Genomic DNA, 57671 nt, shown 5'->3' with positions numbered 1-57671 from the left:
GCTTTCAACAGCAGTCACAGCACTTCCCAATGCCAATGCAGCATCCGTTGCAGCAATCAGAGTAGAATCAATACTTTCAGAAGTCAAATTTTCTACTCCGTATTCTTCGCTGACACATTGTGTCCGGTATAGATCACCGGCAAAAATGAGGAAAACAGAACTTTTCAACATATGAGGGTTCCCGGGATTCCATTCTACAAGTTGTTTTCTTATCTGTTCATCCCGAATGACAAAGATGCTGTAAAACTGACCATTCATCCAGCTGGGTGCCTGTCTGGCCGCTTTTAAAATAGAATTCAGCGCTTCCTCCGGTATAACATACTGCTCATCAAAATCTCTATGTGTCTTTCTATTCACTAATACCTTCATTGTTTCATTCATACTTTTCCCTCCATTCCAGTTTATTCTATCATATTTACGGTGAATTCCAGCTCAGAAACTGAGTTTTTTTATTCTGCTTTTTCCAACAAAAGAGCCGGTGGACAATGTTTGTAAAATCTTCTCAACTAGTATTATTTTAACTGAGCGTTGGCAGCAGCAATATTTGTTCAAAAAAGCTTAAATTCTAAACAGCTAATCGTCATTTTCTGCTCTCACTGGTTTTAAAAATACTTTCTGATATTTTCTCTATCTTTTGTCTGAATAGCGGAAGCTGTTCTGCTGAAACTCTCGAAAAGTTGATACGTACACTGTTTCGATCTCTGCTAAACAGAAAACCAGGTGCCGCCAGCAGCCCTTCTCTGAGAAACTGCTGCCAGTCATTTTGTTTAAGCTCTTTTCCCAGGAAAGTCGCCCATAGGTAAAAGCCTCCCTGCGGTTTCTCCACTTTCCAGCATTCCAGCTTTTTCAAAACAGTGTAAACTGCCTCTCCGCGTTGATGAACTTCATTTTTCAGTAAAGAAAGCTTTTCATCAAATGATGGATCATTTAATGCAATATTACCAAGCAGCTGCGGGAAAATACTTAATGAAAAATCCATTATTTTTCTCGCTTCAGCAATTTGTCGATTGACTGACGGCGGCGCACTCAGCCAACCGATTTTCGTTGTAGAGCCTAATATTTTAGACAGTGACCCTATATAAAGAACATTCTCAGGATCTAATTTTTTCAGGGGGGGAATCTGTATTGCAGAAATTTCACTTAATTGACCAAATACATCATCCTCTACAATAGGGATTTGATATTTTTGACACAGCTTAACCAGCTCCTGTCGCCGCCTAACGCCCATTACTTTCCCCGTCGGATTTTGAAAGGAGGGATTTACCATGACCATCTTCACTCTGTGCTGACGAATTAACTGCTCCAAACTCATCAATTCTATTCCCTCATCGTCCATTGGTACACCGTAGAGTCGAATTCCTGCTGCCTGAAAAATCGGCAGAGCATAAAAGAAAGACGGGTCTTCAATAGCGACACTGTCTCCCGCTCTTAAAAGAACCTGCAAAATCAGAAACAAGGCCTGCTGAGCCCCGGAAGTTATGAGCAGCGACTCCTTCTGAAGAGAAAAGTCATACTCCTTTTCAACCATTCGGCAAATGGATTCCCTTAGAGGTAAATAACCGAAGTCGTCCTGTTCTTCTTCCTCTAAAAAATGCTTCCAAGTCAGCGGCGGGATGTCAAAGCTGGGAATCAGCTCCAAGGGCAGCTCCCCTGTATAAACATCCAGTATCTGATCACTATTTTCACTCATTAACTGATTCATTTTTTCGATAAACGGTTCTGTTTTATTAAATGCATTCTGCTCCAGATATCTTCGCCAGTCTGTCCGTGCAGTTGAGGCGATTCCCCATTTCCCTTCTGCAACAAACGAACCGCTCCCCTGCTTTCGAATCAGCCAACCCATATCCTCCAGTTCTTCCAATGCATGGACAACCGTTGAACGATTGACACCAAGCTTTTCTGCCAATCGTCTTTCAGCCGGCAGCTTTTCTCCGGGCAGCAGTTCCCCTTCTCTAATATACGAAAGGATCAGTTCGATAATTTTTCTGTAAACAGGAAGACCTTTTTCTTTATTTAATTCCCACATACTTACTTCCTCCGCAAAAATTGGATGAGTTAAAAATAATCCAATTGGCTGTTTTTGTCAATAGAACGCTGCGCTAGAATATAACTATTGTAACAACATTCAATCAGGGAGGTACAGCAATGATAAAGAAAGTATTAACTGTGGCGGGGTCTGATTCTAGCGGCGGAGCTGGGATTCAAGCCGATTTAAAAACATTTCAGGAATTTGGTACATTTGGTTTTTCTGCTCTGACGAGTATCGTTACCATGAATCCTGATGAAGGCTGGAGTCATCTTGTGACCCCTATAGAGCCGGAACTAGTGGAAAAACAATTAAAAACAATTTTTGCCGGCGGGGCGTTAGACGGTATGAAAACCGGTATGCTCGGAACGGTTGGTGCAATCGAAATTACCAGACAGTATATCGATAAATTTGATATGAAGAATGTTGTGATTGATCCTGTGATGGCCTGTAAAGGAACAAGTGAACTGCTGCAGCCGGAAAATGTTGCGGCAATGGTTAAACATCTTCTTCCTAAAGCGACTATCACCACTCCAAATTTGGTTGAAGCAGGCATTCTATCCGAAATGGGTGCCCTGACTTCTATTGATCAGATGAAAGAAGCAGCTAAAAAGATTCTTTTATTGGGTCCTCAATCTGTTGTGATAAAAGGCGGTCATCGACTTCCTACCGAGAATGCAGTTGATCTGTTTTATGATGGACAAACCTTTACTTTACTGGAAAACAAAAAGCTGGCTACAGATTACAATCATGGAGCCGGATGTACGTTTGCTGCAGCTGTTACTGCCGGACTGGCAAAAGGGTATACAGTGGCACAGGCGGTTCAGACAGCAAAAGAATTTGTTGCAGCAGCTATTGAAAATGGACAAAAAATTAATCCATTTCTGGGACATGTTTGGCATGGTGCTTATAACCAAGCTGAAAACCGAATGACAAAGTAAAGGAGTCTGGAATATGGCAAAAAAGAATACGACACTGTCGCTTGTACTCATAGCACTATTTACCGCCTTAACTATTTTAGGAACAATGATAAAAATTCCGCTGCCTACAGGAGCTTTTGTTCATCTGGGAAATGCTGTCCTGCTGCTCGCCGTTTTGTTGTTAGGCTATACTAGAGGAGCCTTGGCAGGTGGTCTGGGCTTTGCAATTTTTGATCTGATGAATGGCTTTGCTGCGGAAGCACCTTATTTCATCATAGAAAGCTTTATTGTTGGCGGAGCAGCGGCTATCGCAATGATGGCTTTTCATAATAATATTGATAATATTAAAAAATTAGTAACTGTCGCAATCGTGACAGGGATTGCGAAAATCATTATGACACAGCTGAAAAATACAGCATTGGCCCTATTTGCAGGCAGCAGCTTTCAACTAGCATTTTCCAGCGCTTTATCCATGCTACTTGCAACAGTTTTGAATGTGACAATTACAATCATTTTTGTGTCACTCGTGTATTTCCCTTTGAAAAAAGCAATGACTACTATTTTCAGGTAAATAAAAGAAGCGTTTGGCAGCCAAACGCTTCTTTTATTATTACCGGATTTATAATAAGTTATTTTTCACTGGTAAAAATACTTTCCAGAATTCCAAAAATGATCCCTGCGATTGGAAAAATAATCCAAGAAGTCCCCCAGTTTCCGGCGATAAAACTTTGAAAAAGATAGCTGACAACAACAAGCGGCCAATAGATTTTTTCAATAACCAGCCAGAATTGCGGCTTTTTTCTATTTTTTTCCTCCTTCGCACGAGGACCCAATTTATCTTCATCAGAAATAAAGTATTTATGCTTTAACAGCTGAGTAAAGCTCCCCATGATAACTCCTGCATAGATGAAGAGGAAGACGCCTGCTGAAACAAGAAGAAACGTAATAGACATACCCAGAAGCGGAAATTCTTCCATATCACCCAAAATAGGCATCGCACCTAAAGGAATAACAGCCAAGATACAAAGAACCACTCCAGCCGAAATACTGAATACATAAGAACGCTGAAAGTCCCCTTTTATCTTCTCAACCATTTTTTTCACCTGAAGCGGAATAAGCCGATCATCCAGATTTTTCTTGTTATTGGTCATGCTGATGCCGGCAACGATAAACAATGGAACACCCACAGCAACTCCAAGAAAGAGCCCCACAATGCTTATTGCCTCTTCAAAACTTCCATTATCCCATATTGCCATTGCTGCGAAAAATGCTGATAACCCAATCAGAATAGACATTACACCCAGAGCGATAAACAAAGCACCTTTCTTTTGTACCTGTAAAAATCCGTTAGCTTCTTCAACTGAAATTTCATCAATCTCTTGACCAGTTTCGTCAGTATATTCCTGCTTCATATTCATTTCTTCCAGTAGTTCATCAATGTTGCCAAATTCAGTAATTACAGCGCCGATTGCTTCATTTTCAGATTTCCCCTGTGATTTCAGATCATCATATCTGTCCTCGGCACTGGCCAAAAGATCTTCTTTTAATTTCCTGATCTGCCCAGTTTCCTGAATTCCCAGAAATAGGCTTTCTATGTAGTCTTGAATTGTTTTCATCAGTCTTCCTCCTTAATAAAGCATTCAACGACTTTTTTCGTCAACTGCCATTCCTTAATTTTTTCCAACAGGTACTCTGCTCCTGATTCTGTAATCTTGTAATATGTCCTCTTTTTCCCATGAGTCACCTGTCCCGGGTATGATTCAATATATCCGTTTTTTTCCAAACGGGTAAAGGCTGAATACAATGTCGTTTCTTTTATAGAATAATTTTTCTGAGAGGTTTCTCTGATCTGTTTGGAAATCTCATATCCATAAGAATCACCTTCAGAAAGAATCGTTAAAATGAATGTGTCATTATATCCTCTAATTGCATCGCTTCCGATCATTGAATCACCTCCAAATTACTTCATCTAACGTACTACGTCTGTCGTTGTAATTATATTAACATGATTACTACGATAGGTAAAGTAAAATGTGTTGAAAAGATTATTTATTTTGTTTGGATAAAAATCACTGTATAAATAAAAAGCCTGTCAACAACTAATTAAAGAAGTCGATAGGCTTTTTCAGAGGAATGGATAACTAACTCATCACTGTCGTCTCTCCTGTATTTTACTAGGGCGTATCTGAAAATTTATGACGACAAGTTCCATAAAAATATCGAAAATACTTACCGCTAGAGTTTTCAGACAGAACCTAAATAGTATCTCCATTAAAGATTGAGTTTTTCACAATCACATAATCAACTTTGCGGATGGATTCTAAATCTCTCCCGCCGGCATAAGAAATGGAAGACTGAAGGTCCTGCTGCATTTCAACCAGTGTGTCAGAAAGTCTTCCTTTGTAACGAATCCAGATTTTCTTCCCTTCAACGTTTTTCTTTTCCCCTTTTTGAAATTCAGAGGCACTGCCAAAGTATTCCTTGTATACCACACCATTTTCTACTTTTGTTTCTCCCGGAGATTCTTCATGTCCGGCAAATAAAGAACCAATCATGACCATTGTCGCTCCAAATCGAACAGATTTAGCTACATCACCAGGCGTTCTAATTCCGCCGTCTGCAATGATTGGTTTACGTGCAGCTTTACCGCACCAGCGTAATGCTGCCAACTGCCAGCCGCCAGTTCCGAACCCTGTCTTTATTTTCGTAATACAGACTTTACCAGGTCCGATACCCACTTTTGTTGCATCCGCTCCCGCATTCTCCAGTTCCCTAACAGCTTCTGGAGTTCCTACATTCCCAGCAATGACAAATGTTGTCGGCAGCGTCTGTTTCAAATGCTGAATCATGCGAATCACTGCATTGGAATGCCCATGAGCAATATCAATTGTTACATAATCTGGGATCAGATTTTGCTTGGCTAATTCTTCAACAAACACATATTCTTCTTCCTTTACTCCAACACTGATAGAAGTAATGAGTCCTCTTTTCTTCATTCGCTGAACAAACGGAATCCGTGCTTCTTCATCAAAGCGGTGCATAATATAAAAATAGCCGTTTTCAGCTAAAAATTCTGCAATTTTATCATCAATAATCGTCTGCATATTCGCAGGAACGACAGGCATTTTAAAAGTGTGCGCACCTAACTTTACACTTGTATCACATTCAGAACGACTGTTGACAATACATTTGTTGGGAATCAGTTGAACATCTTCGTAATCAAAAACTTTCATTCTACTATCTCCTAGCAATTTAATAGTTTCGGGACAAAAACACGTAATAAAAAGCTTTATCAAATAAAAAACGTTCGGTTTTTCTACCCATGATAATTTACACCATTTTCAGACGAATGTCAAAGGAATTCTTAGCGCATCCAAAGACTTTTACAAGAAGTTTGATTTTACTTTTATCAGCAGTTCTCTAAGTCCCTAAAAAACAGCTCATTTTTAGATAAACAAATACCAAAAAGACAGGTCTTCATCAACCACGTTTTTCTTTTTAATTAAGAAGGCTTGTTTGAATCAGATTAAATTATCGACAAAACAATCCCAGACCTTTGTTTTCCTCCCATGAATTGTTGTATACTTATAAAAGAACAATAAAGAAAGGTACTGATACGATGCTAAAAATTGAGCGAATTAAAACCGGCCCTATCCAGGAAAACTGCTACCTTATTTACAATGAAGAGGGCTTGCTGATTATCGATCCCGGAGCAGAGGCTCAGAAATTAATTCAAGCAGTGGATAAAACCGGAAAGAAGCCTGCAGCTATCCTACTGACCCATACACATTATGATCATATCGGTGCTGTTGAGGAGCTTCGGAAGCATTACAACATTCCAGTCTATGTTAGCCCATTGGAACAAAGCTGGCTTTCTGATCCTGTCATGAACTTGTCCGGATTGGGTCGGCATAATGATATTCCGGATATTATCGTTCAGTCAGCTGAATATGAATTTGAAATGAAAGAATACGAAATCAGCGGCATGCGCTTTACTGTTGTCCCCACCCCAGGACATTCTATTGGAAGTGTCAGCTTTATTTTTGATGATTTTGTTGTCTGTGGTGATGCGCTGTTTAGAGGAAGCATTGGCAGAACAGATTTGGCAACAGGTAATTTTGATCAGCTTATTCACAGTATTACCACTTACCTTTTCACTCTACCAGGTGAATTTCCAGTTTACTCGGGTCATGGAGATGCAACAACTGTTGAGCATGAAAAGAAAACCAATCCATTTTTCCAATCATAAAAACTAACTGAGGTGAAAAAAATGACAGAAACAAAGCTTTATATTATCCGTCATGGAAAAACAATGTTTAACACGATCGGTCGAACACAGGGCTGGTCAGATACACCTTTGACTGCTGAAGGAGAACTGGTCATCCAACAGCTGGGTGCCGGCTTAAAAACAATTCCTTTTAAAGAAGCCTATTCCAGCGACAGCGGAAGAGCCATGCAGACGGCAAGAATTATTTTACAGGAGCATCTGCAGGGGGAAAGTATTCCCTATCGTACAGACAAACGCATCAGAGAGTGGTGCTTTGGTTCGTTAGATGGTGGATATGATGGCGAACTATGGGGGGTTGTTCCCAGAATTTTAGCATTTAAAAATTATGATGAAATGATGTCAGAAACCATCAGTTATAAGAACTTGGCGGATGCAATCATTGAAGCCGACACCTCCAATTGGGCAGAGCCCTATGAAAAGATCAAAGAACGTGTCTGGTCAGGTTTCGAAGATATGGCACATTACAGAGAAAAAGATGGCGGCGGCAACATCATGGTTGTTTCCCATGGTCTGACTATTTCGTTCCTGCTGTCTCTAATTGATAACGACCTGCCTATGCAAATCGGATTGGAAAACGGCAGTGTGACAACACTGACTTATAAGGATGGTTCGTTTACTATTGAAGATGTTAATGATCTCCACTATATTGCAGACGGTAAAAAAGAACTTGAAGAAAAGAATTTACTATAATAAAGCTCAAATAGAACAGACAAGATTTTGTTTTCTGAATCTTCCTGTTCTTTTTTGGCTTGTTTAAATTAGTATCCTTTAAGCAAATACCAAAGAAAGTATTAAGATTTTATTTCTCATTCCAACTATCTCACAAAATAGAATCATTCTTCTTCTATTACTTCTATAGCTTCTGCTTCATTCAAAGAAAAAAATAACCCTTTTAACTCTTTTTTAAAAGAGTTCACAGAACTTTCACGATTCAAAGCAGATTCTTCCAATTTTTTTATGCTCCATTTCACTTTAAATGAGTATGATGAATTCAGTTAATAAGAAAGGGGCTGTTTCAAGGAATTGGATTTTCTTTTTTGGGTTTTATCTTCAGAATTTATAAAGAGAGTCAGAAGCAAAACCCCAATTTTTAATTGTTATGGAGAGCCTTGTCTCTCCATACACTTCAAATAAAAATTACTTGCAACTAAAATAATTATTCTGTGGATGAACGTGGTGTTTTTACTCTCCTGAGGCTTAACAGATGTTTGTGCTCAATTTCCAGAGGTGTAGGTTCGAATCCTGCTGTCCACATTTCCCTATCCTTTGTAGGGTTAATCATAGATATATGTTACCAGCCTAAAAAGGCAGCTCTTACTAGAAAGAAAGGATGATGTACATGAAAAAAATATTGACAGCAGGCTCCCTGATTTCTATCGCAGCAATTACCGCTATTTCCCTAACCCGAAAAAGTAAGATGGCATATGCCAGAGTCTCACATCGATCATAAAAAATTTGGAACTGACTTTACAGTCGGTTCTTTTTAACGAAACTGTGCACAGCAAAAAGTGTAAAAAACATTACCCGTACTAGGGTGTGTCTGAAAACTCAAGCAGCGAATAGTTTGATGATTTTTATCGAACTCCTCGTCATAAATACTCGCTTATGAACCACATAAGCTGTGTTTTCTTCTTTGATTTCAACAATAATCACTGAAAAATTCGAATGCCACTAACTTTTCAGACACGCCCTAGAATGGAGGTAGAAAAAAATTTTTATTTGGTCCTTGTTAATTGTTGGCAACGTCTAACAGGGATCTTTTATTTACCCGAAATGTAGAAAAAAACCGAAATATGGTTGAATATCCTCTTGATCGTTCAGTCAGAAGCTAACTATTCAGAGAAGATGCAAACCTTCACGGGTCTTTTTCCATTTTATTATTTCTAATTCTTTTGTGACACAAAGACATTTGTATGTAACCTTCAAAATAGAAAATTCAAAGGGAAGATATTTTTCAATATCAGTCAGATTATCCCTTTGAAAAAATTTATAACCTTCACCTAGCACTTCGTACTACTTATCGCTTCAAGTCTCTACATTAAACTCTGATACAGTCCAATGATTTCTTCTACTGAGGTATCTCTTGGATTGCCTGGTGTGCAGACATCCTTAAATGCATCCTCGGCAATCTTCTGCAGGTCTTCGGCCTTCACACCCAGCTCTGAAATAGTCGCTGGAATGCCTACATCCCGGCTTAAACGATCAATTGCTTCACAGGCGGCATCCCTTGCCTCTTCAATCATCATCGTTTCTGCGCCCTCAATTTTTAAAGCCTCAGCGATTTCACGGTATTTTTCGCCGGTAAATGCTTTGTTGTACTTCATGACAGTCGGCAGTAATGAAGCACAGGCAACGCCGTGCGGAATATTATACCAAGCGCTCAACGGATGCGCCATTCCATGAGCCAGTCCCAATCCGACATTGGAAAAGCCCATTCCCGCAATATACTGCCCCAGTGCCATTGCTTCTCTTCCGGTTTCATCACCATTTACGGAAGCTCTCAATGATCGACCAATAATCTCAATTGCTTTCAGGTGCAGCATATCCGTCATTTCCCATGCGCCCTTGGTAATAAAGCCTTCAATTGCATGGGTCATGGCATCCATGCCGGTTGCCGCAGCCAGACTCTTCGGCATCCCCATCATCATATCACTGTCCACAAATGCCGCAATAGGAATGTCGTGCGGATCTACGCAGACAAACTTGCGCTGATTTTCTTCATCAGTAATAACATAGTTGATCGTTACCTCTGCTGCAGTGCCTGAAGTGGTCGGCACCGCCAGAATCGGCAGACAGGGCTGCTTCGTATCTGCAACACCTTCCAGACTTCGGACATCTGCAAACTCAGGATTTGTCGCGATAATTCCAATGGCTTTGGCTGTATCAATCGGCGACCCGCCGCCGATAGCGATAATACAGTCAGCTCCCGCTTCTTTAACAGCCATCACCCCGTCCTTCACATTCTGGATCGTCGGATTCGGAACGATGCCATCATGAACGGTATAGTTTATTCCCGCCTTGTCCAGTAAATCTGTAACTTTTGTCGCTACACCAAATTGAATCAGCTCCTTGTCGGTAATCACGATTGCTTTCTTAAAATTCCGTTTTTTAAATTCTGCCGGAACTTCCTCAATTGCTCCTTTACCAAAATAGGATGTTTCGTTTAAAATCATTCGATTAACCATAAAATTCCTCCTCTATTCATATATTTTCTGTTTTGTCTGTCCTTTATTATTTTCAGTCAGTTCATTAAAGAACAAATCGTAAATATCCTGTTCATAAGGAGCAGTCAAAAGTGCTGAACGGAATGCTTCATTATTCACAAGATTATATAATGTCGTCACTGCATTCAAATGTGTTTTCTTATCTTTTGGTGCAATCATCACAATGATTCGTACTGAAAGTTCTTTTGAAAAAGGGATGGGTTCTCTGACCCGAAGAAATGACATCCCCAACTTGTTTACTCCATTTTCAGGTCCATCATGCGGAATGGCTACTTCAGGCGCAATCACAAAATAGGGATACTCAGGATTATAGCCTTCAAGAATTTTTTCAACATAGCCGGTTTCAATTGAACCATTCTGCAGCAGCGGTTTTGCGCTTAAACGAATGGCTTCGTTAAAATTCAACGCTTTGTCATAAATTTGAATATTTTGTCTTGGCAGCAGCTCCAGTAAAGAATAGTCGTCTTTAAAAACCAGACTTCCTGTGATTTCCTCATTGTCATTATCCGGCAACAAAAATTGTTCAAGCTCCTGCTTTAATTGTCCTTTTGCACGAATATCTGCATACTTTTCAATAACCTGCAGCAGCCCATCAAGGTTCAAAGAATCTATTCCTTCACTATAGGAATAACGGCTAAATATAGTACCTTCTACTTTTCTTTTAAGAGTTCTTTTTTCATGGTCAGTCAGGAAATGTTTAATAAAAAATGTAGGAATATCCGTGTCCACACCAACTGTTGAAAAAACAATATCCACTTGGGGATTCAATTCATAAAATTCACGCAAAGACATATAGCGCTTGAAAAGAATATCGGGCAGCAGCTCCTTTAAATTTTCCAAAAGCAGTCGGGAAACAGAAACACCGTGCATACAAACAACTACTGCAGTTTTTTGCTTTTCTTCGGTTATCTTTTCTCCTTTTAAAAAACTGAGAAAAATAATCAGAATATACGACAATTCCTCCTCCACAAACTCAATCCCCAATATCCGTTCAACAGGGCACACTGCCTTCTTCACAATAAAATAAAATTCTCTGTACTCTTGTCTGATAGACTGGGATAGATCTCCTTCATCCGGCACTCCAAAGCGAATACGATAGCTGGCAGGAATGATATGCTGATAAAGCACGTCGCACAACTCCTGCTTGTTTTCAAAAAATGTAATACTGGATTTTTCAAAATAATTAATACTGTGTTTTATCGCCTTTAACAGTTCAGGGCTTTGTTTAAAAGAAGTTCGCTTGACGATATTAATACTTAGAACATGCATGATGATAAACCTAAGTTCCTGGTCATACGGCTGTACTGAGCTTTCCGAGTATAGACTGCTGAAATGTTGTTCAACCACATGAAAAATTTCCTGGTTTAACAAATCGCCATAGCCGGCAATATCTCGGGCTGTTACTTCTTCCTTATTCGAAAAACGAACAAGAGATAAATAAACAATCATTCTCAAATAGGAAATCTTTACTTCTGAAAAGTACAGCTGAAGTTCTTTTTCCATTAAACTGATTCTTTGATCAATTCTGTGAAGTTTGTCTCTGTCAATCGAGAGGAGCTCATAAAAAAACTTCAGCTCAAAGTCCTTTTCAATTTCTTCTTTCACCAAATACAGCCATAATTTACGAACAGCAATTTCTTCACCGGTCAGAAAATAGCCTTTTGCCCTCTTTGAACGAATCCCCAATTGTCGGGCTGCCAAGAAAGGTTCGACTGTTTTAATATCTGACAGAATGGTATTACGGCTGACACTTAATTTTTCTGCCAGCATCCCCAAAGTTAAGTTTTTATACAGAATAACCAACAGAATAATATAGATTTGGCGTTCATGCCCTTGAAGATGGATCAATGATGAACCTGAGGTTAAAAGCTGTCGGCGCTGTGCAGCACTGACAGAAAGAAAGTAGCGATGGTTTCTTTTTTCTACTTTTTGAAAGCCCATTTCTTCCAGACAGTCATTAATCTTTTTGATTCGATAATCCAGCTGACTTTTGTTGACGTGCAGTTCATCCTTCAGATACTGTGAAGCGACACCGGGTGTATTCAAAATCATTTCAATTATTCGCTTCATCATTGAATCCATAAGAACATCTCCTTTTCATTATCAGCATTCACGTTCAATTTTTAGAACTGCTGACCCAGCTTCTGAAAACATACCGAGTCAGCGTTCAGCTAACCAAATTCCCAACACTTTGGAAAAAGTTGTATATTTATTTCTTTGAATAGAAACTTTATATATTTTATAGTCTGAATACAACTGAAGAAATCTTTTCTTTTTGATGATTCTTAGTTATAATTTAATCAGCATATCACTTATGCCGTTTTTTAAATACGCATTAATGACATCCCTTAACAAATAAGGAGATTTTGGAATCGCATCAATGGTGTCGCCTGCAATATGTGGGGTGAGAGTCACATTATTCAGCTGTAATAAAGGATCGTCCATCTCAATGGGTTCTTTCCAAATTACGTCAAGCGCAGCACCTGCAATTCTCTTTTCTTTCAGGGCTGTTATTAATGCGTTTTTGTCCAATACAGCGGCTCTGGCTGTATTTATTAAATAGGCACTGGGCTTCATCAGTGAAATCAAATGATCGCTGACCATATTCGTTGTTTCAGGTGTCACTCGCATATGCAGCGACAGAACGTCAGCTTCCGAAAAAACCTCTTCCAACTCTTTAAATTCTACAGACAGACCTTCTTTTTTTATTCTTTCCGGATCAACAAACGGATCATATGCCATGACTTCTACACCTAACGCATTTAATCTTTTTACAACCAGTTTTCCAATATAGCCTAAACCGATCAAGCCGACTTTCAACTGATCAATCGTTGTTTTGTATGGATCATTTGGAAAAGCCTTTGTCCACTTTCCTGTCATTGCATCCCGATGACCTCTGGCGATATTTCGTGTTTCAGCATAAATCAGTCCAACTGTAAAATCTGCTACCGGCTCAGCATTCCTAATGACATGAATCAGCGGGATATTTTTTTCTTTTACACTATCCACAGCTACATGCTCCAAGCCGCCTCGACAGGTTCCAATCATTTTTAGCTGCGATGCATTCGCCAGCATCTCTTTTGAAACCGGCGCAATATGAACGAGCAGATAGTCTGCATCCGCCATCGCCTCAACAATCCCTTCCGGTACTTGCACAGCTTCCGGTCCGCCTTTTTCTATCTGAAGAATTTTTTCCTGAAACTGATCTTTTGTCAAATCAGCGTGCCAGTTAAATTCCATAACTTCAATTTCTGCTCCAATAGTCAACTGCAGTGCAGCTTCTTTTAATGTTTCACTGCTGACCAGCCGATCACCAACTACGACTACTTTTACCATTATACCGCCTCCTGCTCCAATGCCATTTGTACATTTTCTTCTAATTCAGCCTGTCTTTCAAGATAATCATGAATGACTTCTCTTTTCGTCCGCACAAAAAGATACATTGCAATGTAAACAATTACAGAAAGCCCAATCCAAAGAGGATTCTGTGTCATAAATATCAGGAATAAACCGCCCATAATATGATTGGTCATCACTGCAAAACTACAGATAAGCAGCGCACCCTCCGGTAAATTCACCCCAACATCCAAAGCAACCTTTGTGAAAGTAGGAGCTACTGCTGTAATCATGTACAAGCCGCCGACACACCAAATAGTGCCTGAAATCAGAGATTTAAAAATATTTCCATTTGAAATACAGATAATCAATTCTATCATATAGGGAATTGCTATCAAATCTACCATCGGCAAGGTTTCATTGCCCGGCAAAATGATTGCAAGGACTAAAATAATCGGCATCAAAAGCATACCGGTGAGCAAAGTAGCTGTTTCACCATACCCAGCCGCATCATTAATTGCCAAGTACCAAACACGGTCTTTCCCGCCGGATTTTGCAGTCCGTTTTGAAGCATCCGTAATCGTCGTAAAGGCAGAAGCAAAAATTCCTGCAATTTTCGGGAAAATGGCCATAATCGCTGCCGTCGCTATTCCCACTGTCACAATCTCTCCCCAGCCTTCCATCGTGTTCAAACGCATGAAATTACCTGCAAAGCCCAAAATCAGCCCCAACATAAATCCAAGTGAGGTAGGCTCACCGAGGAAGCCCAGCTTATCCTGAATTTTTTCCGGATTCCACTGTACTTTATTGGCCCCCAATTTTGTCAAAATCCAATCCATTCCTATAGCCAGCGGAACAGAGCATATATGATGAGGCGCAGTCATTGTACATTTTGGATAGCCATAATAGGTTGACCATCTTTTAGCAACCACTTCAGAGAATACCAGACTGTACAAGTTCGAGAGAACCATCAAGCCAATTGACAACCATAAATTACCCGTTGCAATATAGAGCATAGATCCCCACAGCATAAATGAAAAATTATTCCAGAGATCTGAAGGCATGAAAATATTAGTGTATTTCAAAACAAAGAGAACCAGCTGCAGCACAAGCCCCAGACCCAAAAAGATCATTCCTACTTGGGTAGAATACGCAACCACGCTCGTTGCCTGCCATCCTGTATCTAAAATACGCAGATTTACGCCTGTTTCTTCAACCATTCTCTGAACAACTGGAGTGACTATCGGTGAATAGGCTCCGATTATCATGTTAAAACCGGTAAGTCCAATCCCCGCATTCAGTGCTGCAGTAAATGCCTTTTTAGGCTTAACCTTCATAATCAGCGCAATAAAGAAAATAATGACTGGAACGACAATTGCCGCTCCAAATGCATCCATAATACTTGATAGAATTTCTAACACAATTTCCTCCCCCTTTTACAGTGATTTTACCGTTTCAAGCAGCTCTTCATAAAATTCCTCTTCTTCCATTCCCGTCAATAGTCCTACTGAATTAATCGTCGGGATACTATAAGTCCCCTTTAATGGACTCGTATGAACAATTACGTCCCATTGTCCGGAAGCCAGCTCATTTTCCACTCCGCCTGGATTCACCTCAACAGTCTTTGCTTTATACCCGTTATCCTCCAAAAAATCCTTTACTTTTCCAGCTACCATAGAACTTGTTACAGTCCCGGAGCCGCATACTGAGATTACATTAATTCTTTTCATCACTATTCTCCTGTCTTTTAAAATAATTGTTGTTTATACTCCCTCAATAACTCTGCAGTAATAGATGGGAATTGACCAACCCATCCATTATTGCTCTCTTGGTGCTAAAATTCCTTCTTTGGGAGCCACACCAAAACGATCAGCTAAATCCCACAGCTGCTGATCAGTGATTTTCTGGATGATTCCAGTTGGCACCTGTACAGCACGCATGTAAATATCTGCAGCTTTTTCAGCAGTTTCCACCAATCCAAATGCGTCATCCATTGTTTGACCTGCACCCATGATTCCATGATGCGGCCAAACAACGATTCGTGAATAATGCATTTTTTCAGCGGAGGCTTCCCCCAGCTCTACTGTTCCCGCCACCATCCACGGCAAAACAGCAACACCGTCCGGAAATACGACCAGACATTCTGTAATCATTTCCCATAAAGTCTTCGTAAACTTATCTTCGTCCAGTTCATGAACAAAGGTCATCGCTGAAATGGCTATGGAGTGAGTATGAAGGATTACCCGATGCTCTGCATCCTGTTTCAGTCTGACTGCATGACATTTCAAGTGAGATGCAAGCTCACTGGTTGGTACTCCGCCTGTTTCCAGTCCCCATAAAACCTGGTACTTCTTTCCTGCTGCATCAATTTTCAAAATAACCAGATTATCTGCAGGATTTTGCCACACATTTTTAAAATATTTCCCTGAGCCGGAAACCAGAAATATCATATTTGCAAGCTCCGGAATTTCAAAGCCGAGTTCCACTTCACTCAAAATCCGATCTGTATCCAAGTAGAAGCCAACCTCTGATTCATCCAAACGGTAACTGATATTTCCTCCGTTTCTTTCCGCCCAACCATTATTCCAAAGGTTCCTTGTTGCTTCACACATTTCTTTGATAAAGGGCGCTTCATAAATATTGTGAATCTTTGTCATAGATAAAATCTCCTATTCTTTATTAATGTAGTATTGGTTTACAATTGAATACATTTCATGTTCCGATATATTCTCAGATAATCGGGTCATTGTTCTCTCATCAGAAAACATCGCCATTAAATTTTGTAAAAGAACCAGCTGTTCTTCACCTTTTTCAAATCCAAGGACAAACACATAATGGGCTTCTACTTTTTCATCAACAGATCCCATCTGTCCAAAAGAAATAGGCTGATAAAGCTTGGTTATAAATACGAACGGTTTTTTTATGTGCGTTGGATCTGTATGCGGAATAGCCACACTCAAAAAAGGTGTCTTTAAGCCTGTCGGATAATCCTTTTCCCGTTCCGTGACTGCCTCATAAAAACTATCCTCCACATATCCTTTATGCTTCAGTTTTTGGAAAATATACGAAAAAAATTCCTCCTGATTGTTGCTTTCTTCAATAATATCTGCCAATTCTTCACTAAAATAATGATCGATTGTCATACCTTTGCCCCTCCTTCCTTTAGTTATAGCCACATTATATAAAATAGTATGCTGCATTTGTGACCGCTTTCATCACAATTTTTATTTTTTAACTGATTATCTTTTGGACCATCCGAACTTTTTTCTCTGGGAAATATTATTTTAGCAGCTATGAAAATAGTACCCCCTCAATCAGCAGATACCTTTCTTCCGCTGGGAGTATTCTGCCAAAGTTTCAATGTGACACTTGATTTTCTCCTTGAATTTACTTCAAATTTTTGAAACTAATACAAAAAATTATTGAACTACAGTATTTCGAGGCGTGTTTCCTTTGTTTAGAAACCAGCTTCTGTAACTACTGATATAATAGGGTTCTTAATGAAAAATGGGGAACGTCAAATATTTTCTCATATTGTTTCCGCTTAGCTCTTTTGCTATACTTAATGGAAAAGGAGAGATTTTTAGTGTCAAAAGCAAGTTATTTTGCTTCATTGCTTCAACAAGGAAAAACTGTTGAAAAATATAAAGAAGTAGGAAATTCGATGTTGCCAATTCTTAAATCGAATCAGCCAGTCACCCTGATACCGGTAACGGAAGAAACTGTATTACGGGTAAATGATATCGTCTTCTGCAAAGTCAAAGGAAATTACTATACACATTTGATTGCTGCAATCAGAACCAGGAACAGTCAGGTTGAATATCAGATTGCCAACAATCACGGCTTTATCAACGGCTGGGTTAAAAATAAGAATATATTCGGTAAAGTCACTAAAATTTGGTAACTACCAGATTTTATTTTTTTACACTCATTTTCATGGAGATTTGATACTGTTTAGATATATTTTAGTTCTTTTATTCAGACCAACATTCAAAAGGCAACCCACATTTCTCCATACAAAAACACCGCCTCAACTCTCGCTGAGACGGCTGCTTAAAGTATTATTAATCTAAATTTTCCCCATTTGTCTCAATGACCTGTTTATACCAATTAAAGGATTTTTTCTTGCAGCGATTCATCGTACCTTCTCCATTATCATCCAGATCAACATAGATAAAGCCGTAGCGTTTACTCATTTCTCCAGTGGAAGCACTGACCAGATCAATGCAGCCCCAAGGTGTATAACCCATTAAATCAACACCGTCTTCAATCGCTTTTTCCATCGCCTGAATGTGCTGACGCAGGTAATCGATACGATAGTCGTCTTCCACATAGAAGTTTTCATCAACCTTATCAATAGCACCCAGTCCATTTTCAACAATAAACAACGGTTTTTGATAACGATCATACAATTCATTCAAGGCAATGCGCAACCCTTCCGGATCAATTTGCCAGCCCCAGTCACTTGCTTCAAGAAATGGATTCTTCACTCCGCCAAGCAGATTTCCAGCTACTTCCTCACTCTTTTCGGTGATGGTCACCGCTGCTGACATATAATAGCTGAAGCCAATATAGTCAACTGGATATTTTTTCAACAAATCCAAATCTGCTTCTGTAATATCCATTTTCTCAGCATCTACTCCATACTTTTTAAAGATACGGCCGGTATACGCAGGATATTCTCCGCGAACCTGTACATCTGTACAGAAGAAATTAAATTCCTGATTCTGTTCCAGTGTAGCCATCTGATTGATTGGATTTGCATCCAGGCTGTACGTTGTTGCGTAAATAATCATACAGCCGATTTGAAGTTCAGGGTCAAGCTCATGTCCGATTTTAACCGCCTTACTGCTTGCAACAAACTGGTTATGCCATGCCTGGAATAAATTCTGTTTATCTCCTGCACCAGTCTTTTTCACCAGTCCCTGACTGAGAACCGGAAAATGAAATGCTGAATTTATTTCATTAAAAGTCATCCAGTATTTTACTTTTTTATGGAAACGAGTTAAAACTGTTTTTGCATAGTGTTCAAAGAAATCAATCAGTTGACGATTTTTCCAGCCGCCATAAGCAACAGCTAAGTTCAACGGCATTTCATAATGAGAAATAGTAATTACAGGTTCAATACCATATTTCAAACATTCGTCAATCATTGATTCGTAGAAAACAAGACCCGCTTCATTAGGCTCGCGTTCATCGCCTTGTGGAAAGATACGTGCCCATGCAATTGAAAAACGGTAACACTTGAAGCCCATTTCAGCAAACAGTTTGATATCTTCTTTATAACGGTAGTAATGATCAATCCCACGATGGTTCGGGTAAACATACTTATCCTCATCTATCGACCAGTCAAAGTCTTCACTTCCAAGTACTGCAAAACGAGCTTTACCGCCAGGCATTGCATCTGCAACAGAAAGTCCTTTACCATCTTCACGATAACCGCCTTCCAGCTGATTGGCAGCTGTTGCACCGCCCCACAAAAATCCTTCGGGAAAACCTGTAAATTTTTTCATATTCATTTATCCTCCAAATTATTATTTTACTATTACAAGAAAATCTTCCCCATGTAAAACATTCTCTTGAGATAAATCCAGTACATCTAAAAAGTTATTGCTATTGGTAATTACTACTGGAGTCTCAACAGAGTATCCTTTATCTGTAATTAACGCAACATCAAATTTCACTAAAAGATCTCCTTTGGAAATTTTATCGCCATTTTTCACAAACGCTTCAAAGCCTTCTCCATTTAACTCAACAGTATTCATACCGATATGAATCAGAATTTCAATTCCGTCTTTAGAAGTAAGACCGATTGCATGACCTGTTGGGAAAATAGTGGTAATCTCTCCATCAACAGGTGCATAAACTGCACCATCATTCGGACGAATGGCCAGACCTTTACCCATGGCTCCTGAAGAAAACACATTATCCTTCACTTCAGAAAGCGGAATAATATCTCCGCTGACAGGACTTGTCAAAATAATTTTTTGTCCTTTTTCTATATCATTGGAAATCATTTTATCCGATTCATCTGATAAAACTTTTCCTTCATTTGGTTCATCTTTAAATCCTAAAACCAAGGTTAAAATAAACGCTATGACTACTGCAATTCCAGTACCAATTACTGCTGAAACAATACCTGAAGTATCAGAGGTTCCCGGAGTAATGAAGCCCGGTAAACTGAACAGACTCACCAATCCAAATGCATAGTTCTTTGTTCCGCTGAATGCAACAAAGGCTCCGCCAGCTGCACCACCAATACATGCTGCAATAAAAGGTTTTTTCAATGGCAGTGTAACACCATAAACAGCGGGTTCAGTAATACCAAAAATAGATGTCACTGCAGAAGAAAGAGACAATCCTTTCAGCTTTACATTCTTAGATTTCAGGAAAACAGCCAGTGCTGCACCCCCCTGCGCCATAACTGCCGGTAAAAGCATCGGCATTAGTGTATCCATACCGCCGCCTGCTTCAGACAGGTTCAGCATCATAATCGGAACGAAGCCCCAGTGCATACCGAACATAACAAACACTTGCCAGAAGCCACCCATTACAGCACCAGCCAGAATCGGACTTAAATTATAAATAGAATTGTACGCTCCGCCAAGCAGATCACCTGCAATACTTCCAATAGGTCCAATAGCGATGAAAGTTAATGGTGTCATTACTAAAAAGACTGCTAATGGAACACAGATAATCTGCAATGCATTAGGAATAACTTTTTTAAAGAAGTGTTCTACATACTGCATAACAAATACTGCTAGAATAATAGGAATAACTGAAGATGTATAACCGCTTGCACCTAAAATAACCGGAATACCGAAAAAGCTTAATTCCGTTCCAGCCAAAGCATTAATGCTTGGATGGACAAGTGCCATTGCTAGACAGACAGCTAGGAACTGGTTTGTGTTAAATTTCTTGGCAGCTGTAAATGCCAAGAGAATCGGCAGATAAGTGAACAATCCATCTGCTACTGCGTATAGAACCAAATAGTCACCTGAGTCAGCAGCCATCCAGCCCATTGTTGCTGCAAGGGTCAGAAACCCTTTCAATACCCCTGCCCCAGCCATCGCACCAAGGAATGGCGTGAAAATGGATGAAATAACATCAATTAAATGGTTAAAAATATTTCCATCGCCTTTGGTATCAGAATTCTTTGTTCCTTCATTTCCCAAGCTGCTTTGAGCCATTAATTCTTTGTACACATCACTTACATGGCTGCCGATAACCACTTGATACTGACCACCGCTTTGAACAACTTGAATAACCTCCGGATCGTTTTTTAATATGTCTGTTTTTGCATCAGTCTCATTTTTCAGCTTAAAACGCAAACGTGTTGCACAGTGAACTACACTAATTACATTTTTCTCTCCGCCAACCAGTGTCAGAATACGAGCTGCAATTTCCTGATTTTTACTCATTACTATCCCTCTTTCTTTTTTTATAATAAGAAAAACCCAAATTGAAAAAACGGCAGCACAAGAAATTCTGTACTAGCATATTTTTTCAATCCGGGTTTAGCCTGCATTACCAGTAACAATCCGATGATTGAGGATTATTCATTTTTTTCTCCAACCAATCTCTGAATATGGATGGTCAGATAGGTTTGTTCCGATTTTCCAATCGGCTTGTTGTACTCGGTTTCTAAAAACTGATTGATCCGCTGCACTGCTTGAAATGCTTTAGGATACTTTGACTGAATCAGCTCATACAAAAATTCGTCGTCATCACCATTCAGTTCATCTTTTAAATAACGCTGACTGAAAAACTGCAAGTGCGTAACCATACGCTGATAGTTCAGAGCATCTTCATCAAACAGAGTACCAAAATACCGTTGAATAATCGTTAAAACGTTACTAACAATTTCTGTTGCCGTCATCGTAACTTCCATTGTATTGTTTCCCTGTTCGCTATTGACAATATGAAAAGCAATAAATCCCGCCTCGTCATCTGAAAACGACACATCAAACTGCTCGTTAACCATCTTAATTCCCTGGCGGGCAATATTAAATTCTCTGGGATAAAATTTGCGGGTCTCGTATTTTAGAGGATTGGAAAGAACAATCTCCTCTTTGGCCCTCGCGATTGCATAGTGAATATGATCTGTTAAAGTCAGGTAGATATTTGAAGATAATTCCATTTGCAGTTCTTCTTCAGCCAAATCAACAATCTTTTTTACTACTTCGACCTCTTCAGAGGGAATATCGGAAAACAGCTGTTCAAGCTGACTGGAAAGTGCTGTGTCTTTCAGAATAAATTCTTTTTCAATAAATTCCGGAAAAATTTCATCTCCAACTTTTTTGCTGAAAGCAAGGCCTCTGCCCATATAAACTGTTTCTTCTCCCGAACTGTTAAGCGCCATCACTACATTGTTATTCAAAATTTTATCAATAATAATCATAATGAAAGTCCTTTTCCAAAAATAAAAAAACCTAGAATTCACCCACTATCTTACTGCATACAGTAAATAAGTTCATTCTGGTTTTGCCTGCCTAACAGTAACAATCCTTTATCGATATCAGAATACCACGGATTACTTAAAATGACAAGCAGGAATATTTTTTGAATTCACCTAAATTTAATGGTTAACCGCACTCTTTGAGCTAGAGCCAAATAAATAGGACTAACAATGGTGTTTGCTTTCGCACTGCTGAAACTGAGGTTCTTATGTCTACTCATTCAGCCTTCACCTATTGTTAGCCCCTTATACCTTGTAAGGAATCTGTTCATCCCCCACGCTCCTTTTATCGCTTCCGCAATAGCTTTGCAAGTTGTACGCAGCCTACATCGTACGCACCCCATAAGTTTTCTTCCGCTTGCAACATTTCTGTATTCATTGGACCAGCTTATGGTGGGAGTTTTAAATCCCTTACACCTATTTTATACCACACTCTTTAAAAATACTCAATCAATCCGCTTAGCTTTTATCCTTTACGACCAATACATCACAAGGAGCATGATTAACTACAAATGACGTGTTGGAGCCAAGCAGCGTTCGCTCAACAGCTCCCTTTCCAGAAGAGCCCATAACAACTAAATCATACCCCTCACTTTTTATCATTTTTACAATGATATGTTTGGGATGCCCTTGTATTACTCGATAAATGACATTCTTCAGGCCTGAATTCTTTGCCTGCTCTGTTTTTTCCTGGACAAGCTGCTCTGTTTCTTTTTCTGCCATATCAATTATACTTTGTATAGAGAGACCTAATGAATCATAAGTAGGAATAGCAAATGTACTTAAAATACAAAGAACTGCGTCATTTCGTTTAGCAATTGCAACGGCTTCTTTAAATGCTTTGTTTGCTTGCTCAGAATCATCAACTGCAACTAAGATATTCGTATACTTGTCAGCCATCATAATCCCCTCCTGCTTTTAGTATACTATGAATCATTCAATTGGGCGAATAAAGCAGCATGCTTCTTCTCGAAATAATTATTCTTTTTGAGTATAATAGATATAAGAAAATGAATGGAGGGTTTATCATGGTTTCACCGAACAAAGTAGTCAGCCCAAAAGAAAAACTAGAGCTTATTGCATTGATTGAAGACGGGACCCAAACGAACAAAGGATACTCTGTTGCTAAAGTAAAATGGAACGGAAAAGACGCATTCGCCATTAGATATGATGGTGATAATGAAGAAGATAAAGGGTTTCCAACAACCACTAATGGCTATCATTCTTCTTGGTTTATTCTTCCTAATGAGGTTTCTCTCCCTTACCTGCGTTCATTCATTGCTCAAAAAGATATGATTGAACGCTTGGAAAAATACTTGAATTGATACCATTCAATAAATCCGGGTTGTGTCTTAGTTTCTATTCTTAATCAACAATCCTTATTACTTGTCTTCCCTGCCGGCTATTTTTCTTCCATATGTTAAAGAATAGTTCCAGAAATAGCTAATACCCAAGAAATAGCACCATATTAAAAAAAGACCACTCATAAAAGAGCCACCTTAAGTCTCCTAAATAATTTTGAGGAAATTATAGAATAGGAAACCATAAATGCATAATAGCAGCCTTTAGTATATTTGCAAAATATAGGATTCCAAGCGACTTAGCTCTTTATCCCTATAGCTTCCATCAAGTTTCCCAAATAGTGATCCCTTCTCCGCCCAGCACTTTATCTCTTGTCCGAGAATCTTCTTTACTTTCAGCTCCCTCAAAGAAGGGGCATGCAGAAATACAAGGGAATCCATTAGCATATCTTCATAGTAATTGCTTTCTCTCCATAGACTCATAATTTACTCATTGACTCCCTTGCTGAATCCTTGTTACAATTTTGCATGAAGCCTCTTACAATTTTATTGAAAACGGAGATAGTCCAATGACACATTCGATCGATCAGTCTATTAATTGTTTAGGAACATTTTGTGGAAAACAGGATATTGAGCATTTGACGAAAGAAGCATTAAACGATACTTACGGCATTAAAAAAGTAGATGTAATGGTTCTTTTTGGCGGAAGTATTCTGGCTGGTGTTGAGGTTATGGTTGATGCTATTCAAAATCAGATTGCACAACAATATATTATTGTTGGCGGCTATGGACATACTTCAGAAACCTTATTCACAAAAGCAGAGAATGCTTTTCCTGGTATTTCAACAGGTATTGAATCTGAAGCTGAATTATTTTCTGCTATCTTATCTGCAGAATACAGATTAGCTCCTGATTATCTTGAAACAAAATCTACCAATTGCGGAAATAATGTGACTTATCTGTTGGATTTAATACACAGGGAACAAATACCTGCAAAAAGCATTCTGATTATACAGGATGCTGCCATGCAGCTGCGAATGGATTTAACTTTAAAAAAACATGTTTCAAAAGATGTGACAGTTATTAACTACCCGGCTTACCATGCTGAAATCATTCTGAGAAATAATGGTTTAGCATATCGGGAAGATATCAAAGGAATGTGGGAAATCAAACGCTATATTTCTTTATTATTGGGAGAAATTCCGAGGATACGGGATGACGAGCACGGATACGGTCCAAAGGGGCGAAACTTTTTGACTCATATTGATATTCCTGTTAATGTTATGCATGCGTTCGACGAAGTAAGCACACACTATCCAGAATTAATCCGAAAGGCAAATCCTAAATTTGCTTCTCAATAAAAGGAAAATAATATAACAACATTCTATTTAGATCGAAACGTAGTCACTTATTTAAACCTGTTATTTTGAAATGAAGCTGTCCAAATTTTCACAATTTCTGTTTCTTATCTATCGTATAAACTGCGTTATGTTTGCCACTCATTCTCATCGGAAGGTTTTCTTTATTTTTTGGATAAAGCTATCACATTTTCTTATTTGAGTTTGCCGGACAAATCCATCTAAAAATCGATAACGAACCCTTGTTCTTTATAAATCGTTACCAGTTTTTCAGGCTGTTAAAGCTATGTTCCTTTTCTTAATATGAACATATTACATCACACAAAAATTATTATTATCAACTTATCTTTTCCTAACCATTGATATAACCGTCATTACCCGATAAGTAAACTCTCCTTTGTATTCACTAGTTGATACTGACTCATCCTTCTTTTGAATAGAGAGTTTCTGCCCTGCAGTTTCTTTAATATATAGGATAAATTTACCAGTCCATTTAATACAGAAATATCATGTATTGACCTCAAATCAGTATCTACTTCATCCCGACCACTACTATTTCTCAAGTCTAAATAGATAGTTTCCAATTCAGTCATATTTTTGAACAAGAGAATAAGCAGAAGCTCCCCAGCTCCATAAAACGGATCTTATCTTCCAATGATCTGTAGTCAACTCCATATGCATGAACAGTCACAGGAACAAGTGCTGCTAAAATAATCCAAAGCCTATAATACATTCTAAGGTTTTCATAAAACCAATATGTTCATTTTATTATATTTAATTTTCCATAAGTACAAATATAATGCAATAAAATTACTAAACTTCTTATTTTAATTAGTAATGGAGATTTACTACTCTACTATTCCTTTCATCGTTTTTACATTCTAATTAAAAAAGTTCAGGAAAGTAACAGCCCAGACTCTGCATAATTTAAGAATATATTGTACTTTATGAAATAAAGGGGAACAGCTATTTTTCTAAATTGATCCTTATTTTAACTAAATACTTTTATTGTGTCATCAACAGTAATTTATTCACTGTATTGGCATTTCTGATAGTGACATGACTGTTTACAGAAGATCTGGCAATTTTTGACCACTTCGCTTTGGAATAAGTTTTCAAGGGAGCCGACCAGAAAATGACATTGCCATGATGCCCCACCTGCTCAAATTCTGGGTTCACTTCGCCTGCGCCTGCATAAATCTCTTCGACACGAATTGGCGAAAGAACAAAAATAGTATAATGCACTGATTCTTTGTCTGTATTCCACCACTCCGGCGCATTTTCCATTGCTTCAGCCAGATCATCTGCTGATATAACAGCAACAGGTATAGTTAACTTAAATCTTTCAAGAATTACTTCTTCACATTTTTTTATCAGCTCAACTTCATCTTGAATAACACTGGAAAAAACAACATTTCCACTGTTAATATAGGTAACAACATCTGAAAAACCAAGCTCTTCAAATACAGTTCTTAAAACAGGCATCGATATTTTGTTTTTTCCTCCCACATTTATCCCACGTAAAAGTGCAATATATTTCTTCAAAAGCTACACATCCCCTTCATCTATTCTGGTCTGGCAATCCAATTAGCAAAATAACGATAGTGCTATCTGCTTATGAAATAATCTTTTAGCAGCTTATGTGTCTGAAAACTCCAGCGGCGAATAGTTTGATGATTTTTATCGAACTCCTCGTCATAAATACTTGCTTATGAACCACATATGCTGTGTTTTCTTCCTTGATTTCAACAGAAATCACTGAAACATTCAACTTCCACTACCTTTTCAGACACGCTCTAGTATAACTGCATGAAAATTTAGTCAATTTAGTTTAACGATTTTTTAGTATCTACATGTTTTTTACACTGTTTTATTATACCGGTAAACAGGCTAAAAACTCAGAAAATATTCAATCGCTTCCAGCAACATAAACATCCTTACCAAATCCTGTTCTTCTGCTATTTCCTCCTTAAGCATTGTCCTCATATCTTCACCTATTTCAATAATATGCCTGTTCGGATAATAAAAACAACGAACTTTTTGTCCACATGGCAGCTCCATTTTTCTGATTATTTTCACGTCCGCTGTTTGGTCAACAGAAATTCATTGTTTTAAAAACTGTAAAAATAGTATTTCATGAAAATTAAATAATGAGAAAAAATAATTTTTCTAACTGCCCTAGATGTACCAAGCTATATGCTGAAAAGACCAAAAGAAAGGAGGTTGTGACAGAAGTGTTCTGTCTCAAGAACCAGGTAGGTATCATGCATCATCTACTCTGACGAGTCAATCGTAGTGATTTATGACAATAAGTCGGAATATACGAAAATTGTCAAGGAACACTAGTCATAATATGACTAGCTGTGAATTGATACCTCCCTGGAGCTACTCATATTTTCAGTATCGTTCGACTTATTTCCAGAACTGCTGTCTCTACGAGTCTAACGATTCTCGAGACAAAACATTACGCTGCAGCCGTTTTTCTGCGTCTACGGTTCTCACTACACTACACTTCGTTTCGATCTCATCAATTTCTAAACGGCAAAGCCATTAAGAATTGAAGAACTTCGTTTCGATCTCATCAATTTCTAAATGGCAAAGCCACTAAGAATTGAAGGACTTCGTTTCGATCTCATCAATTTCTAAACGGCAGAGCCATTAAGAATTGAAGGACTTCGTTCCGATCCTCGAAGCATGGAGGGGCTTTGCTTCTACGCTTCTTCGAATGCTCGAATCATACAAAGACTGGAACACCGTTTATTCGGTTTTAGGGGACTTAGACATACTTATGTCGCAGTCCCTCTTACGATCAAAATGACGGGTAACTGCTTTTATCTATTAACTTTCAACCAAAATCAGAGGATTTTCTTATACGTGCATTTCTCTTTTCCTATTTATAATGCTCTTCCAGATATTGAACAATAGCACCGGATTTTTCAGTTGCCGTTCCATTTTCACCAGAATTCTCAGACATTATCAGCCCCATAAAATTGCGGTTGTTCACATCGAAAAACAGCAAAAAGCTGTTCTCTGTTCCATCTGTATCCTGCTTATCCTTTATTTCGGCTGTACCTGTTTTCGCAGCCAACGTAAAATCAGGATTATACAAGCTGTAGACATAGCCCTCCGGTGAAGCAACACTGTCAATCAAATCATTCAGTACAATATTGGCAGCATTCGCACTAACCACTTCCTGCTTCGTTTTCACTTCCTGATCCTTTACTATTTGCGGATAAACAAGTGTGCCGTCGTTCATAAATACACTATACATGGCTAATTGAGAAATCGGAGAAATCATTAATTCTCCTTGTCCATAAGCTGTATCAGCTAAAAGGATTTCAGAATTAAAGGTCTCTTCATTTGAAATACTCGCAGGCTCAACATAGATTGGAAGATCCAATTCTTCTCCAAAAATGAATTTGTTTAGTCCGCCGCGAAAAACATCTTCTCCCATTTCCAGACTCTTCTGCGCAAAGAAAATATTATCCGAATAGACCAATGCTTTTTTCAGATCCACAACCGGCGTATCCTTTACCCGTGTTGTCCAAAATCCGCCCCAGCTGGCATCTTTTTGCCACTTCAAGCCTTCAATAGTTCGCTCTTCTGTTGTATTAATATTTCCAGAGTCCAAGCCTATAGCTGCTGTAATTGTTTTAAACGTTGAACCCGGTGCGTAACGATTGGAAAAACGAGCCATGAACGGCAGGTTCGTATCATCCGCATACCCCTTATACTCCTCTTCCGAAATGCCTAATACCATTTTATTCGGATTGTAGGAAGGTGCCCCAGCTGCAACCAGCAGTTCTCCAGTTTCAGGGTTTGAAATAACCGCAGTGGCAGGCTTTCCGCCTAATGAATCATAGGCAATTTTTTGTGCTTCGCTGTCTATTGTCAAGGTAACATCGGCAGGATCTATTTTTTCGACAGACAAAAGAGTTTTCTTTTCTTCCCCGCCTTTGTCAACGATCTTTATGACAGCTCCGGATTTCCCCCTCAATTGCTCGTCAAAGGCTGCTTCCAATCCAGATTTTCCAATATAGTCTTCTTCAGACAGCTCCGGATTTTTTTCAATATCTTCTGCACTAACTTTACCAACATAGCCTAATAAATGAGCCGTTGCTTCTCCATATGGATAGTGTCTTTGATTTGTGCTGCCAATACTTGTACCGGAAGGCAGCTCACCCATCTCGGTAGTACTAATCGCATTTTCCAGTGTTTTAATAGGAACAACCCAGTCATCCTTCACCCAAGACTGACCCAGTTTTTCATTTATAATCTCAATGGAAACGCCAAACTTTTCGCTGATTGTCTGTATGTTTTGTTCCCTCTGCTCTCCTTCTCCCAGCTGTCCGGGAATTATGCCCAATTGCTGATAGTCATAATTTTCTGCAATTTTCTTTCCATTTCTGTCTAGTATTTCGCCACGCTCAACATCGTCACTCTCTACTTTGACTGTATCATCCTCATCCATTTCCGGGAAGATTAAAGAAGGTTTCCAGTTAAATGTATACTCATCATCTTTTTTTATCAGCTCAACGCTATACTTTTCTGTAGAGATTTCTCCAAAAGATGTTTCCAGTTTTAAAGTATACGTAATCAAATAGTTTCCATCATCTTCTTTTGAGGCAGATAGGCTTTCAACATTTATTTTATTGGTGCCAATACCTGAAAAGATATTTTCATATCGCTGAATTACTTCCTCTTTAGAAGTTGAATTGTCCTTAAATGATTCTTCTGAAAACAATGCATTATACGCAGAAAAATCCTGCTTTGCCAGTGTGTCGGAGTATTTATCAACAATACTGTCAACTTTCTTTTTCTCCTGCTGATTTTTATATACAAAATAACCGCCAACTGAGCCAGCAACCACTACCATTGCTGCAATGCCAATAAATACCTTCATTTTCCCATTTCCTGCCATACCAAGTCTCCTTTTCATCCTTCAGTTAATAAAAAAATTAATACATCATTACTTGTCCTATATTTTAATCTTACAATCTTATTGTATGCAAGAACAGCTTTTACTGCAAAAGTTATCATATATTTAAATCTTATTATTTATCCAGTTTTTCTATTCTTAAATAACTCCTTCTTTCAAACTATAAAACTCATTTTGTACAAGTAATTGGCGTAGCTGACAATACCTGCCATATTCACCAGTGAGACATTCAAATCAGCCTCCTGACTCTTTCAGTTTCCTGTTTTTATACATTTCAAAACAAAAAAACCTCTCTGAAATCATATCAAGCAAGAGGCTTCATTATTTATATAAAGTATTTTGGGTTTTCAATTGAATGAGCTGAAAAAATATTCAATAATCCTAACAAGGAAAGTATCTGTTCATCTTTTCAATGCTTCCTTAATCAGTTTGGCTTCTCTAAGCGGATCAGCCGCATTCAAAATCCCGCTGCCGACAATAATTATATCCGGTTCCAATGCAACATACTCATTGATTGTTTGACTGCTAATACCACCTGCTGCAGCAATTTCAACGTTTTTAGCATATTTCTTTATTTCTTTTAAATCCTCAAGGGGTGTTCTGCCTGCTGCCTGCTGATCTGCACCAGTATGAACAGCAATAACATCTACACCCAGACTTTCAATTACTGGAATTCTTGCAGCTAAATCCTTTACACAAATCATGTCTGCCATTACTTTTCTTCCCTGTTTTTTTGCCTGATCAACGCAGCCTTTTATGGTTAAATCATCCGTAATTCCAAGTACAGTCACATAAGCTGCACCAACATCATATGCCAATTGTGCTTCATATGCTCCTGCATCCATAATTTTAGCATCGCACAATACATCCAGCTGAGGAAATTTTTCTTTGATCAGCTTAACCGCTTCACGCCCGGCATCAATTAAAAATGGGGTACCTACTTCCGCAATATCTATGAAAGGTTCAAGAGTAACCAGTTGTTCTAACGCCTGCTCCAAATTCAGTTCGTCAATTGCCAGCTGTAATTTCATTTTTATCCCGCCTATTCTAAATTTGCATGATTTTCAAATGCTTTTGTTGTATCCACTTGCTGGTCTTTCGCCAGTTCAAGAATCAGCGAGTCCCCTAATAAAAGAATCGCTTCTTCGAACATACTTCCCCCCGGAAGAATTCCTTTTCGGTTGATTTCACTCACAGGTAATTTGTCTGTGTATGCCGGAATTTTTACCACTTCATTAGCAAGCTTTCCCAGACTCGACTGTTCAAAAATTGTCAGTGCAACGATTGAGCCGCCATACTCTTTCGCTCGTTCGGCATTAGAGATTAAAGATTTTGTTTCTCCAGAAGCACTGGCAGCAATTAACAAATCATCTTCCAGAAATGCTGGAGTGGTTACTTCTCCGACAATATAGACTTCATAGCCAATATGCATGAGACGCATGGCGAAACCTTTCAGCATAAGCAAGGAACGTCCTGCACCTGTCACAAATATTCTTTTTTTTATTTTTATCAATTCCAACAATGTATTCACTTGCTGAATGTTCACATTTTTAAGTGTTTCCGCCAGCTCCAACGCTGCCTTATACGACAAGTCAACAGGATTCATTCAGAATTGTCCTCCTCATTATTTTTTCAAATTTTTATAGCTTGCCACAAACATATCCAGCTTACCGGACAGTGTTAATTTTCCAAAATGGTCTGGAACAATTATCGTTTCGCCTTTTGAAACTTCTGTGTCATTTATTTTTCCATCTCCTTCAACAATCGTGATAAATGCAAATCGCTTTGGTTCATATCTCCCCTTTGCTTCTGTTTTGATACGACTCAATGTATATAACCCTGGCTCATCCCAGTAATCAGTAATTTCACAGCCAGCCTTCAAATAGGAATCGTACCAGACAAATCCTGTAGAACGATCTGGAATCAGCACATTGTCAATCACCTTCTCAATATGAAGCTCTCTTTCTTCCTTTGTATTCGGATCGACTCGATCATAATCATACAGTCGATAAGTCAAGTCAGCGTTTCTGGAAATATTATAGGTCAGTACATCTCTTCCAATTGCGTGTAACGTACCAGCAGGAATATCAATAAAATAATCTTTTTTCGCCGGAAGATACTTAAGCAGTTTTCCCCACTCTTTACTTTGGACTAGCTCCACAAACTCTTCTTTTGAACGTGCATGATGCCCAAACTCAATCTTGCCGTCCTCAGGAGTGTCCAAAATAACCCATGCTTCTGGTTTTCCACGAGAGTTATCATGATTTAACGCGTATTCATCATCTGGATGCAGCTGAACTGACAAGTCTGCCAAAGGATCTAGTAAGTTAACACGGATCGGTAATTGTACAGTGTCACACTGAAACCACTCAGGGCAGGCAGTATATAATTCTGATAATGTCATATCTGTGTCTTCAACAAAACAATCTGCTTCTCCGGGCAAAGCTGCAACATTATAGACTTCTCCAACTGGAAATATCTCGGTATGATAATTAAACGTTTCCAGCATTCGCTTACCGCCCCATATCCTCGCTTCAAAAAAAGGAAGAATCTTTAAAATTTGCTTTTCCAAAGAAAACCAACTCCTTAAATTTGTTTTCGCTTACATTTCAAATTATAAACACTTTTTTTGTTTTTGCAACCTTTCTAAATAAAACCTGTTTGTTTTGATCTTAATAACCAAAAATTTAGTTTGTTATGATATACTACGTAGAGAACTTTTTTTGGAGGAAAAGGATGAAATTAACCAGTGAAGAAAGAAAAAATAAAATACTGCACGAAGTTATTACCAAGGGTGAAGTAAGCATCAATGATTTGGCTAACAGGTTCGCAGTAACAACAGAAACCATCCGAAAAGATGTCAGCCTTCTGCAGGACAAGAACTTAATTTCTAAAAAACACGGCTCTGTCTCCATGGTTAACTCTTTTTTTGAGAATGAATTCTCTGTTAAGGAAAGTGAACATTTGGAAGAAAAGATAACAATTGCAGAAGCTGTCATGAAATTTATCCCTGAAAATGCTGCGATATTTCTAGATACAAGTACAAGTGTTTTACAACTAGCTAAATTATTGGTTATGCGAGATGATTTAACAATCATTACGAATTCACTGCAAATCAGTCAGGTTTTATCTGCTTCTGATAACCAGATTCTTCTAACGGGCGGTTTATACCGAAAGAAAAGTAATTCCTATGTAGGTGATTGGACGTTGAATGCAATCAGCGGATTAAATATAGACATCTCATTTATCGGCTGTGACGGCTTTTCTAAATCCGGCCCAACGATTCGCTCTTATCATGAGCTGGAAATAAAAAAAGCTGTGATTGAACACAGCAGGAAAAATTTTATTTTGTGTGATACCTCTAAACTGGTAAATGAAGGGCTTTATTCATTTATAACCTATGACTCTTTGGATATGATTTTTATGGAGCGCAGACTGACTGACCAGGAACGGGAGAAATTCCCTAAAGAACTTATCTTTTTTCAATCTGAATGAAAAAAATATCGAGTAATTTTTGTAGTAAATTAATCCAAGCATGAATGACTAGGCTGTAAACTACCTCTTTATCAGTGGATGGTTTACAGCTTTTTTATATTCCATAGAATGAAAAAGTCTACTTTTACTTAATCCAATAAATTATACTCATTTCTGCTCTCTTTCATAAGAATGGGTAATTTAAAATATATTCATCTAACACGTCAAATCCTTGAGAGGAGTTAGTTCGAAAAACAACTGAATTCCCGATCCATTCGTACAATAATCTGACTTCTTTGTAACAACCAAACAGCTGGCTATAATTCACAATGTCTAGCTCCTGTAAACAACATTCAACTTCCCTACTTCCAGATTCCATTATAGATGAAACCGTTCAAATATAGTAGTTTCAGCTTTGTGTTAAATCCTTTGGCGAACAGCAGTAATGGATAAGAAACTCCTCTCGTCATTCAAAAAAACAATCGACCTGCAGCTTGTTCTCTGTCACACTCACAGTGACAAAAACGATTTGCATGTCGATTATCTATTAAGTCTCTCCAGCTTCCTGTTCTCAGACATAAGCTGGAGCATTATGATCTGTTCGTTTCTGAGCAATATATCATCAAATATCAAATAATAAATAAGCGCCAGATATCTTTATACATTTCATATAATACGAAGGAGAATTCAGTTTGAATGTCTTTTAAAGTACTGTACTTTTCAGCAACGAACTAAATCACAAGCTTGATTTATCTTTATTCTATTCATTAAGAAAACCTGTCAGAGCGACATTAATCAACACTCATTCTTTTGTCATTGATTGATATACGTATTCAATTGTACGCAAAATTTCTCCGCATTCTTTTCTGAATTTGTGATTACAATCAAGGTATCATATCCTGCAATTGTCGCTGTTACTTCAGAAAATCTTTTTTTATCCATATAGTTTGCAATGACATCTGCACCATTTGGAATTGTTCGAATAATAATGATGAATCTAACAATTTCAATGGACTTAGTGTAATCCTTTATACTTTTTTTCAGCTTTTGATCCAGTTCAGAATCATTTTTTTCAAGAACTAAAAGAGTGAGTCTCTTCTTACCATCTTCCAAATAAGATTTGACAATATTCAATTCTTTCATATCCCTTGAAATCGTTGCCTGCGTAATCACAAGACCTTCTCTTTTCAGATAAATCAGCAGTTCATCCTGTGTTTCAATCTCATTCTCAATTATTATCTTCTTTATTATTTTTTGGCGATCATTTTTATTCATAAGTCTTCACCTGTTTTCCATTGCCCAGCAAAAAACAGCTTCCCTGACAATCCATCATGCATGTCAATTTTTACTTATAGAAACAGCATGGCTGCAATCAAAATCAGCAGGTTGCTGACTCCAATGATAATGAGCGGCTTCATCATAAACCTTGTCCAAGTAGAATAGTTCACTTTGGAAATTTCAAGTCCTCCCATGACAACACCGGAAGTTGGTGTAATCAAGTTCACCAGTCCGCATCCGGCAGTAAAAATCATAATCATGACATTTGGATTCAAACCAATATTATTGGCTAAAGCTCCCATTACCGGAATTGACACATACGCCAGACCTGATGTAGATGGGATCAGAAATGACAGGAACAAATACAAAACATACGCACCGATTACAAACAATATCGGAGACAAGCCCTGAAGCAGATTCGCTGCTCGATCCAGAATAAATAAATCGAGGTGTGTAACCTGCATGATGACAGAAGCGCCACGGGCAACGACAATAATCAGTACAACAGATAAAATGTCTTTTACTCCATCTATAAATGTTGCAATGATCTCTCTTTCAGAGAAACCCTGAATGAGTGAAACAACCAAACTGCTCAAAAAGAACCACATTGCCAAATCTCCAAAGTACCAGTCACCAAAGCTTTCACCTGTCAACAAGGACGTCCAGCCGTCAAACAGGTGGATATTAAATGATCCCCATGGAATTAAGGTAATCACCATTATGGCAAATGAAAAAGCAAAAACAGATAAAATCGCTTTATGTTTACCAGTGAATTCAATCGTCTGCGAATCGGTCCTTGCAAAATGTTTCTCCATATCTTCTTGTTCCTGCAGGCTCAAAATAGTTGAACCTTTTTCAGCCTTTACTTCCCTAGCATAACTCATTACACAAAAAATACAGTAAGCTGTTGTAGCAAGCCATAAAGTAAAACCAATTCCTAAAACAATCCCCGTATTTGGTATAATTCCAACGCTTTTTAAAGCATCCATTGCTACACCGGTTGCAAATGGGTTCACTGTGGAACCGATTACACCTGCTCCCGCTCCCAGCATAACGGTTCCAATTGAAACGATTGTATCAAAACCGGAGGCAACCATGGTTACAGCTAGCAGACTATAAAATGGAATAGTTTCTTCTGCCATCCCGTAAGTTGAACCGCCGATGGAGAATAAAATCATCAGGATTGGTATCAGAATCAGCTCATTCCCTTTCAGTTTTCGAACAATATGCTGAATTCCAGCTTCCAATGCGCCTGTCTTTGTAATAATATTTAAAAATCCGCCTAAAATCAGAATAAATACACAAATGTCAATCGCATCTCTAAAACCGTTAAAGGGGGACATTACCAGATCTGAAACACTGGCACCAACTACACTGCTGACTTCTTCAGTTCCTCCTGAAAGAAACGTCGGTGCAAATGTTTGTCCTGAAAAAATCCATGAAGCCACGGTTAAAAGAATAAGAATGATGAACAGAATACTAAAAGATGAAATAGCCTTTTTTTCCTTTTTCTTTGTCATTTTTCGATTCTATACGAAAGAGCCCTAAAGAAAAATATTTTTGAACTTCAGCCTTCAGATAGAGCTCCTTTCATATTTTTCCTCTCTATATAGAGTCCCTCAATCTATTTTCCCAATTTAAAATAGTCGCCATCAAGAAAAGTAAATTGTTTGTACTCATATATTATTTTTCTTTTCTTAACTAATTCTCTAAGTGTCTGACCAACTGTTTCTCTTGTTGTACCACTGAGCTTCGATAGATCGTTAATCATAATCGGATGCGGAATGATAATTCTGTCATCATCCTGCTGTCCTAAATCCTCCATCAAAATCGCTAAAGTATTTTTTACTCTCTGCTTCGCCTTAGATGTAGTACAATACTGAATTCTTCTTACCTGTTTTTTGAGGAGCACATTTAAATCAGCCGTAATAAGCTTCAATTTCCATACATCCATTTGAACGATTTTTTCAAAAAGCACAGCAGGTATATAGCACACCTCTATATCTGTCGCAGCAACCGCAGAAAAGTAATATTTTTCTGATTCAAACAGCCCCAGCAATGGAAATAGTCTTTTTTCACCGATAACTCCCAGGAAATTGTATACAGCACTTTCCTCTGATCGTTCAAGCCGAACTAACCCTTTGTTTAAGAAAAAAATTCTATCTCGTTTATCATCTGTAAAAAAAAGTATTTGTCCTTTTTTATATGAACGGCAATACATATTTTCAATTAGAAGCCCTTGAGTTTCATTGTCCAAGACCGAGAAATAAGGATATTCACTAGTAATTCTTTGCTTTTTAGCTCTGTCATTTGTTTCCATATGTCTCACTCCAAAAGAACTATTTTCATTCTGGTTCGTAATCTAAATCAAAAAATGATTTCTGTACCAACACCCTGTTCATCAATGCTTGCAAGCATTTCTAAAGAAGTGATTACTGCTTTACAATCTGGTCGAGATTTGACGTACTGGACAGCTGCTTCTACTTTCGGCAGCATACTACCAGGAGCAAAGTGTCCTTCCTTCATGTATTGTTCTGCTTCAGCAATAGTCATTTGATCCAGCCATTGTTCATTTTTCTTCCCATAATTCAGCGCAATTTGCTTCACACCAGTTAAAATAATAAAAATATCTGCATCAACCAGTTCTGCTAATTTTTCAGAAGCAAAATCCTTATCAATAACAGCCTCTATCCCTCGAAACGACTGACTGTCAATCGGAATTCCTCCACCGCCGGAACAAATGGTTATAATATCGTTGTCAACCAGCGTTTTTATGCTATACTGCTCTTGGATGGCTATTGGTTTGGGACTTGGCACAACTTTGCGCCAGCCTCTTCCAGCATCCTCACTATAAACAGCTCCTGTTTCTTTTTCTAAAGCTTGAGCTTGTTCACGTGTAAGGAATGGACCAATCGGCTTGCTGGGATTTTTGAATGCTTCATCTTTTTTATCCACAATTATCTGGGTAATGATGGTTGCAACTTTCTTATTTAAGCTTGCTTCTCTGATTTCCCTTTCTAAAGCATTCTGAAGCCAAAAGCCAATACTTCCCTGTGTCATTGCTACACAGGTATCCAAAGGCATAGCCGGATTTTTTTCAGAGTCAGACGCCTGTTGCTGCAACAACAGATTGCCTACCTGAGGTCCATTCCCATGTGATATGATCAGCTGAACATCTGACTGAATCAGCTCAACCAAATGTTTAGAGGTTTGTTCCAATACATGCTGTTGAGCCTCAGCACTGGCATCCTTGGTCAGAATGGCGTTACCGCCCAAAGCTACTGCAATTCGCTTTTTTCTTTGAGTCACACATACTCCTCCTTCTACCTATGCTTTTGGAATAAACAGGTTTCCTAAAGTCGCTGCCATAATTGCTTTAATGGAATGCATCCGATTTTCTGCTTCTTCAAATTGTCTTCCATATTTACTTCGGAAAACTTCATCTGTAATTTCCATTTCTTCAATACCAAATTTTTCCTTAATCATTTTTCCATAGGTTGTATTTGTATCATGAAATGCCGGTAAACAGTGAAGAACGATCAGATCTCCATCAGCATTACCGGTTGCTTTTACCATATCCATATTAATCTGATAATCCTTAAGCATACTCACACGTTCCTCGAATTTGTCTTCCTCACCCATTGAAACCCAAACATCTGTATAAAGTACATTTGCACCTTTTACGCCTTCTGCAATATCATCTGTGATTAGTAATTTACTGCCTGATTTTGATGCAAATTGTTCAGCATAATCTACGACTGATTTTTCCGGATGCAGTTCCTTTGGTGCACAAATTCGAACATTCACACCCAAAATCGCTCCTGTAACCAGCAAGCTGTTTGCCATATTGTTACGACCATCACCAACATAGACAAGTGTAATGTTTTCCAGCGTTTTGAAGTTTTCCTTAATAGTCATGAAATCTGCAATCATTTGAGTTGGATGCCATTCATCTGTCAACCCGTTCCAAATCGGTACACCTGAATATTTTGCCAGATCCTCCACTACTTCCTGACTAAAACCACGAAACTCAATTCCGTCAAACATCCTTCCTAAAACTTTTGCGGTATCCTCAACAGATTCTTTTTTCCCTAATTGAATATCGTTTGCGCCTAAAAATTCCGGATGAGCCCCTAAATCAATGGACGCAGTGGTAAACGCAGCTCTTGTACGTGTGGATGCTTTTTCAAAAAGAAGCGCAATATTTTTTCCTTCCAAATATCTGTGCGGTATATTCTGTTTCTTTAAATCTTTGAGATGAATGGAAAAATCAATTAAATATTCCAGCTCTTCTCTTTTAAAATCTTTTTCTGCTAATAAGCTTCTACCTTGAAATACTGATGTCATTTTCGTTCCTCCTATGTTAGATGAGCAAGTTCGGAAACTCGCAAAATATTGTTCTAATTGGGTTCAATCAAGATTGTTGCTGTTGATCTACCTCAATTTTTTCCTATTTTTAAGGGTTTTTACTTGGCAAGAAAAACCGTTCTTGATAATCGCTTGTGAACAAGTACCCTGTATCTAAATGAAAGGTGATCTTTTTTATGCTCCGTCAAGTTATGACCCCTTCCTGTTATTTATCTTAATTGAATGTCGCCTTAGCGAAAATACCAAATGACAATTTGATCTTCCATCACAACAATATCCAACTCTTCCAAATGCTGGATTTGGATCCAGCCATCCCATTACTTCGATAGGCCTATTCTCATACTGGAAAACCTACCAAAGATCCAACAATTCTTTTGAACTGCATAGTTTCTTAATCTAAAATTAAAACTGGCAAATAACTTGGTTTTATTTATGAAGGAGCTTTGAGCTATTGCCATGTAATTTAGTAATTAATATATCACCAGCTTGGGGATTTCCGGCAACACTTCGAAATTCTGGAATTACTGGATCAGATGGAAGGGGAGTTGTTGCTAATTGAACATATAAATCAAAAGTAATTTCCTCATCAAAGACCCCAATTGACCTATATTGTTCATATTGCTCCTGTAATGTCGCTAAATCCAAAGCTTTTTCTTTGGCTCCCCTCTGACTTATTTGAAAGCGTTCGTTTCTTTCAAATTCATCTAATTTTTCTCCGACTAAAGCATACTCGCTTAAGAAATCATCCATCTCACTTGCAAATACCTTACTACTATTAAACAAAAGAGCAGTGAAAATTCCTAAAAAACTTAGAATACACAAAAATTTTTTCATATCATTCCTCCTCAAAAAACATTTTATTTGTATTATAATACCTGCCATTTTCTACATAACCACGAATCCAATTTTTCTTTGAAACAGAGTAATCGTAATCATATAACAACGAACTATTTGTCACGGTAAATCTGATGCCAACACCTCCTCTCACACTTTTTATATCCCTAATAATATTAGTAATTTGAATATTGGTTGATTTCAGCCCATATTCATTTTCAAGTAATTCATACAACTCTTGTTCTGCAATATATTTTTTAACAGGAATTTGGTAAACATAGATGGAGGAAAACACAATCGCAACAATTCCAATTATAACTAACATTACCCTTTTAATAACAAACACCTCTTTCAAATTATGAACAAGTCCGGAAACTCGCAAAATATTGTTCTAATTGGGTTCAATCAAGGCGGATCAATAAACAAGTATTGGTCGATCATGGGTTGGAAACGATGAAGCTACGTAAAAACATCGAAACTTCTTTTACACCGTGATGGCGTGTATTGATCCCCATCTAGTACAGCTTACTTCCGCTTGAATCATTGCTATTTAAAAAAATGACGGATCGTAAGTTTATTGGGTGTCCCCTAAAATTGGTTCATAAACAATTCGGCTGGACGTTTGACTAAACCAGGTACATTTTTCGTTTTACTTCTTGAAATCTCAGCTAGTTTCCGTACTCACGCTAGATATTCTCTCTTACAAACGGCATACTCATACATCTTGGTCCGCCGCGACCGCGAACAAGCTCACTGCCTGGAATATAGTTTAATTTCACTCCGGCTTCTTCCAGACGCTTATTCGTAATCACGTTGCGATCATAGACAACTACTTCTCCCGGTGCGATCGTTAATGTATTTGATCCATCATTCCACTGCTCTCTTGCAGCTGCAGTAATATCACCACCTCCACAGCGAACCAGCTCAACAGCCGATAATTTTAAATAACGACAGAGTATATGTTCCAGTGTATCCTTTTCTTCAACAATCCTTATCTCCCCATTTTCCTTTGAAATAGAATAGACAATCAAATCCCCTTCGATTTCCGGATGGATGGTAAACTTATCGTAATCCACCATAGTGAACACCGTATCTAAATGCATAAATTTTCTTTTCTCCCCAATGTTAAAGGCTAATAAATGCTCAAAGCTTTTTTCACTTTCAAAAATATTGCATGCAAGCCGCTCAATCGAAACGACATCAGTTCTTTGAGAGATGCCCACTGCCATTACTTTGCTGGATAAAACCAGTTCATCACCACCCTCGATTCTTGTATTATTTTCACGATTATAAAGTAGGTTAACCGGATTGTCCTTGAACATTGGATGGTATTTAAAAATATATTTCCCATAAAGTGTTTCTCTTCGCCTTGTTTCTGAATACATCTTATTCAAAGAAGCACTGTTACCAATCGTAGCAAACGGATCTCTGGTGAAATATAAGTTCGGCATTGGGTCAATGAAGAAAGGATAGTGATCATCTACTAATCCTGTTAATGAAGTGGACTGAATCCCCGACAGTTGATTTTTTCTTAAGCCTGCCATCGACTGATCGATCAATTCACGATTTGTATCAAGTGACAGAAAGTATTCTTTAATTTCATGTTTAATTGTTTCATCCTGAATAGCTGCTTCATTAAGATATTCATCCAGAAACAGATTCTTAATTTCTTCAGAAATCAGTGCTTCTGCTGCCAAATCTTCCAAATACAAGACATCAATATCTTTTGAGCGAAGTGTATTTGCAAAATAATCATGCTCCTTTCTTGCCTGTTCTAAAAAAGGAATATCATCAAACAGCAGCCGCTCCAGATGATCAGGCATCAAATTTTCTAATTCTTTACCTGGACGGTGCAGCATCACTTGCTTCAGCTTTCCAATTTCTGAAAAAACATTAATTGCATTTTCCATAAATAAAACCTCCCATTGTTATTTTGGACACCCTTATAATAACAATTATTTAAACGCTTCCAAACGAGCCTTTTCTCTTCACTAATGCCCAATCCTTCTCATTATGCAGAAAGGATGAATATATACATCCTTTTAAATAAATTTACACTCGTTCCTTTTAAAAATTTATATTAATCCAAAATAAGTTTTTTCTAATGTAAAAAGAGGAGTAACTTAATAAATAAGATAATAAAGCTTTCCCAGTGTTAAAAAAGATACTATTAAGACAACATCCATTATCACTGCAGGAGTCAGCAGGTCATCAAATTGAAGGCTTTTAATTACATGGATATTATTTGTCGATTCCAAATTAATAAATAACATTTGAAAATAAATAAATGAATCTTTTTATTAGTTTTTTTAAAGAGTAATTTAAATAATTAATAACCTCCTAAAGCAGCAATCTTTATCTCTGGAATGATAGAAACATTGCTTTTACTACCAACTCAAAATGGAAGTAAAGATTTTGATGAAAAAGAAATGATAATTCTAACTCAGAAAAATTCTAAACTAGAACGACCATTCCTTAATATTCTCAGACATTCCTATTCATTCAAAAACTTTTGCTGAACCTGAATATTCTTTCTTTTGTCATCAAGAATAACTGATAGATCAGCTGCAGGAGCACGCTCCTACAGCTGCCGTCAAATTTATCGATTGATAAATAGGATAAATAAGCAAATCATCCTGAAAATATACCAGTGAAGAACAGCATCATTTATCCTTACTTACAACTTTAATCTATTTTATCTTTAATTGCAGTTAAAAAGAGTTGGCAGAGCATCTTAAAGAATACTCTGCCAACTCAAAATAGTATACAGCTATTAAAATTCATCACTTAAAGACGGGTATTTTACAGGTTAATAAAGTATCACTTTAAATGAGAATAGCCAAAATCCGTATATTCCAAAACAAAAAATTTTCATTTTTAATAGCTATGGACTCACCATCACCAGTTGAGGGTTTATTTCCAATTTATAGAATATGATATTCTCCGGCTAGACCATCCGATAGTTTTCATAACTGTTGCATCAGACTTTGAATTCTCCTGCAGCCTCGCTAATGGCTCCCTTTCCAAAATATAAAATCATTCTGTTTGCCATCTCCCTAGTCCCACCTTGCATTTTTCTATATAAACTACTTTCAAAACAATTGAAGTAAGAGTGATTAAGTACTTGCAAAAGCTGTATTTTTATAATCAACAAGTACTCCTCACGCCATAAAATTAATTCCTATCGTTCTTCAAGATAGCCTTCTTTAGGGATTACACCAAACGCATCAGCCAGTGTCCAAAGATTCTCATCTGAGATTGTCTGTTTTATCCCGCCCTGGGCACAAACATAGGTATAGACTTCTGCTGCTTTTTCAGCCGTTTCAATTAATCCAAAGACTTCATCCATATCTTTTCCAGCACCATAGATACCATGCTGGGGCCATAATACTAGGCGTGTTTCTTTCATCTTTGCTGCTGTGGCTTTACCAATCTCGTTCGTTCCAGGAACCAGCCAGGGAAGAACCCCAATACCTTCCGGGAAGACAACTAAACACTCTGTACACATTTGCCATAAGGTACGAGTAAATGCTTTTTCATCCAAATTATGAGTAAAGCTCATCGCCAGTAAATGACTGGCATGATTATGCATGATCACCCGGTTTTCCGGATCAACCTCTAAACGAGCAATATGGCTCATAAAATGACTGGGCAACTCGCTCGTTGGTACCGCATCATTTGTCAGTCCCCACAGCAGCTCTACCCCTTTCCCATCATCGCTTACGCGAACAACACCAAGGTTGTCAGTCGGAGCGGCAGAAACATTTTTAAAATATTTTCCGGAACCTGTCACGATAAAGTATTTTCCGGCAAGCTTGCTTCCGTCAAAAATCATGGGGATCGTTCTTAGTACCTCATTTGGATCAAGAAATGGTAAAATTTCTTCCTTCGTTAATAAATAGGAGATATTGCCGCCGTTGCGCTCATCCCAGCCTAAACGGTATAAATTCGTTGTCACCTCAACCATTTCACGTACAAATGGTGCTTGTAAAATATCCATTTTTTTCATATTTACGTTACACATTCCTTTCTTAAACTATCCAACAATTCATTTAAGTCAATACTTTCTTGACTCCTATTCATTATCGTTTGCTCAATACATTTTTTTCATATTCCTTGACATTCGTCAGCCAATCCAGTCCAACAGGTACCTTCTTCAACTCGCAGTAATAATTCCAGACATCTGCAAATGGGTAATCCTTTAATTCTTCAATCATTGCCAAACGAGTGGTATAGTCGCCGGAAAGCTCAATCTCTTTTAACTTCTCTGTGGGTTCAAGCATCGCCTTCATAATTGCCTTTTGTGTATTTCTTGTTCCAATGACCCAAGCAGCAACACGATTAATTGTCGCATCAAAAAAATCCAGACCGATATTGGTTATCGGCAGCAAGTCATTACGGACAAGTTCTCTTCCGATTTCCTGCAGCTCATCATCCATGATTACCACGTGATCACTATCCCAACGGATCGGACGACTGACATGCAGCAGGATTCCTTCACTGAACAATGACAAAGAAGAAAGTTTATTTGAAATGACCTCTGTCGGGTGAAAGTGTCCGGCATCCAGACAAACCAGCTTCTTTCTTGTCAGACCATACCCCATATAAAACTCATGAGAGCCCACAGTATAAGCTTCCGCACCGATCCCAAACAGCTTGCTTTCAACGGCATCTAAGATATATTTTTCATCCAGTTTTTCTGAGAAAATCTCATCCAGTGATTCCATCAATCTCTTTCTTGGCGATAAACGATCAATTGGATTGTCCTTAAAGCCGTCAGGTACCCAAAAGTTATTTACACAGACTTGACCCAGCTCTTTTCCGAAGTATTCAGCCACTTTTCTTGAACGTTTGCCATGCTCAATCCAGAAATCTCTAACTTCTTTATCTGCAGATGCAAGCGTAAAGCCATCCTTATACATGGGATGTGAGAAAAAGGTCGGATTAAAATCCAGCCCCACCTCCTGTTTTTTAGCCCAGGCTACCCATTTTTCAAAATGCTTTAGTTCAATCTCATTCAAATCTACCTGCTCCTCCGTATCCAGATAGATTGCATGAAGATTCAGCTTGTGATTTCCCGGAATCATTGCATACGCTTTTTCAAGATCCTTTCGAAGTTCTTCAGGAGTTCGTGCTGCTCCCGGATAATCACCTGTTACAGAAATACCGCCGGAAAGCTCAGCATCACTTAGAAATCCTTTGACATCATCCCCTTGCCAGACATGCATGGAAATTTTCACTTCATCCATCTTTTCCACTACTCTATCTGTATCCACTCCCAGAGCAGCATATTTCTTTTTCGCTTCTTCATAACGCTGTTTTATTGTCATTTAGCTTTTCGCTCCCTTTAAAAAAATTTTATACGAATCAAGTATTGCTGCATCGAATGCTTCAGGTTCATGAACAGAGATCTCAAATGACTGCCTGATGGCCTCTCTTGCTTCTTCCAGGTCTTTAAACGTACCTGCAGCGATCATCTGCAAAAGTATATTACCGATAGCAGTTGCCTCATCCGGTCCGGCTTCAACAGTGATTGAAGCAGCATTAGCTGTCAGCTGATTTAAAAATTTATTCTTTGATCCTCCACCAACAATCTGCAGTTTATCAATCGGTCGACCGGTATCCGTCAGCACTTTCATCTTCTCCAGCTCCACGGCATAGCACAAAGCAAGACTGTCATAAATACAGCGAGCGATTTGTCCGGTAGTTTTCGGAACCCTTTGACTAGTTTCACGGCAATAATCTTGTATTGTGAGGATCATATTTTCCGGATTCAGAAACCGTTCATCATTCACATTGATGAATTGCTGAAAGGGCTCTTCCTTTGCTGCCATAACAGCTAGTTCAGCATAGCTGTATTGATAATTCTGTATGCGGGCAACCTCCTGAATCAGCCACATGCCCATAATATTTTTCAAAAAGCGAATCGTATTATGTGCCCCCCATTCATTGGTGTAATTTTCATAAAATGCATTGCGTGTGATAGTGGCAACCTTCGTTTCAATTCCTAAAAGAGACCAAGTTCCGCTGCTGAGATAGGCCCACTCTTTGCCGCATCCCGGCGTGCCGATCACAGCCGAGGCGGTATCATGTGTCGCAACTGTTATAAAGCTGGCATTCGGCAAGTCATATTCCAAGAACTGATCCTTTATCAACTCTCCAAGAAAAGTTCCCGGATCAGCCAATAAGGATAACTGCTCTTTAGTGATTCCAGCTAATGCCAACAACTCCTGATCCCAATCCTGTGTGGCAGGATTTAGCAGCTGCATGGTAGAAGCATTGGTTTTCTCCGTAACTGCTTTTCCAGTAAAAACAAAACCCAAATAATCTGGAATAAGCAGCAGCTTCGCAGCCTGACTCAACTTCTCCTTATCCTCAACAAATAATTGAAAGAGTGTATTAAACGGCTGTATCTGGATACCTGTTTTGTCATATAATTTTTCTAATGAGTAAGCCTCAGAAAAAAATTTAATCGCATTTTCCGTTCTGATATCCCGATAAGAAATCGGTTCTTCCAACAGCCTGCCTGTTTCATCAACCAGACAATAATCAACCGCCCATGTATCAATCCCAACGTAGCAAGAAGCAACTCCGGATTTTTTTAATTTTTCCAACCCGATAAGTATTTCTTTTATCAGCCGTTTAATATCCCAACGGTCATGACCATCAACTTTTCTAAAACCATTTTTAAATCGATGGATCTCTTCTAGAGTGATACTGCCATCTGCCTTGCATTTACTTTTCATTAAACGGCCGCTTGAAGCACCAATATCTACAGCAATATATGTATCGATCATTCTCCCACCTTCCATTTCACTTTCTTGTCAGAACATAAAGCGGTATCATTTATAAAGATGAATCCACAAAAATTCCGATCACAAACTAATAATAGTATGATTTCACCTCTTTCACATCAAACATTTTTGATATATAATTGCACTATCTTGATAGAAGGAGAAAATCAAATGTCTTATTGGGAAAAAGCAAACCATTCTTGGAGCCAGGATTCCATCCGTTACATCAATACGCCTTCTGAAAAAAGTAAAGAGCTTTTTTATTATGTACAGGAAATAGGTTATTTTAAAGCTTCCCGCCCTTATTTCACAGAAAGAGAAAATCTGCCATCCTTTTTAATGAAGTTCACCCATTCAGGTAAAGGCTGCCTCGCCTATAAGAATCAGAAATACATACTCGAAGCCGGAGATATTTTTTTTATTGACTGTATGGACTATCAGCATTACCAGACCATCAGTGAAGAGCCATGGGAAATGGACTGGGTGCATTTTTATGGAGGAAATTCTGAATTGTTCTATCAGGAATTCATGAAGAACGGCTCCAATGTTTTTCACAGTAACACAGCTAATTTGGAAAATCCGATTCATTTAATCCTTCGTCAATTATTACATGTACAGGAAAACCGGCATGCCCAAACAGATTTCCAAAGCTCTGTACTGTTGCATCAGCTCCTAAATGAATTGCTGATTCAGAAAAATCAGTTGGATTTTACTTATGAAGAAATTCCAGATTATGTATTAGCCATGAAGGCTTTTATTGACCGACAGTTTAAAGAATCACTCTCAATGGAACAGCTGGAAAAACAGTTTCATATTAATAAATATCAGCTAAACAGAGAGTTTTCACGGTTTATCGGACAGCCGCCCATCAACTACCAAATCAACAAAAAGATCTCCTTTGCAAAAGATCTGTTGCGCTACTCCGATCAATCGATTCAAGAAATTGCTCTGGAGCTGGGCTGGGATAATTTTGCTTATTTCAGCAGACTATTTAAAAAAAAGACCGGACTTACACCCGGGGTCTACAGAAAAATTGGTTAAAACAACATCGCCGGGTTATTTTAGAACGAATAAAACGCTCCAAAATAATCCGGCGAATAACTGAAAACTGAATATTTCAATCATTCGCATATTCTAATAGGTATCTCTAGCCATTATCATTCCATACCGTATATGTTGATTTAACAAAGAACAGGATATTTTCTTTTTAGAGGACTATACGCTGCACCCAGATGGCACAAAGATAAGTAAACAGAGAACCAACAATTTACGTCTTCTCATCTAAATCGCCTCTCTATTTTGATTCGCCAAGATAATAGCCCTATCTAAATAATTCTTTCCATATACATTGAGCATTGCCAATACTCTTTCATGCGAAAAATTGAGGAAGTTCTCAATTTTTCTTTCGGAAACTTCATTGAATGCTAGAATTATCTTGATCGTTTGTCCATAATTTCCATCAAGCTTCTGACCTTCTCGATTTATAATGCAATTAGCATATCATCAATCTTTATAAGTGCCGCCCGCCACGACATGAGTTAGTTTCTTTTAAGATGTCGGACAAACTTACTCAAGTGGAATTTTCTTCATGCATTCAACCAGAGAAGCATCCGGTATTTTATTTATTCTATTTCAAATCAACTGGTTCAGTTGATTCATAAGTCAATAGCGTTAACGTTATCTTTCTTTGATTAGTTTTATACTCTTAATTCAATCAAAATTATTTACGTTTGCATTGGATAATAAAAAGAATGATGAGAGTTGGAAAATTGCTGATGTTGAGCTTTCAAAATCAGTAAAATGGATATTGGGGAAATTATACCTGAAAGAGGAATGAATATTACACATAGTATGAAAGGAGTATTGCTAGCTAACTTCTTCTATGAAATTAAAAAATCTATTAGCGGATGTGGATAGGTATCTATAAAAGTATCCATTCCAGCTTTAAAAGAGTGACAAAAAAGCCTCTATAATGTTTCATGCTGGCAGAAATTCCTTAAGGAAAATTGACCAGTGCTTTTTAAGTGTTCAAACATAAAAAAGGAACAACTTTTACTGATAAAATGGCATCATCTAAAACCGCAAATCATCAGAAAGGTTGTTCCCTTGTGCACTTGAATTAAGCCTCAGATATACTAGCTAATTCGGCTTGAATAACTAAGCGTTTATTGCCTATTGGATCAGCACAAACATAGAGGGTAAGTTGAGGTCGCCCATCAATATCTCCTTGTGCATCTATTGTTTTAGAAAAAATACCTGTTTCATCATCAAGAAAAATATCGGAAACCCTAAATTTGTACTCTTTATTATCAGAAAATTGTAAAACATGGATTGTATCATTTATCTTTAACATTAATCCTTCAACAGTGTCTAACTCACCGATTGTTCCTGCTTCTGTTTTTAAAAGCGGATTAAAATATTCTTCAGGAGTTGCATAAAATGCTGAATGAGCTGCAACAACCACGTTATCTTGACCCAGTACCTGCTCTTTCTTTGCTCCACAGGCATTTAGTAAACGCTGATCATCAGAGTTGGGATCGTTAGACCATTCACTTCCAGTTTCATAACCAACACCTTGAAAATAGTCAATATTCAGTCCAATCTTATCACAAATTATTTTTCCCAATAGCTCCCCATTTATGCCCTCATCCAACCGTTCATAGGTCATCGGTCGTGAAATAACTGTGTTTTCCATTTGTTTGGCGATCCGCTGATCCTCCAACTCTTCCTCAGTAGGCTGTTGCTCAGAACTCATTGTTGATTCTTCCGCTTTACCTGAATACTTGGAGCTGCTTTCGGAGAATGTTGAGGATGTTGAAAGTACCTCTTCCTCTGAAGTCTTTGAAAAAGAGGTCGTTTTTTCTGCTTCAGCCAGCTGCTTCTTTGGCTGGTTCCAAAAAAAATAGCTGACTATCAAAATTAGAATAATAGACAGTATGATTGAAGCTTTTGCAATCCAGGGAAATCCAGTTTTTCTTTTTTTCCTATGTCGTTTTTTTTGTCGAGAAGAATTTGACATTGATTCTTTACATCCTTTCCAAATTGAAATAGCTGATCTATATTTCATTCATTTAAGCTGAATTATTCATCTAAAAATATACTTAATCATTAAAAACAACAGGTAATATATATTATAGCAAATTCTAATGAGACTGAATACAAACAAAAATCCGAACTATACGTAAAGGAATAATTTAATTCAACCGTATGAACTACCCTACTGGAAGAGAAGCAATGAATTCATTCACAGCAAAACTATTTAGCGCATTGGAACAGCAACTACTAGAAACTATATAGCATCGAAGCTGCTCCTCTTTATCAGTCTCTTGTCACAATAAGCAATTGATATTTTATACAATAAAATATTTTGCAGCAGCCTGTTCGACTTTTCCACTCCCTGGTTAATGAATAAACAAATAAATTCGATTATGTTCTTCATTTGTCATACACGTTCAAGAGACTTATGGACAAGCAAAGGAAACTGGGTTATATAATTATTTCACATCGTTGGAGAATCTCTATCTCCCTTTTTTAACAGTTGATTACAAAAAAAGGAAACACCCCTTATTAGAAGAAAACATCTCTGATATCCACATCCATGACTTCAATTGTTTTCTGGTTCCTTAATGAAAACTTATGCCGATTAAACATCAGAAAAAAACAGTGTAAAAACCAATTTAACCTAGAACCCACACTAATTATCATCCAAAACCGAACTTTATTCTTCTTTTTATCATTAAAATACGGAAAAACATCGACATCATAAATATTCAATGGTATCATTTTTGAAAACACTGAATATTTTTGAGAAGGCGGGAAGAACATGAAAGAATTGTACGATGGTAAAACGAAAACAGTCTTACTGGATGAAGAAAGTAAAGAAGTTTACTTATTATTTAAAGACAGTGCAACCGGTGAAAATGGCGTCTTTGATCCAGGTTCCAACACAGTCGGCGGCAGTGTTGTCGGTAAGGGAAAAATTGGTTTAACTGTTTCCCAATACTTTTTTGAACTAATGGAAAAAAATGACATCCCTACGCATTACTTGGGGGCAGATATCGAAAAAGGTATAATGAATGTTCGCCAACTAACGGTACCAAATTTAGAATTTGTTCTACGCTATTTCACGGCGGGCAGTATGTGTCGCCGTTTCACCTTACCAGAAGGATTACCATTTAACCCGCCTTATTTGGAAGTCACGTTGAAAGACGATGAACAAGGTGATCCGTTGATTACTGATCGTCTGTGCCAGATGAAGGGGATTTTAAAACCCGGACAATACGAAGAAGCACTCGATCTCTTAACAAAAGTTGGGACAGTTCTTAAAGATTCTTTAGCAGAAATGAACTTAACCTTAATTGATTTTAAAATTGAAATTGGCTGTGATAATGATGGAAGAATGTATGTCGTTGATGAAATCACTCCTGATATTTGGCGTGTCAAAGATGAAGCAGGTAATATTCCCAACCAAATTGAGTGTGCACAGCTTATCCTAGATAAAATTCAATAAACAAAAGGTGAGGTTCTGTTATGAGTGCCTCACCTTTTGTTGTTTTTTGATGAAAAAGAAAAACCCCTTGATATACAAGGACTTTCGCACTTTGTACTTAGTTAGAGAATCTAAAAGACAATTATCTTCTGATTTCTTTTGTCTGTCCGTTATACTTAAATTTCATTTTCATATTAGGCACAGCTTTTCCAGTATCTTCATCCACTTTTTTCAATTTTACATTTCCATTGAGCTTTACTTGGATCGCTAGATTCATTTCCCCAACATTGGATAATTTACATGTTGCTACAGTCTATTCACCAGGTTTCTTATTAAATGAAACTTTGACCCACTTGATCTTTTGGAACCATACTGTATTGAAGCTCACCAGACTCTTTAGAACTAGCCGTAGCAGTTAGTTTCAAGGTATTTCCATTCTTTTCAATTTGTAGGTTTGCGGAATTATCTAAAAGATTGCCATATTTTGATAAAACATTATTTGTATCTGTTAGCGTGATGGAAGCATCAACATTCAACGTGATGTTCTGATTCGTAAAACTTGGCTTAATTTTATGGTTGGCTACTTTCGTTAGAATTTCATTTTTTCGATTTGCATAGTTTGGAAGTTGAGTGGTTAATAATGTATCACCAAACTCTTCCTAAATGATGTTTTGAGTAATGCCATAATTTTCCATTGTAGGACTAAGTTGATAACCATAATATGAAATCAAAGATAGCCGTTCTTTTTCTGTACTATTTAGTTCTGATGGTGTAAATCCTGAACCGCCGTTCAGTAAAACACCATGTTCAATACAAAAAGCAGGTTGATTATCGGCTTTGATCATATGCACACCATTGTCCGTCCAGTGTAAGCCTCCTAGTGAAGCAACATGCTAAGTAAAAACATAATCCCCAATTTTTTCATAATTGACCGAAGCTGCAAGAGCCGTTATTGGGGTAATAAAAAAAGCAATCATCACTGTGAGAACACCCACTAGCGAGATTGCTTGACGCTTTTTCTTATTCATTTGTTTTCTCCTAATTAATTTTTGAAAATATACTTAGTTTCTGTAGTATCAAGTATTCTCATCACAATCTCTCCAAAAAAAGAATATCAAAGTAAAAATTTTGATTACTTAAATATAAAATATTTCACTGGTGTTGTATTAAACTCTTCACCTATTCCATGACAAAAAAAAATCCTTTATAATTGAACTCGGATGACTTATCCAAGACCAATATAAAGGACCATACATGGATAAGTATAAAACAAATTCAGCATTTAATAAATGGTTTTCTGCCATAAAATTAGAAAATCTTTCTGTTTACTCAAAAAAATGGATTCTTGATTACAATTCGTATCGTAAAAAATTGTCTTTTGAATCGGTCTTGAAACTTTTTCTCTACGTAATTAATGAAGAAAAAGAGAGTTTACGTGATTTGAGTACCTCTCTGATTAACGAATCGCTTCAAATAGAAACCGATGTGACAACCATTAGTCATACCCAATTATCTCGTGCGTTCAACGTACTTGAACCAAAGGTATTAGAAGAAATTTTTCAACAGCTTTTAGAAAAAGTCCAACACCAGATGAAACCAACCAAACGAAACAGTCTTTATCTGATTGATTCCAGCACTTTTTCTCTCAGCTTGAAGCGACACAAATGGGCGACTTTTCGAAAAACCAAATCAGGGGTCAAACTGCACTTGAATTACTGTTACATGGAGGATGCCACGATGTATCCTACTGATTTCACGTTGACTAATGCTCACAAACATGATGTTACTCAGTTGAATGTGTTAGTGAATCAACCCGAAACGACCTATGTCTTTGATCGTGGCTACTTGGACTTTGAAAAGATGGATCAGATGCATTGGGATGGTTATTTCTTCGTCACACGTATCAAGAAAAATACCAACGTTCATGTAGTAGCAACGTTGGCCTCCTCACTCAAAGAAGAAATTCTACGAGACGAACTCGTTCGGTTAGGTTCTAAAACCTATTTGACAGCTAACTTTCGACTAGTGACCATTCAAGACAAAAGTGGACGTGCGTTTCAATTCATTACCAATCGAATGGACTGTTCTTCAAAAGAAATAGCAGATATGTACCATGCTCGTTGGCAAATCGAATTGTTTTTCAAACATATCAAGCAACACATGACCAGTAAAACGTTCTTTTCTCATAGCGAAAAGGGCGTGCATAATCAATTGATTTTAACGCTGATTTCCGCTCTGTTAACCTTTCTCATCAAAATAGAGACAAACACGAAACAATCTGTTTTCCAAATCAAACGATTCTTTCGCTATTTATTGTTCCGTCCAGTTGAATGTTGGTTAGAGAAGTTGATTCCTACGTGAGAAAAAGGAAAAATGATGCGTAACTTTTTGTTTTCAGTTGAATACTAGCACAAAATTTTCTGGAAAACAGTCATCCGTTGCGTCAGCACAGTTTTTTTTCACAAATCCCACAGAAGGTAGTTTTCAGAATATTCTAAAAGAGTTTTATGCAATACTAATGAAAATATTTATTTCTATAGAAAAAGAAAAATCCTCTGTTGATGAGTATTATTCTAACTAAATAATTACAATTAAAGCTCTTAATCAACATTTTTTTCATTATTTGCATTCAGTAATTATAATGCCTTATTAGTTACTCTCCTCAAATATTAGAAAAAACAAAAAAGCAGCAGACTCTTATTAAGAATGCCGCTTCTGTCTTTATCTTAATCCCAAATCATTGATGTGTTCTCAAAGAAATTATCATCAATTGTATTGCTTGTTTTGGAAATTTTATCAATCAAACTTGAAATAGAAATATATTTTGATATGCTATCACATTTTTTTGATATTTTTGGTTTTATTAACTCTATTACTACATTATTATCAACCGAAAGTAATCCTATTCCGTATTTTCTTACTTCTCTTTTATCTACATTTGCTATATGTTCTACCGGTAAGGCTAGATATGAGTAATCTGAAAATTGAAGATATCTTTGAGCTTGTAATAAACCTAATTTCCAGTCTTTAACTTTCACTTCAATCGATATGGTTGTTCCACTATGCTCCAAATTAATATCTTTCACAGCTATAGAACTATCTTCCATAGAAACTATACCTAATTCTTCCAATAGTCCAATACTCTGCTTCATTTCTCTTGGCGTTAAATTACTAGTTTCCAAAATTTCTTTGAAGCTTTTACCTTCGTTCCTCTTTAGAAGACTGTATATGCTTAATGTATAATAATTTGCGATATTTGGATGAGCATTATCTATGTCAAATCCAATCATCACATCAGGAATTCCAATCCCCATCCTAATCTCATTAGCATAATTTAATCCCTTATCGAAAAGAAAAGTGTTAAGATTTTTCACGACTTCACTTTCCCTCATCACATATTACACCCCTACTTCTATTCTAAGTTTTTCAACCACTTGCATCCAAGTCTTTATAAACTGATATTGATTGGGTTTAAAAATAGGTCCTAAATTTTTATATATAACAAGTGCCTTACTCATTCTATCATAAAAATAATCAATTCTCTCAGAAATACTCTCGAAGGAATTCATTTTTTCCATCTCCCTATTTCTATGATACAAAAAATGTTTCTTTACATTTGCTTCTTTCAGTATAGCACTAATTTCTTTATCTTTACAGTACGGACAGTCGCATTTTATTTCATCCCCCATAGGAGAGTTGAATATAGAAACTAGCTTGGAGGGATCTTTTCTTAAAATTGGGACTGATCTTAATATATCTGGGAAATAATAACTGATATACATGTTATAGCTGTCTTCTGATGACTTAAACAGATCTTCAGAAAAAGTTTCAAATCTTGAAGCACCCGATTCAAATCCATAAATCCCAAATGAATTCAATAGCATCCCTATACTACCAACTCTACCAGCAATTACTTTTTTTCCTGTTGAATTCTGAATTGCCAACAAAGTCTTTATATAATTAAAAATTTGAGAAACACCTGAATCGTAATTTATACTATCAACATATATCCAATATGCATCTGCTGGTAACGAACTTAGCACATTAATGAAATATTCGCGTTCAGAAGCGATAGACAGTAGCTCACTCTTGATGCATACGCCCATAATTAGATCTTTTTTAATATTATTCTTGAGTAAATAATCTCTAGCTTCTTTTAAAAACTTAACATCTAAAGAAAACCAAGATTCATCTGAATACTTTAAAGCCGCATTATCAGAAGTGTTATTACTGACATGAAAAGGCGCAACAATCTGGTTCGGATTAAACTTTAATTGCTCTTCTACAACTAGTTTTACATACTCTTGTATTTTTGAATAATCTTCAAAAGACGGTATTTCTAACCTATCAAATCCTTTTGGAGCATAAGGTAAAGCGACTAATCCTTTTACCTCTGAGTATGAATCATAGGCCAGTCTTGTTGTTGCAGGATCGATAAAAAAACTAGAGTTAGATTGAATTAATTTTAACAGACCTTTTTGTTGATCTTGATGATTAATTGGAAAGACACAATTTGGTATGCGAAAACCATCTTGAGCAAAATCAGATAGTATACTTTTTTCATTCCAGACCCGCAGGAAAAACTCTGATTTTTCTTGCGAACTATTTTCTATTTCAATGGATACCACTTCTGATCTAAGCAAATCCTTTATATTTTCTATAGAATTTGGTCTTTCATAATTATTTTTGCTCAATAAAGAATTAATTAAATTATCTATATAATTTGGAATTTCATAATTGAACAAAAGTATAGATTTTGGGGGTTCATTTAGAATTTTATAATACAATTGATGTATTGAATCAACATCCCCATAAGGACTACATTTTGCTAACATCTCATAAATGATTACGCCTAATGAATAGTAATCTGATCTGTAGTCAATTGACTTACTATCTCTAATCTGTTCAGGTGACATATAAAGCGGACTTCCTACAGTACTTCCTGTTGAAGTGATTGAAGTATAATCAATTAATTTTGATAACCCAAAATCTAGTATTTTAATAGTTCCTTCTTTAGTGACAAAAATATTTTCTGGTTTTAAGTCTCTATGAACTATATTATGTTTATGCACTGCATCTAATCCAGAAAGAATTTGTTGTACATAATTATTTGTTTCGCTAATACTCATCGGATCTTCCAATGAGTTTAAATGAGTTTTCAAATCACTACCATTAATATATTCCATTACTAAATACAAATATGACTGAGTGTTATCTATATAACTTCCTTTATCTATATATTTAGTAACATTTATATGCTTTACTTTTTCTAAAACAGCAATTTCTCTTGAAATCCTATTATTTTCACCATTCCTCTTAAATTCCTGAAAAACGTAATCATAATTAAATATTTTCAATGCATAACTCAAACCATTTCTTTTTGCTCTATAGACAGTACCAAACGACCCTTTTCCAATAAATTCTACAAGCTTGTAGTCATCAATAACTTTTCCTAACATTATTTCACCTCATCGATAATCAAATTTCCACTTTTAATTAATTCAATTATACCATGATTAAACTTATTCTTTACACTTAGATATAAAATAATGAATTATCTAAGATTTTTCAATAACTTTTCTATATTCACCTTCCTATAATCAAAACCAATTTCTTCCATCAACTCTTCCCAAGACTTTCCTGTTTTCCTCATAATGGTATCCACTGATGGCAAATATTCTGAGTTCGCTCTGTTTCTAAACTCGTTCATCGATAGACTTTCTTCTAAACCTAATCGAATAATCTCATTCCTTAACTCAAAAAGAAGTTCAAAACTTGAAGCTGTTCCTTCTGAATCTCTTTTAAAGAAAGGTTTAATATCATCAAATCGCTTTTTCATAGTGTCTAGAGAAGGAATAGTTTTATCTCCAACAGTTCTTCTCTTGTAAGCTCTTTGAGAACGAATTCCTTCTTCTTTAATAAATGTTACAACAATTTCTTTCAGTTCATCATTAGACATTTTAGACCAACAATACCTTTCTAGTCTGTTCTTTCCCAATTGAATTAGCAGCCGATCCCAAGAACCAAATCTTTCTTGGATACACCACAAACTAGAGACCTCTTTAGGATGTTCTTTTAATTTTTGTTAATATTTTCTCACAGAGTCAATTTGATGTTTTTCAATAAATTTCAAAATAATCTGCATTAGTTTCAAATCGCTCTCTTTTTTCCAAATTACTCGTTTATCATCTGTATTCATAATGATCTGTCTCCTCAACTATATTATAGAGAATATAGTACTATCAACCTTTTTAGCATCCGTGGGGTATGTTACGGTACTGGTCCTACGTGTAAGCAAATCAGCCTCAACCTTGCTAAATTCGGAGGTTCGTTTTGGTATTTTCGGATTACTTTTGTCGTCAGTAAAATAGTCAAATTTTTTCTCGTTTTGACTGCCTATGTCGTCAAAACGAGAAAATCTAGGATAATTACAAACAAAAGTCCCCATTTTACGAAAATTAGGCTCTATAATTTATTGGACTGATAGAAAAAAATCTATCGGTCCTATTTTCTCATTAAAAAACAAGGAAGACACACAACATTTCCGCTAGAATAGAATCACCACAAAACCAACTAGAAAGGAA

At 37.3% G+C, this 57671-nt stretch carries 49 protein-coding genes and 1 pseudogene (1 of these 50 running past the window's edge); 11 read left to right on the top strand and 39 right to left on the bottom strand.

Annotated elements, in window-relative coordinates; translation table 11 throughout:
* Positions 1–381 carry the 5' portion of a nitroreductase family protein gene (locus tag LI951_RS00245; protein WP_202065787.1) on the bottom strand. The gene continues 345 nt to the left of window position 1, outside the view, so the window shows 381 of its 726 coding nt (coding positions 1–381); its start codon is at positions 379–381; its stop codon lies off the left edge, out of view.
* A 199-nt stretch (positions 382–580) separates the two neighbouring features.
* Positions 581–2026, bottom strand: a complete 1446-nt coding sequence (locus LI951_RS00240; RefSeq protein WP_202065780.1) for a PLP-dependent aminotransferase family protein — start codon at positions 2024–2026, stop codon at positions 581–583.
* A 119-nt stretch (positions 2027–2145) separates the two neighbouring features.
* Between LI951_RS00240 and thiD the strand changes: the two genes are divergently transcribed.
* Together thiD and LI951_RS00230 are read left to right on the top strand one after the other, a co-directional pair.
* Complete coding sequence (gene thiD / locus LI951_RS00235; protein ID WP_202065778.1) at positions 2146–2967, top strand: bifunctional hydroxymethylpyrimidine kinase/phosphomethylpyrimidine kinase; 822 nt, start codon at positions 2146–2148, stop codon at positions 2965–2967.
* Between the two features lie 13 nt (positions 2968–2980).
* The gene (locus LI951_RS00230) at positions 2981–3517 is read left to right on the top strand and encodes an ECF transporter S component (RefSeq protein ID WP_202065776.1); all 537 of its coding nucleotides are present in this window, start codon (positions 2981–2983) and stop codon (positions 3515–3517) included.
* 58 nt (positions 3518–3575) lie between these two features.
* On the opposite strand, the gene LI951_RS00225 is transcribed toward LI951_RS00230, so the two are convergent.
* The 3 genes from LI951_RS00225 to guaC form a co-directional block, all read right to left on the bottom strand.
* Positions 3576–4562: a permease prefix domain 1-containing protein gene (locus LI951_RS00225; RefSeq protein ID WP_202065767.1), complete on the bottom strand. Its 987-nt coding sequence runs from the start codon at positions 4560–4562 to the stop codon at positions 3576–3578.
* Positions 4562–4891: a PadR family transcriptional regulator gene (locus LI951_RS00220; protein ID WP_202065766.1), complete on the bottom strand. Its 330-nt coding sequence runs from the start codon at positions 4889–4891 to the stop codon at positions 4562–4564. The genes LI951_RS00225 and LI951_RS00220 overlap by 1 nt, the downstream gene beginning before the upstream one ends.
* Positions 4892–5201: 310 nt before the next feature.
* Positions 5202–6179 carry a GMP reductase gene (gene guaC, locus LI951_RS00215; protein ID WP_202065764.1) on the bottom strand — a complete coding sequence of 326 codons (978 nt, stop codon included), beginning with the start codon at positions 6177–6179 and terminating at the stop codon, positions 5202–5204.
* A gap of 386 nt (positions 6180–6565) precedes the next feature.
* On the opposite strand from guaC, the gene LI951_RS00210 reads away from it, so the two are divergent.
* Together LI951_RS00210 and LI951_RS00205 are read left to right on the top strand one after the other, a co-directional pair.
* Positions 6566–7195 (top strand): MBL fold metallo-hydrolase, encoded by a 630-nt coding sequence (locus LI951_RS00210; protein ID WP_202065762.1) that lies wholly within the window; start codon positions 6566–6568, stop codon positions 7193–7195.
* 21 nt (positions 7196–7216) lie between these two features.
* The gene (locus LI951_RS00205) at positions 7217–7924 is read left to right on the top strand and encodes a histidine phosphatase family protein (protein WP_229440909.1); all 708 of its coding nucleotides are present in this window, start codon (positions 7217–7219) and stop codon (positions 7922–7924) included.
* 1343 nt (positions 7925–9267) lie between these two features.
* On the opposite strand, the gene fucO is transcribed toward LI951_RS00205, so the two are convergent.
* From fucO to LI951_RS00170, 7 genes are all read right to left on the bottom strand, one after another.
* Entirely contained in the window at positions 9268–10419 is a 1152-nt protein-coding gene (gene fucO, locus LI951_RS00200) for a lactaldehyde reductase (protein WP_229440908.1), read from the bottom strand.
* A 12-nt stretch (positions 10420–10431) separates the two neighbouring features.
* Entirely contained in the window at positions 10432–12540 is a 2109-nt protein-coding gene (locus tag LI951_RS00195) for a BglG family transcription antiterminator (RefSeq protein ID WP_229440907.1), read from the bottom strand.
* Positions 12541–12747: 207 nt separating this feature from the next.
* Positions 12748–13794 (bottom strand): 2-hydroxyacid dehydrogenase, encoded by a 1047-nt coding sequence (locus tag LI951_RS00190; protein WP_202065749.1) that lies wholly within the window; start codon positions 13792–13794, stop codon positions 12748–12750.
* Positions 13794–15215 carry a PTS galactitol transporter subunit IIC gene (locus LI951_RS00185; protein ID WP_229440906.1) on the bottom strand — a complete coding sequence of 474 codons (1422 nt, stop codon included), beginning with the start codon at positions 15213–15215 and terminating at the stop codon, positions 13794–13796. The genes LI951_RS00190 and LI951_RS00185 overlap by 1 nt, the downstream gene beginning before the upstream one ends.
* 15 nt (positions 15216–15230) lie before the next feature.
* Positions 15231–15524, bottom strand: coding sequence for a PTS sugar transporter subunit IIB (locus tag LI951_RS00180; RefSeq protein WP_229440905.1), 294 nt, complete (start codon positions 15522–15524; stop codon positions 15231–15233).
* Between the two features lie 87 nt (positions 15525–15611).
* Positions 15612–16451 carry a rhamnulose-1-phosphate aldolase gene (gene rhaD / locus LI951_RS00175; RefSeq protein WP_202065743.1) on the bottom strand — a complete coding sequence of 280 codons (840 nt, stop codon included), beginning with the start codon at positions 16449–16451 and terminating at the stop codon, positions 15612–15614.
* A gap of 12 nt (positions 16452–16463) precedes the next feature.
* Positions 16464–16937, bottom strand: a complete 474-nt coding sequence (locus tag LI951_RS00170) for a PTS sugar transporter subunit IIA (RefSeq protein WP_202065741.1) — start codon at positions 16935–16937, stop codon at positions 16464–16466.
* Between the two features lie 443 nt (positions 16938–17380).
* Here LI951_RS00170 and LI951_RS00165 point away from each other — a divergent pair, with 443 nt between their 5' ends.
* Positions 17381–17698 (top strand): hypothetical protein, encoded by a 318-nt coding sequence (locus LI951_RS00165; protein ID WP_229440904.1) that lies wholly within the window; start codon positions 17381–17383, stop codon positions 17696–17698.
* 160 nt (positions 17699–17858) lie between these two features.
* Here LI951_RS00165 and LI951_RS00160 read toward each other — a convergent pair whose 3' ends face one another.
* From LI951_RS00160 to LI951_RS00145, 4 genes are all read right to left on the bottom strand, one after another.
* Complete coding sequence (locus LI951_RS00160; RefSeq protein ID WP_202065737.1) at positions 17859–19307, bottom strand: glycoside hydrolase family 1 protein; 1449 nt, start codon at positions 19305–19307, stop codon at positions 17859–17861.
* 21 nt (positions 19308–19328) lie between these two features.
* Positions 19329–21215, bottom strand: coding sequence for a beta-glucoside-specific PTS transporter subunit IIABC (locus LI951_RS00155; protein ID WP_229440903.1), 1887 nt, complete (start codon positions 21213–21215; stop codon positions 19329–19331).
* Positions 21216–21349: 134 nt separating this feature from the next.
* Positions 21350–22192, bottom strand: a complete 843-nt coding sequence (gene licT, locus LI951_RS00150; RefSeq protein WP_202066198.1) for a BglG family transcription antiterminator LicT — start codon at positions 22190–22192, stop codon at positions 21350–21352.
* A gap of 519 nt (positions 22193–22711) precedes the next feature.
* The gene (locus tag LI951_RS00145) at positions 22712–23152 is read right to left on the bottom strand and encodes a universal stress protein (protein ID WP_202065734.1); all 441 of its coding nucleotides are present in this window, start codon (positions 23150–23152) and stop codon (positions 22712–22714) included.
* Between the two features lie 128 nt (positions 23153–23280).
* On the opposite strand from LI951_RS00145, the gene LI951_RS00140 reads away from it, so the two are divergent.
* A complete protein-coding gene (locus tag LI951_RS00140) occupies positions 23281–23577 on the top strand; it encodes a hypothetical protein (protein ID WP_202065731.1) in 297 nt (98 codons plus the stop codon).
* Positions 23578–24122: 545 nt separating this feature from the next.
* A complete protein-coding gene (locus LI951_RS00135) occupies positions 24123–24914 on the top strand; it encodes a YdcF family protein (RefSeq protein ID WP_229440902.1) in 792 nt (263 codons plus the stop codon).
* Between the two features lie 1002 nt (positions 24915–25916).
* Here the strand turns inward: LI951_RS00135 and LI951_RS00130 are convergent.
* The 5 genes from LI951_RS00130 to LI951_RS00110 form a co-directional block, all read right to left on the bottom strand.
* Entirely contained in the window at positions 25917–26456 is a 540-nt protein-coding gene (locus LI951_RS00130) for a DUF1697 domain-containing protein (RefSeq protein ID WP_229440901.1), read from the bottom strand.
* A gap of 1345 nt (positions 26457–27801) precedes the next feature.
* Complete coding sequence (locus tag LI951_RS00125) at positions 27802–29832, bottom strand: penicillin-binding transpeptidase domain-containing protein (RefSeq protein ID WP_229440900.1); 2031 nt, start codon at positions 29830–29832, stop codon at positions 27802–27804.
* 419 nt (positions 29833–30251) lie between these two features.
* Positions 30252–30881 (bottom strand): 3-hexulose-6-phosphate synthase, encoded by a 630-nt coding sequence (gene hxlA / locus LI951_RS00120; RefSeq protein WP_229440899.1) that lies wholly within the window; start codon positions 30879–30881, stop codon positions 30252–30254.
* Between the two features lie 11 nt (positions 30882–30892).
* Complete coding sequence (gene hxlB / locus LI951_RS00115) at positions 30893–31456, bottom strand: 6-phospho-3-hexuloisomerase (RefSeq protein ID WP_202065715.1); 564 nt, start codon at positions 31454–31456, stop codon at positions 30893–30895.
* 18 nt (positions 31457–31474) lie between these two features.
* Entirely contained in the window at positions 31475–32422 is a 948-nt protein-coding gene (locus tag LI951_RS00110) for a class I mannose-6-phosphate isomerase (RefSeq protein WP_229440898.1), read from the bottom strand.
* Positions 32423–32586: 164 nt separating this feature from the next.
* Here LI951_RS00110 and LI951_RS00105 point away from each other — a divergent pair, with 164 nt between their 5' ends.
* Positions 32587–33345, top strand: coding sequence for a DeoR/GlpR family DNA-binding transcription regulator (locus LI951_RS00105; RefSeq protein WP_229440897.1), 759 nt, complete (start codon positions 32587–32589; stop codon positions 33343–33345).
* A 792-nt stretch (positions 33346–34137) separates the two neighbouring features.
* Here LI951_RS00105 and LI951_RS00100 read toward each other — a convergent pair.
* From LI951_RS00100 to rhaB, 11 genes are all read right to left on the bottom strand, one after another.
* Positions 34138–34599 (bottom strand): ArgR family transcriptional regulator, encoded by a 462-nt coding sequence (locus LI951_RS00100; RefSeq protein WP_229440895.1) that lies wholly within the window; start codon positions 34597–34599, stop codon positions 34138–34140.
* A 74-nt stretch (positions 34600–34673) separates the two neighbouring features.
* Positions 34674–36122, bottom strand: a complete 1449-nt coding sequence (locus LI951_RS00095) for a YfcC family protein (RefSeq protein ID WP_229440894.1) — start codon at positions 36120–36122, stop codon at positions 34674–34676.
* Positions 36123–36226: 104 nt separating this feature from the next.
* Positions 36227–36922 carry a Crp/Fnr family transcriptional regulator gene (locus LI951_RS00090; RefSeq protein WP_202065703.1) on the bottom strand — a complete coding sequence of 232 codons (696 nt, stop codon included), beginning with the start codon at positions 36920–36922 and terminating at the stop codon, positions 36227–36229.
* 47 nt (positions 36923–36969) lie between these two features.
* Positions 36970–37911 carry a carbamate kinase gene (gene arcC / locus LI951_RS00085; protein ID WP_229440893.1) on the bottom strand — a complete coding sequence of 314 codons (942 nt, stop codon included), beginning with the start codon at positions 37909–37911 and terminating at the stop codon, positions 36970–36972.
* Between the two features lie 18 nt (positions 37912–37929).
* On the bottom strand, positions 37930–38949 hold the full coding sequence (argF, locus tag LI951_RS00080) for an ornithine carbamoyltransferase (protein ID WP_202065690.1): 1020 nt from the start codon (positions 38947–38949) through the stop codon (positions 37930–37932).
* A 447-nt stretch (positions 38950–39396) separates the two neighbouring features.
* Positions 39397–39804 (bottom strand): hypothetical protein, encoded by a 408-nt coding sequence (locus LI951_RS00075; protein WP_229440892.1) that lies wholly within the window; start codon positions 39802–39804, stop codon positions 39397–39399.
* Position 39805: 1 nt separating this feature from the next.
* A complete protein-coding gene (locus LI951_RS00070; protein WP_229440891.1) occupies positions 39806–40129 on the bottom strand; it encodes a DUF3139 domain-containing protein in 324 nt (107 codons plus the stop codon).
* Positions 40130–40490: 361 nt separating this feature from the next.
* Positions 40491–41714: an arginine deiminase gene (gene arcA / locus LI951_RS00065; protein WP_229440890.1), complete on the bottom strand. Its 1224-nt coding sequence runs from the start codon at positions 41712–41714 to the stop codon at positions 40491–40493.
* Between the two features lie 1271 nt (positions 41715–42985).
* Positions 42986–43813 (bottom strand): rhamnulose-1-phosphate aldolase, encoded by an 828-nt coding sequence (rhaD, locus tag LI951_RS00060; RefSeq protein ID WP_229440889.1) that lies wholly within the window; start codon positions 43811–43813, stop codon positions 42986–42988.
* Between the two features lie 73 nt (positions 43814–43886).
* On the bottom strand, positions 43887–45134 hold the full coding sequence (gene rhaA / locus LI951_RS00055) for an L-rhamnose isomerase (RefSeq protein WP_229440888.1): 1248 nt from the start codon (positions 45132–45134) through the stop codon (positions 43887–43889).
* Positions 45135–46601, bottom strand: a complete 1467-nt coding sequence (gene rhaB, locus LI951_RS00050; protein WP_229440886.1) for a rhamnulokinase — start codon at positions 46599–46601, stop codon at positions 45135–45137.
* Between the two features lie 168 nt (positions 46602–46769).
* Between rhaB and LI951_RS00045 the strand changes: the two genes are divergently transcribed.
* Positions 46770–47639, top strand: a complete 870-nt coding sequence (locus tag LI951_RS00045) for an AraC family transcriptional regulator (RefSeq protein ID WP_202065670.1) — start codon at positions 46770–46772, stop codon at positions 47637–47639.
* A gap of 1078 nt (positions 47640–48717) precedes the next feature.
* Here LI951_RS00045 and LI951_RS00040 read toward each other — a convergent pair.
* Complete coding sequence (locus tag LI951_RS00040) at positions 48718–49617, bottom strand: hypothetical protein (protein WP_229440884.1); 900 nt, start codon at positions 49615–49617, stop codon at positions 48718–48720.
* 804 nt (positions 49618–50421) lie between these two features.
* On the opposite strand from LI951_RS00040, the gene LI951_RS00035 reads away from it, so the two are divergent.
* A complete protein-coding gene (locus LI951_RS00035; RefSeq protein ID WP_202065666.1) occupies positions 50422–51108 on the top strand; it encodes a phosphoribosylaminoimidazolesuccinocarboxamide synthase in 687 nt (228 codons plus the stop codon).
* 311 nt (positions 51109–51419) lie between these two features.
* On the opposite strand, the gene LI951_RS00030 is transcribed toward LI951_RS00035, so the two are convergent.
* The 3 genes from LI951_RS00030 to LI951_RS15015 all read right to left on the bottom strand — a co-directional run bounded on the left by LI951_RS00030 (position 51420) and on the right by LI951_RS15015 (position 52115).
* Positions 51420–51623 (bottom strand): hypothetical protein, encoded by a 204-nt coding sequence (locus tag LI951_RS00030; RefSeq protein WP_229440882.1) that lies wholly within the window; start codon positions 51621–51623, stop codon positions 51420–51422.
* Between the two features lie 123 nt (positions 51624–51746).
* On the bottom strand, positions 51747–51932 hold the full coding sequence (locus LI951_RS00025) for a thioester domain-containing protein (protein WP_229440880.1): 186 nt from the start codon (positions 51930–51932) through the stop codon (positions 51747–51749).
* A 48-nt stretch (positions 51933–51980) separates the two neighbouring features.
* Positions 51981–52115, bottom strand: a complete 135-nt coding sequence (locus LI951_RS15015) for a hypothetical protein (RefSeq protein WP_267491674.1) — start codon at positions 52113–52115, stop codon at positions 51981–51983.
* A gap of 226 nt (positions 52116–52341) precedes the next feature.
* Between LI951_RS15015 and LI951_RS00020 the strand changes: the two genes are divergently transcribed.
* Complete coding sequence (locus LI951_RS00020) at positions 52342–53448, top strand: IS4 family transposase (RefSeq protein ID WP_229440878.1); 1107 nt, start codon at positions 52342–52344, stop codon at positions 53446–53448.
* 365 nt (positions 53449–53813) lie between these two features.
* Here the strand turns inward: LI951_RS00020 and LI951_RS00015 are convergent, their stop codons facing one another.
* The 3 genes and pseudogenes from LI951_RS00015 to LI951_RS15215 form a co-directional block, all read right to left on the bottom strand.
* On the bottom strand, positions 53814–54479 hold the full coding sequence (locus LI951_RS00015) for a helix-turn-helix domain-containing protein (protein ID WP_229440876.1): 666 nt from the start codon (positions 54477–54479) through the stop codon (positions 53814–53816).
* 6 nt (positions 54480–54485) lie between these two features.
* Positions 54486–56546, bottom strand: coding sequence for a serine/threonine protein kinase (locus LI951_RS00010; protein ID WP_229440874.1), 2061 nt, complete (start codon positions 56544–56546; stop codon positions 54486–54488).
* A 95-nt stretch (positions 56547–56641) separates the two neighbouring features.
* Positions 56642–57286 (bottom strand): annotated as a pseudogene (locus LI951_RS15215) (hypothetical protein).
* Between the last annotated feature and the right edge of the window lie 385 nt (positions 57287–57671).

Source organism: Enterococcus sp. BWT-B8, from assembly GCF_020567625.1.
Lineage (GTDB): Bacteria > Bacillota > Bacilli > Lactobacillales > Enterococcaceae > Enterococcus_L.
The sequence above is the reverse complement of the archived record's forward strand: the minus strand, read 5'-3'. Positions and strand labels throughout refer to the sequence as shown.

Coding starts and splice junctions, on each gene's coding strand:
- LI951_RS00240 (WP_202065780.1), bottom strand. CDS start 2,026: ATGTGGGAATTAAATAAAGAAAAAGGTCTTCCTGTTTACAGAAAAATT.
- thiD (WP_202065778.1), top strand. CDS start 2,146: ATGATAAAGAAAGTATTAACTGTGGCGGGGTCTGATTCTAGCGGCGGA.
- LI951_RS00230 (WP_202065776.1), top strand. CDS start 2,981: ATGGCAAAAAAGAATACGACACTGTCGCTTGTACTCATAGCACTATTT.
- LI951_RS00225 (WP_202065767.1), bottom strand. CDS start 4,562: ATGAAAACAATTCAAGACTACATAGAAAGCCTATTTCTGGGAATTCAG.
- LI951_RS00220 (WP_202065766.1), bottom strand. CDS start 4,891: ATGATCGGAAGCGATGCAATTAGAGGATATAATGACACATTCATTTTA.
- guaC (WP_202065764.1), bottom strand. CDS start 6,179: ATGAAAGTTTTTGATTACGAAGATGTTCAACTGATTCCCAACAAATGT.
- LI951_RS00210 (WP_202065762.1), top strand. CDS start 6,566: ATGCTAAAAATTGAGCGAATTAAAACCGGCCCTATCCAGGAAAACTGC.
- LI951_RS00205 (WP_229440909.1), top strand. CDS start 7,217: ATGACAGAAACAAAGCTTTATATTATCCGTCATGGAAAAACAATGTTT.
- fucO (WP_229440908.1), bottom strand. CDS start 10,419: ATGGTTAATCGAATGATTTTAAACGAAACATCCTATTTTGGTAAAGGA.
- LI951_RS00195 (WP_229440907.1), bottom strand. CDS start 12,540: ATGGATTCAATGATGAAGCGAATAATTGAAATGATTTTGAATACACCC.
- LI951_RS00190 (WP_202065749.1), bottom strand. CDS start 13,794: ATGGTAAAAGTAGTCGTAGTTGGTGATCGGCTGGTCAGCAGTGAAACA.
- LI951_RS00180 (WP_229440905.1), bottom strand. CDS start 15,524: ATGAAAAGAATTAATGTAATCTCAGTATGCGGCTCCGGGACTGTAACA.
- rhaD (WP_202065743.1), bottom strand. CDS start 16,451: ATGACAAAGATTCACAATATTTATGAAGCGCCCTTTATCAAAGAAATG.
- LI951_RS00170 (WP_202065741.1), bottom strand. CDS start 16,937: ATGACAATCGATCATTATTTTAGTGAAGAATTGGCAGATATTATTGAA.
- LI951_RS00160 (WP_202065737.1), bottom strand. CDS start 19,307: ATGAAAAAATTTACAGGTTTTCCCGAAGGATTTTTGTGGGGCGGTGCA.
- LI951_RS00155 (WP_229440903.1), bottom strand. CDS start 21,215: ATGAGTAAAAATCAGGAAATTGCAGCTCGTATTCTGACACTGGTTGGC.
- LI951_RS00145 (WP_202065734.1), bottom strand. CDS start 23,152: ATGGCTGACAAGTATACGAATATCTTAGTTGCAGTTGATGATTCTGAG.
- LI951_RS00140 (WP_202065731.1), top strand. CDS start 23,281: ATGGTTTCACCGAACAAAGTAGTCAGCCCAAAAGAAAAACTAGAGCTT.
- LI951_RS00135 (WP_229440902.1), top strand. CDS start 24,123: ATGACACATTCGATCGATCAGTCTATTAATTGTTTAGGAACATTTTGT.
- LI951_RS00125 (WP_229440900.1), bottom strand. CDS start 29,832: ATGGCAGGAAATGGGAAAATGAAGGTATTTATTGGCATTGCAGCAATG.
- hxlA (WP_229440899.1), bottom strand. CDS start 30,881: ATGAAATTACAGCTGGCAATTGACGAACTGAATTTGGAGCAGGCGTTA.
- hxlB (WP_202065715.1), bottom strand. CDS start 31,456: ATGAATCCTGTTGACTTGTCGTATAAGGCAGCGTTGGAGCTGGCGGAA.
- LI951_RS00105 (WP_229440897.1), top strand. CDS start 32,587: ATGAAATTAACCAGTGAAGAAAGAAAAAATAAAATACTGCACGAAGTT.
- LI951_RS00100 (WP_229440895.1), bottom strand. CDS start 34,599: ATGAATAAAAATGATCGCCAAAAAATAATAAAGAAGATAATAATTGAG.
- LI951_RS00095 (WP_229440894.1), bottom strand. CDS start 36,122: ATGACAAAGAAAAAGGAAAAAAAGGCTATTTCATCTTTTAGTATTCTG.
- LI951_RS00090 (WP_202065703.1), bottom strand. CDS start 36,922: ATGGAAACAAATGACAGAGCTAAAAAGCAAAGAATTACTAGTGAATAT.
- argF (WP_202065690.1), bottom strand. CDS start 38,949: ATGACATCAGTATTTCAAGGTAGAAGCTTATTAGCAGAAAAAGATTTT.
- LI951_RS00075 (WP_229440892.1), bottom strand. CDS start 39,804: ATGAAAAAATTTTTGTGTATTCTAAGTTTTTTAGGAATTTTCACTGCT.
- LI951_RS00070 (WP_229440891.1), bottom strand. CDS start 40,129: ATGTTAGTTATAATTGGAATTGTTGCGATTGTGTTTTCCTCCATCTAT.
- arcA (WP_229440890.1), bottom strand. CDS start 41,714: ATGGAAAATGCAATTAATGTTTTTTCAGAAATTGGAAAGCTGAAGCAA.
- rhaD (WP_229440889.1), bottom strand. CDS start 43,813: ATGAAAAAAATGGATATTTTACAAGCACCATTTGTACGTGAAATGGTT.
- rhaA (WP_229440888.1), bottom strand. CDS start 45,134: ATGACAATAAAACAGCGTTATGAAGAAGCGAAAAAGAAATATGCTGCT.
- rhaB (WP_229440886.1), bottom strand. CDS start 46,601: ATGATCGATACATATATTGCTGTAGATATTGGTGCTTCAAGCGGCCGT.
- LI951_RS00045 (WP_202065670.1), top strand. CDS start 46,770: ATGTCTTATTGGGAAAAAGCAAACCATTCTTGGAGCCAGGATTCCATC.
- LI951_RS00040 (WP_229440884.1), bottom strand. CDS start 49,617: ATGTCAAATTCTTCTCGACAAAAAAAACGACATAGGAAAAAAAGAAAA.
- LI951_RS00035 (WP_202065666.1), top strand. CDS start 50,422: ATGAAAGAATTGTACGATGGTAAAACGAAAACAGTCTTACTGGATGAA.
- LI951_RS00025 (WP_229440880.1), bottom strand. CDS start 51,932: ATGATCAAAGCCGATAATCAACCTGCTTTTTGTATTGAACATGGTGTT.
- LI951_RS15015 (WP_267491674.1), bottom strand. CDS start 52,115: ATGAATAAGAAAAAGCGTCAAGCAATCTCGCTAGTGGGTGTTCTCACA.
- LI951_RS00020 (WP_229440878.1), top strand. CDS start 52,342: ATGGATAAGTATAAAACAAATTCAGCATTTAATAAATGGTTTTCTGCC.
- LI951_RS00015 (WP_229440876.1), bottom strand. CDS start 54,479: ATGAGGGAAAGTGAAGTCGTGAAAAATCTTAACACTTTTCTTTTCGAT.
- LI951_RS00010 (WP_229440874.1), bottom strand. CDS start 56,546: ATGTTAGGAAAAGTTATTGATGACTACAAGCTTGTAGAATTTATTGGA.